The organism is Amycolatopsis sp. NPDC104775 (assembly GCF_055583325.1).
In genome coordinates this window covers 1-56,008 of the sequence record NZ_JBVJOE010000010.1, presented here as the reverse complement: position 1 = coordinate 56,008, position 56,008 = coordinate 1, and the positions used below count along the sequence as shown (strand labels likewise).

The following is a 56,008-nucleotide window of genomic DNA, read 5'->3' as shown; positions in this document are numbered from 1 at the left end:
GGAGCTGGCGCGGCTCGACGTGCCGGTGACCGTCGTGGACGCCGCTCCCGAACCGGGTGCCGGGTCCCGCGCGATTCTGTTGTGGCCGCCGGTGCTGGAGGTATTGACCGAACTCGGCGTCGCCAACCAGGCGCGCGAGCAGGGACTCGGCCCGGCGGCGTTGCACTATCACCTGCCGTCCGGGGTGGGCGCGCGCGTCGCGCTCGACGACGACAACCGGCCGCTCGTGCTTCCGCAGGAGAAAACGACCGCGTTGCTGGAAAAGGCCGTGCACGATTTCGGCGGCACCGTCGAGCGAGGCGTGCGCGTGACGAAAGTCGTGCCCGGTGCGGAATCGGTACTGGTCGCCGCCACCGCCGACGACGGCACCGCACGCGAATTCGAAGCCGACTGGGTCATCGGCGCCGACGGCCACCGCAGTGAAGTGCGCGCTCAGCTGGACATCGCCTTCGACGGCGAGCACATCCCGGTGTCGTTCCTGCTCGCCGAAGGCCGCCTCGAAGGCGGCATCCGCCGCGACGAGGTGCACTACTTCCTCAGCGACTCCGGCGTCCTGCTGCTGGCACCCCTGCCCGGTGGCGAGTTCCGGATCTCCGGTTCTCTCCCGCCCGGCGCGAAACCAGACGAAGAGCAGGTGCAACGCCTTCTGGATGAACGCGGCCCCGGCAGGCTGAAAGTCGTTTCGCTGCGCACCATCACGACTTTCTCCAGCGACGAACGCATCGCCGCCCAACTCCGCGCGGACCGCGTCTTCCTGGTCGGTGACGCCGCGCACGTGCACAGCCCCATCGGCGGCCAAGGCCTGAACCTCGGCATCCCCGACGGCCGCAACCTGGCGTGGAAACTGGCCGGCGTGCACCACGGCCGCCTCGCCCCGGCGATCCTCGACACCTACGACCCGGAACGCCGCGCCGCAATCCAGCAAACCCTCCGCGCCACCGGCATGATGGCGCGGCAATCGGTGGCCGGCCCCCTCGCTCGCAAGGTGCGCAACCTGACCTGGCGACTGGCGCAGTCGAGCGGGATGCTGGAGCGGAAGTTCGCCCCCGCACTGGCCGGCTGGCGTTCGGAATGCCCGGATCCCTTGCCCGGCAGCGGAAAACTCGCCGCCGCCCGCTCGTGGCCACGCCCCGGAACCCGCGACCCGCGCTGGCTGCCGAAACCCGACCGCGATCTGGCCGGGCAGTTCCAGCTCGTGACGTTCGGCCCGCCGCACAGCGAACTCGCCACCCGCGCGGCAGCCCTGGCGACGCGGATGCCGGGAACCGTCGCGCATTTCAGCCTGGGCGGTTCGCGGGAAGGGTTCGTGCTGCTGCGCCCGGACGCCTACATCGCCGCCGCTGGCCCGGCCGAACTGTTCCCCGAGGTGGTGCGGTTGGTGCGGGATTTGGCTTAGGTTCCGGCTGCGTGGTGGTTGCCCCGGAGGCTGAGGCTCGCTGCGGTGCGCATGAATGGCTTTCGGGGGTGGCGCGGTTGGTGCGGGATTTGGCTTAGATTTCGGTCGCGGGGTGCCGATCCCGGAGGTTGAGGCCTGCTGTGGTGCGCCTGAATGGCTTCCGGGGCGGCGCGGTTGGTACGGGACTTGGCGTAGGTTCCGGCCGCGTGGTGCCGACCCCGGAGGCTTAGGCCCGCTACGGTGCGACTGAATAGCGCAGCTGGTGCGGGACCTGGCTCAGGTTCCGGCTGCGGGGTGGTTGCCCCCAGAGGATTAGCCCGCCGCAGTGGGCCTAACTGGCTTCCGGGGCGCGGCAGGAGCGGGTGATGTGCCGGGCCTGGATGCTCGGCTGTGCTGGCTTCGCTCCGGCCGGATGGCGTTGCCGCGCCTGGACGCCTGAGCCTGCGCGCTTCGGCTTCGGAGGCGGCGCGGGTTCCGCGAGGCTGGCCGGAGTCGCGGCGGAAGGCCCCAATTCCGGAAACCCCCGCAGCCCCGCCCTACTTCCAGCTTGTCGGCGTCCGGGGCCGCGCTCCTCCCAGCGAACGCGGCACCCATCCCGGCTCTTCCCCAGAAACAGCCCTCGAGTGCCTAGCTCCGCACCAGCCGGGTAGCCGTGACCCCGTTCGGGAACGCCGTCCGTTCCGCCACCGTGAACACCGTCGGGTCGAAGCCGCCCTCCACCATCGGGATGCCCGCGCCCGCCACGACCGGGTAGCTCTTCAGCAGGATCTCGTCGATCTCCGGCAGCAGCGCACCGGCCAGTTTGCCGCCGCCGCACAGCCAGATGTCCTTTCCGGTTTCCTCCTTCTTCAAGTCTCTCACCAGGCCGATCGGGTCGCCGGGGACGACAGTCACCGCGGGGTCGAGGTCCGGTTTCAGGGTGCTCGACACGACGTACTGCCGCAGGTGCGCGTAAGGGCTGGGCACGGTCGGGTCGAGCTGGTGGGTCGCGCGGCCCATCAGGACGGTGTCGAACCGGCGGTTCGGAGAGTCCTCGACCCCGGCTCCCGCGCGGAAGGCGGTCGGGACGGTTTCCGGGTACAGCGTGGTCATGAACCCCATGTAGGCGGCGGCCTGCTGGGCGTCGCCCTGGGGGAAGAAGTCGAACTCGCCCGCGGGGCCGGCGATGCGGCCGTCGAGGGTGACCGCGATGTAGTACACGAGCTTTCGCATCTAGTAACTCCGTTTGTAGTACTATGGGTGAAGTGGTTTGAACCGTACAACTACAGCTGGAGTGGTGTCAAATGGTGCGCAGGAACGACCAGCGCAGGGCTGCGCTCGTCGACGCGGCGATCGAGGTCCTGGCCCGCGAGGGGGCGCGCGGGCTGACGTTCCGGGCGGTCGACGGAGAAGCGGGCGTGCCAGCGGGAACCGCGTCGAACTACTTCGCCAACCGGGACGAGTTGCTGACCCAGGCCGGCGCGCGGGTGTACGAGCGACTGCAGCCGGAGGACGATTCGGTCCCGCCCGCGCGCGAGGACCGGGAGTCCTACGCTCAGCTGATGCGCGAGCTGGTCAGCCGGGTCGCGGGGTTTCGCACCGGGTATCTCGCGTTGCTGGAGCTCCGGCTCGAGGCCACTCGACGACCGGAGTTGCGCAGGGTGCTGACGGAGCGGGTCCGGGCGGACGTCGAGGCGAATGTCGCGTACCACGAAGCGTCCGGGCTGCCCGGCGACGCCACCGCGGTCAAGCTGCTGATCCTCGCGCTGAACTGGCTGATCGTCGAACAGCTGACGCTGCCGGACGTTTTCTCCGAGGCGGAACGGGAAAAATTGATCACCGAAGCGGTCGAACGGATCGTCCTCCCCCGATAAGGACTACCTGGGGGAAGAGAACCGGTTCCAGCCCGCATATTTGCTTAGCCTAACCTTGCTTCCGCTGGTCGATGTGCGGTGCAATGAGGTATGGACCTGTTCTCGATCGGCGAGGTGTCGGCGCGCTTCGGGGTGCCGGTGTCAACGCTGCACTACTGGGAGAGCTGCGGCCTGATCGAGCCGCGGCGCCGCTCCGGCTGGCGGTTCTACGACCAGGACCAGCTTTACCGGATCGCGCTGATCCGCATCTGGCGGGAGACCGGCCAGTTGAGCCTCGACGACATCGCGGCGCTGCTCGGCGCGCGCGGCGAGTCCGGCGACTGGCGGAGCACGGTCACCGCCCGGATCGAGGCGATCCAGGAGCAGGTGACGCGGCTGCTCGACGCGCAGGCGTATCTGCAGCACCTCAGGACGTGTCACCACGACGGTCCCTTGGATGAGTGCCCGGCCTTCCGGGCCACGGTCGAATTGCCGGTCTCGAAGGCGGTCAAGTAGCTGTATTTCCCTGGTGGCACACGCTCTGAACTGGCAATACGCCACCTTAGGTGCCGAAGTGATGCCAAGTTGAGCCAGCGTGGCTTGCGGTGGTGCCATGCGTGTGCCATAGTGGTGCCATGGACTTGACCACGTACGTAAGCAACCTCGGGCGGGAATTCGCGACGCTGGCCGAGGCCGGCGGCGAAGAGGGACGCGCGCTGGTCGAGCGGCTCACCGGATCGCTCGAATCGGCGATCCGGATGACCCTCCTGGACACCCTGTCCGGCGCGGTCGACGAGATCACCCGGGATCTCGCGCCCGGCTCGGTCGAACTGCGCCTGCGCGGCCGCGACCCGAACTTCGTCGTGACCGCGCCGCCCGCCGAACCCGCCCCGCCCGCCGCGCCCGCGGCGGAACCGGCTCCGGAGGCCGAACCGCTGTTCTCCGAGGACGGGCCGTCCGCGCGGATCAACGTGCGGCTGCCCGAACAGCTCAAGGCCGCGGTCGAAGAGGCCGCCGCCAAGGAGGGCCGTTCGGTCAACGCCTGGCTCGTCCGGGCGGCCACCGCGGCGTTGCAGCAGCGGCCGGAGCGCGAACCGCGTGCCGAGCCGTCCGGCGGCACGTTTTCCCGGCAAAGCTTCACCGGCTGGGTCCGGTAGCTCCTTTCTTCGCTGATTCCTTCACCCGTCTCTGACCTGCGGAGACGGCACACCTATCCGAAACGTGGGGACAACCATGCCTAAATTCGACACTCCCGAGCCGATTTCCGTCACCCTCGACCTCGGGGTCGGCCAGGTCCGGTTCGCCGCGAGCGACCGCACCGACACGATCGTCGACGTCCGCCCGACCGACGACGCGGACTCGTCCGACGTGAAGGCCGCGCAGCAGGTCCGCGTCGACTACAGCAACGGCACGCTGCACATCACCGGCCCGAAGCTGCGGGCGTTCGACTTCTCCCGCAAGACCCGCTCGGTCGACGTGCTGGTCGAACTTCCCGCCGGTTCGCGGGTTTCCGCGGAGGTGCAGGCGGGCTCCTTCCAGGGCTCCGGGCAGCTCGGGCAGGCGCGGTTCAAGACCGCCGCCGGGAACATCAGCCTCGACCGCACCGGCCCGCTGCGCCTCGACACCTCGGTCGGCCACATCACGGTCGAGGAGGTCGCGGGCGACGCCGAGGTCACCACCTCGTCCGGGAAGGTCCAGCTCGGCCCGGTCGACGGCACGGTGACTGTCAAGAACTCCAATGGCGACACCACGATCGAGTCCGCTTCCGGCGACGTCCGGGTGCGTGCGGCCAACGGCGACATCACGGTCGAGCACGCCGGAGCCGGGGTCGACGCGAAGACGTCCAACGGCGCCATCCGGCTCGGCGAGGTCGTCCGCGGTTCGGTCCTGCTCGAAAGCGCGATCGGCGACCTGCGGATCGGCATCGCCGAGGGCACCGCGGCCTGGCTCGACGTGAAGACCAACTTCGGCCACGTGCGCAATCAGCTGGAGACCTCGGCGAGCCCGGGCGAGTCCAAGGAAACCGTCGAGGTTCGCGGGCACACCGCGTTCGGCGAAATCGTCATCCACCGCTCCTGACCATTACTGAGGGGAAACCTGTGTCCAGCAACCATTCCCGGCCGGCGATCGCCGCGACCGGACTGCGCAAATCCTTCGGCGACCACGTCGTGCTCGACGGCATCGACCTCACCGTCGCCCGCGGGACGGTCTTCTCGCTGCTCGGCGCGAACGGCGCGGGCAAGACCACCACGGTCAAGATTCTGTCCACTTTGCTCAATGCCGACGCGGGCGCGGCGCGGATCGCCGGATACGACCTCGCGTCGGAAGCGGACGGGGTGCGGGCCTCGATCGGCGTCACCGGGCAGTTCTCCGCGGTCGACAGCCTGTTGACCGGCGAGGAAAACCTGCTGCTGATGGCGGATCTGCACCACCTCGACCGGGCCGCCCGGCGGCACCGCACGGCGGAGCTGCTCGAGCAGTTCGACCTCGTCGAAGCGGCCAAGAAGCCGGTTTCCACCTACTCCGGCGGCATGCGGCGCCGCCTCGACCTGGCGTTGACGCTCGTCGGCGATCCGCGGGTGATCTTCCTCGACGAGCCGACCACCGGCCTCGACCCGCGCAGCCGCCGGGCGATGTGGGACATCGTGCGCAAGCTGGTGGCCGACGGGGTCACGATTTTCCTTACCACGCAATACCTCGAAGAAGCCGACGAACTGGCCGACCGGATCGCGGTGCTCAACCGCGGGCGGATCGTCGCCGAGGGCACCGCGGAAGAGCTGAAGCGCCAGATCCCCGGCGGACACGTCCAATTGCGCTTCGAGGAAGAGGCCGACCTCGGGAACGCGCAGCGTGCGCTGAGCGAGGCGACGCGGCAGAACGACGCGCTGGTGCTGCGCGTGCCCAGCGACGGAAGCCTGCAGTCGCTCAAATCGATGATCGACCGGCTCGACGCGTCGTCGGTGAAGGTCGGCGAACTGTCCGTGCACACCCCCGATCTCGACGACGTTTTCCTCGCCCTGACCGGCAACCCCACTGACGAAAAGGTGACTTCCCGATGACTGCTCCCGCTCTCGCCGGACCGGATCTGCGGTTCCACCCGGTGCGCGACTCGCTGACGATGTTGCGCCGCAACCTCAAACACATGCTCCGGTATCCGTCGATGACGATCATGCTGGTCGGAATGCCGGTCGTGTTCTTGCTGCTGTTCGTCTACGTCTTCGGCGGCACGCTCGGCGCCGGACTGGGCGGTGCCGGCGGCGGCAGAGCCGAGTACGCCAACTTCGTCGCGCCGACGATTCTGCTGATGACCATCACCGCCACCGTGCAGGGAACGGCGATTTCGGTGGCGATGGACCTGGCCGAAGGCGTTATCGCCCGGTTCCGGACCATGCACATCGCCCGGGTGTCGGTGCTGACCGGGCACGTGCTCGGCAGTGTGCTGCAAGCGTTGTTCGGGCTCGTGGTCGTCACCGGGGTCGCGCTGCTGGTCGGGTTCCGGCCCGCCGCCGGGGTCGGTTCGTGGTTCGCCGCGATCGGGTTCCTCGTGGTGGTGGCGCTCGCGCTGGTGTGGCTGTGCGTCGCGCTCGGACAGGTGAGCAAGAGCGTCGAAACGGCCAGCAACACGCCGATGCCGTTGCTGCTCCTGCCTTTCCTCGGCAGCGGGTTCGTGCCAGCCGACTCGATGCCGGGCGCGCTGCGGTGGTTCGCCGAGTACCAGCCGTTCACGCCGATCATCGAGACCCTGCGCGCGCTGCTGCTCGACAAGCCGCTCGGCAACCACCTGTGGTTCGCGCTCGGCTGGTGCGCCGTGCTGGGCATCGGCGGCTATCTCTGGTCCAAGAAGCTTTTCAATCGCGAATACGCACACTGAAAGGGGCACGGGGGATGACTGGCGAGGAGATCGTGCAAGGGGTTCCGATGGGGAGGGCGCCGGGGTGCCCGTTCGATCCGCCGCCGTCGCTGACCGCGGTGCGGGAACGGGCTCCGCTCACCCGGATGAAGTTCCCGGACGGGCACCTCGGCTGGCTGGCCACCGGGCACGCGGAGGTCCGGGCGATTCTGGGGGACCAGCGGTTCAGCAATCGGTACGAATTGTGGCACTACCCGTTTCCCGGGATGGAGCACTATCCGGAACTGCCGCCGGCTCCGGTGGGGGACATGACCGGGATCGACGCGCCGGAGCACACCCGGTTCCGGAAGCTGCTGACGGGAAAGTTCACCGTGCGGCGGATGCGGTTGCTCAGCGATCGGGTGGCTGAGGTCGCCGCGGAGTATCTGGACGCGATGGAGAAGGCCGGGCCCGGGGTGGATCTGGTCGAGGCTTACGCGCATCCGGTGCCCGCGGTGATGATTTGCGAATTGCTGGGGGTGCCTTATTCGGATCGGGCGGCTTTTCTGGGGGATGCGGCGGCGATCAGCGATGTCGATCTTTCCGAGGAAGAGCGGATGGCCGCGTACGCCGGGTTGCAGGAGTATGTGGCTTCACTGGTTCCGGAGAAGCGGGCTTCGCCTACGGATGATTTGTTCAGTGATTTGACCAGCAGTGATCTGACTGACGAGGAATTGGCTGGGCTGGGGACGTTCCTGCTGGCCGCTGGTCTGGATACGACGGCGAACATGCTGGCGTTGGGGACCTATGCGTTGCTGAGCAATTCTGAGCAGTGGGCGGTGGTCCGGGATGAGCCGGACGCTGCTGGCGGGGCGGTCGAGGAGCTGATGCGGTATTTGTCCATCGCGCATACCGGGGTGCGGGCTGCGCTGGAGGATGTCGAGGTCGGCGGGGAGGTGATCCGGGCGGGGGAGAGCGTGGTGCTGTCGGTGCAGGCGGCCAATCGGGATCCGCGGAAGTTCGAGCGGCCGGATGAGCTGGACGTGCGGCGGTCGGCGGTGGGGCATGTCGGGTTTGGGCATGGGATTCATCAGTGTCTGGGGCAGCAGCTGGCTCGGGTGGAGATGACTGTGGCGTTGCCCGCGCTGGCGCGGCGATTTCCTGGGCTGCGGGTGGCGGGGGAGGTTTCGTTGCGGCCTGAGGTGCAGAATATTTATGGGGTGCAGAAGTTTCCGGTCGCCTGGTGAGTTTTGGTTGAGTTTTTGGTGGCTGGGACTCCCTCGCTGTTGATTGTTTAACACTGGCTCGGCGCTATCAAGGGCGCCTTCGGCGTCGCTGCGCGATGGCCGCTGGCGCCGCCACCCTTGACAGCGCCGAGCCAGTGCTAACTGCGGCGGGGGCGAGGGGGACGGGGTGGGGTGGTCGTCTTGGTGGGGTGGGTTTGCTGGTGGCGGAAGAAAGTGGCTAGTGGGGAGTGGTGGGTGTGGTTGGCGCGGGTGTGGTGTGTGCGGGGGTTCGGGAGCTGGGGGTTCGGGGTGGGGCGGTGATAGTGCATTCGTCGTTGTCTGCGTTGGGGGAGGTGGCCGGTGGGGCGGATGCGGTGGTGCGGGGGTTGCTGAGGGCGGTGGGGGAGGACGGGACGGTGGTGGTGCCTGCGTTCACGCCGCAGGTGGCGGATCCGTATCCGGAGCAGGTGGGGGCGGGGGACGCGGTGGCGGATGAGGCACGGGCGGCGGTGCCGTTGTTCCATGAGGGGCTGGAGACGCCGATGGGGGCGATTCCCAACGCGGTGCTGGGGTGGGACGGGCGGTGCCGTAGCCGGCATCCTCAGGCGTCGGTCGCCGCGGTGGGGGCGCGGGCGGCGGAGGTGACTAGTCGGCAGCCGCTCGCGTATGCGGTGGGGGCGGGGTCGCCGTTCGAGTGGCTGTATCGGGAGCGGGCGCGGATCTTGTTGCTCGGGGTCGGGCACGACCGGAATTCGTTCTTGCACTACGCGGAATCCCTGGTGCCGCATCATCGGCGGAAGGTGCGGCGGTTTCCGTACCTGGTGGACGGAGAGCGGGTGTGGGTGCGGACCGACGACGTGGGGGACGACAACGGGCGGTTCTTTCCTCAGGTCGGGGCGGAATTCGAGGAGACGGGCGGCGTGCGGCGCGGGAAGATCGGAGCCGCGGACTGTCAAGTGATGGACTGTGTACCGTTCGTAGCGTTTGCTCGGCGGAGGTTGGCAGAGCTGCTGCGGTGAAGCTGGCACCTATACTCGGGCGTTGTGACTAAAGGGTTCTCGCAGGTGCCGGGGCGTTGCCAGGCGTTCCTGGACGAACGGCGGCCGCCGACGCCGTGTCTGGTCGTGGACCTTGACGTGGTGCGCGGGAACTGCGAGCGGCTCCAGGGGATGCTGCCGGAAGCGCGGATGTACTACGCGGTCAAGGCTAATCCGGCACCAGAAGTCGTGCGGGTTCTTCGGCGGGCCGGGGCGGGGTTCGACGTCGCGGGGCGCGAGGAGATCGAGTTGTGTCTCGCGCAAGGGGTGCGGCCTGAGTTGCTGTCCTATGGCAACACGGTGAAGAAAGCCCGCGACATCGAGTTCGCGCATCGCGTGGGGGTGCGGCGGTTTACCTTTGACAGTCCTGAGGATCTGGAAAATCTAGCCCAGTTCGCGCCAGGGGCGACTGTCTCGTGCCGGATTTTGGTGGAGAGTCCTGGGGCGCAGACGCCGTTCGGGCGGAAGTTCGGCTGCGACTCCGCGACGGCGATCGAGTTGCTGGTGCGGGCAGCGGCACTGGGGCTTGATCCGGAGGGGGTCGCGTTCCATGTGGGATCGCAGCATGTCGATCCGCGGGCCTGGGAGGTCGGGATCGCGGCTGCGGCTGAGGTGACTCGGGCGGTCGCGGAGCGCGGAGTTTCCTTGCGCGGGTTGAACATTGGCGGCGGATTTCCGGTGGGGTATCGGACTGAGGTGCCGCCGTGGGAGGAATACGCGGAGGTCGTTCGCGAGTCGTTGGCGCGGCATTTCCCGGTGGCACCTGAATTGTCGTTTGAGCCGGGGCGCGCGGTGGTGGCGTCGGCGGGCGTGATTCGCAGTGAGGTGGTGCTGGTGTCACGCAAGGCCGCGGCGGACGAGAAGCGTTGGGTGTATCTCGACATCGGACGGTACGGCGGGCTCGCCGAGACGGAGAACGAGGCCATCGCGTATCGGTTGGTTACACCGCACGACGGCGGTCCGGACGGGCCGGTCGTGGTCGCGGGGCCGACTTGTGACGGGGACGACGTGCTTTACCAGCGTACGCCGTATCGGCTGCCGTTGGCTTTGCGGGCTGGGGATTACGTCGACATTCCAGACGCGGGGGCGTATACGCAAAGCTATTCTTCGGTGTCGTTCAACGGGTTTCCGCCGTTGCGGGCTTATTTCCTCGGCGAGGAAACCGGTGGGGTGGGGGAGTTCGCGGGACGGCATGTGCTGGCTGAGTTTGCCGGAGTGCCTGCCGGGCTGCTCGACGATCCGGCGTTTCTGTGCGAGAGCTTGGAACGTGCGCTCGAGAAGGCTGGCGCGACGGTGTGCGAGGTGACGTACAAGCAGTTCGAGCCGCACGGGGTGACGGCGATGGCGTTGCTGTCGGAGTCGCATGCTTCGATCCACACGTATCCGGAGCGCGGGTCGGCGTTCGTGGATGTGTTCACGTGCGGGCGTAAAGCGGATCCGGAACTGGCGGTGCAGTTGTTGCGGGACTTGCTCGGCGCGAGCGTTTCGCGCGTCTCGACTATCCACAGAGGACAGGAAGACAAGTGAACATCGAGGAACCGGTCGGCGAGGGGCTGACACGCCGGTGGCATGTTTCGGACGTGCTCGTCGACACGCGGACTGCGTACCAGCATGTGGTCATCGGCAAGACGGCACAGGGGATTTCGCTGTTCTGCGACGACGAGCGGCAGAGTACTGAGTTCAGCCAGCTGGTGTATCACGAGGCGTTGCTGGTTCCGGCTTTGCTGCTGGCGTCCACTGTGGAGCGAGTGCTGGTGGTCGGGTCCAGTGAGGGCGTGGTCTGCCAGATCGCGGCTGAGGCCGGGGCTTCGGTCGATCACGTGGACATCGACGCGGAGGCGGTCCGGCTTTGCGCGGAGCATCTTCCATACGGGTACACGTCGGCGGAGCTGGCTTGGGCAGAGCGCGGCGAGGGGCCGGTCCGGGTGCGTTACGCCGACGGGTGGGAGTACGTCCACACCTGCACGGAGAAGTATGACGTGGTGCTCGTGGACCTGCCGGACGAGCAGGATGACACTGATGCTCAGCACAATCGGTTGTACGGCAAGGAATTCCTGGCGCAGTGCCGGTCGTTGCTGACGCCTGGCGGAGTGGTGGCGTATCAGGGCGGATGTCCGACGTTGTGGCGGAACTCGACGTTGGTGAAGTGCTGGCGGCGGTTCGAGGAAGTCTTCCCGACGCCGGTCTACTTCGGATCGCCCGAGCACGAGTGGGCGTTCTTCTTCGGCACAGACGTGGAAGCACCCTTGGAGACGATGGTAAAGCGGTTGGAGACGCTGCCGTATCGGCCGGTGTCGGTTGACGCGTTGACGTTGCGTGGGGCGACTGTTCCGCCGATCAGTCTTCGCCGGTGACCGGCGTGTGGACGTTCGCGCTGATCACTCCGGACGGCGTGGTCAGCGAAGCGAGCGTCGTCTGGTCGCGCAGCGGGCGAATCCGTCGATTCAGCGGCGGCTGACCCGGCCAGCGTCAAGCGTCAGTGGCCGGAAAACCATCCGGGCAGATCCAGTCGCGCGGAGTCCGGGGAAGCGACCTTGCGCAAGTCCTCCTCCAGCGCTCGAAGCCGCCCGGCGCCCAAAGTTTCGGACCACTCCGCGCGCAGCCGGTCGAAGATCCGCGCGGACTTGGCCAGGCAGTCCAGGCCTCGGTCAGTCAGGCGTACCAGCATCCGACGGCCGTCGTCCGGGTCGCGTTCCCGGTGGACGTACCCGAGCCGTTCCAGGGTGTCGATGGTCTTGCCCGCCGCCTGCTTGGTCACCCCGAGAGCGCGGCCCAGCTCCACGGCGGTCGTGCCGGACGGGCCGATCGCCTGGAAGACGAAACCGTGCATGGGCCGGACGTCGGGGTGACCTTGCTTCGCCAGCTCGGCATGCAGGTCGTCGATCAGGCTGCGGAAGCCGAACAGCAGGCGCAGCGGCAGCTCGTATCCGGGTGGATCGCTTGACATGGGTAGACAACCTCGTTGACTATATGGACAACCTAATTGTCTATATTAGCGGGGAGAGCGGCATGACAGTGATCCGGGACAACCGTCGGACCGAGACGCCCAACGCGGTGATGACGACGTTGGCATCGCCGACGCAGGGCGGCAGCCAGCAGGCGGTCTGGAGAGTGGAGATGACGCCCGGCGCGGTCGGGCCGGTGCACGCGTTCGACACCGAGCAGGTGTGGGCGATTCTCGACGGCGGGGTGGAGATCACCGTGGACGGCGTCGTCGAGGCTGCGGAGAAAGGGGAGACGGTGGTGCTGCCCGCGGACGCGGAGCGGCAGGTGCGGGCGGACGTGCGGCGCGGCATGGTGGCGCTCGTGTGCGCGCCGGGGAGTACGCGGGTGTATCGGACCGGAGTGGTGCCCGCTTGCGCGACCGAAGACGGAGACAAGATTCTTCCGGCCTGGGTAGCCTGAGCTGTGGCGGGCGTCACGGAATGTTCCGCGATCTTGAGCGCTACAACGGATATGTCTGCTCCCACCACGCCCGAAGAAGCCGCCCCGGTCGTCCCCGTTCTGGACGACTTCGATTTTCCGCTCGTCGACGGCGCCGCCTGCCGGATCGACGACCCGGATTGCGAAGCCTGCCAGTAACCCCGCACGCACGGAGGAATCCGTTGCGTGACCCGGGGGTAACGACCCGAGTGACCGGTCGGTGACGGCTTGGGAAACACGGTAACCGCCGGCCGGTCCGGCGGTTACCGTCATTCTCGTGCCGTTGACAGTGATCAAAGGTCAGTTCCGGGTCGTCGGGGCCTCCCCGGACGGGGATTCGGTCCGGTTCTATCCGGACCGGGCCGACGCCTTTTCCGCCGCCGGCCTGAAAGTGCGGACCAATTCCCGGGGCGGGGTGCAGTTGCGCCTCGACGGGATCGACGCGCTCGAGACGCACTACCGGCCGAGGGTCGCCGGGGCCGAGATGTGGTACCAGCCGAAAGAACTGGCTGACGCTGCCGGGGCGGAACTGTTGCGCTACCTCGGTTTCGCGAAGGTCGAGCGCGACGAAGGCGGTCGCGTTTCCGCCAGTACGCCGGGGGAGGCGAGCGGGCACATCCTGACCCGGTTCGCCGACAAGTACGGCCGCGCGGTCGCGTTCGCGTTTCCCGGGCAGCGCGCGGGGCGCTCCACGGACGGCGGAAGCGTGCACCTCGACCCGAAAACGCTGAAAGCGTCGGCGAATTTCCGGCTGCTCGAAACCGGGCTGGCGTATCCGACGTTCTACTCCAAGCTTTACCCGGATCTCCGGCAGGCGATGGCCGACGCGTCGGTCGCGGCGCGCACCGCGGGCAAGGGCGTGTGGGAACACGACGTGACCACCAGTGGGTTCCGGCTGACCAGCCGCACCCAATTGCGCGACAATGTGGTCCTTTTGCCAAAACTGTTCCGCCGTTTGGCGGATTATTTGAGCCTGGACGAAACTGACGGTGTCTCGCTCGCCAAGTTCGTGGACTACGTCGACACCCGGAACGACCGGCTTTTCACCATTCCCGACGGGCACGCGACAGAACTCAGCACGCTCCTGTCCGTCCGGCGGCAGACGATGAAGCTCACGACTCCGCCGGAGCAGATCGTGTTCCAAGAGGCTTGACCGGCTGCCGCAGGACGGTTTTGCGCTTCTCGGGCGCGGTGCGGCGCGGGTCGCTCAGGTAGACCTCGTGGTGGTCGCCGTTGAAGGTGAGGCCGTGCTCGGGCAGGTATTCCTCGTGGAGCCGGTGCAGCGTGGGCGTTTCGTCGTCGTACGAGCCGAGGTACAGGATTTGGACGCTCGTGCCTTCGGTCAGCGTGCGTAGCCGAACCCCGGCGAGCGCCGGGTTGTCCTTCTTCTTCGCGACGCTTTCGGCGGCTTCCCGCACCATCTCCTCGGTGATCCAGTCCGGCTGGCTGATCATCATCGTCCAGTCCCACTTTTCCTTCTCTCGGCTGAGGAACACCGCGGGGTCGTCCGCGCGCCACAGTCCTTCCAGCGGTCCGACGACGAAGTCTCGGCCGAGGTTTTTCTTGCTGGCGAACTTCACCGCGTAGGCGATTCCGTACAGCGCTTCGACGGCGTTGGTGTACTCCGGCGCGGTGTTCGGGTCTCCGTGGCCGTCGGCGGCGAGGTACTGGAGCGCGGGCACCTCAACGACGGTGAAGTCCTTGGCCGACGGCGAATACAGCGCGCGGTGGGCCTTCTTGATGTCGTACTTCTCCATCGTGGTCTCCTTGGTGAGGACGTTCTCGGTCCAGGCGAGGTCGGCTGCGAGCATCGCTTCGCTGTAGTCGAAGATCGCCGACGCGGCGTCCGGCAGCGGTTCTTGCCGGGCGCGGGTCGCCCGGACTTCGGCAAGTTGTTCGCGTACCGCGGTGACTCGTGCGGTCAATCCGGAACGAACCTCGGCGTCCGGCAGGCCTGGGCTGTTGGCCATGGCGATGAGGACGCGCGCGTGAACCGGGGTGAGGGCGGTGAGGGCTTCGCGGGTGGCTTCCGCGCACAGTTCGACGCCAGACGGGGTGGCCTGGAAGGTCGCGCGCGATTTCCCGGAGCGCGGAGCGCCGGTGGCTTCGATCAGGCCGCGCTTGGCCAGCTTGTCGAGGACGTAATAGATCGACGAGAAGCCAAGCGCGGTCCAGGCGCGGATCCCGCGTTCCTCGATCACTCGTTCCAGGTCGTAGCCGTGCCGGGGCTGCTCGACGAGCAGACCGAGGACAGTCAGTTCGGCGTCGGTGAGGGCGGGCACTCCGCTATTCTAGTACTAGAATAACTGTGCTTCCAAGACCGCGACCTCCGGAGCCGGGTCGAAGCCGTGTCCGGCCAGCCAATGGACCACCCGCAGGCTGCGCAGCGACCACCACGCGCGGAGTGCGTCGAGGTCGACGTCGCCTCCGTAACCGGCCACGACGTCGGCCAGGCGTTCCTGGTGGGCGAGCGTCAAGGCGGCGAGGTCGAACAGGGCGTCTCCTTGGGCGGCCTCGGACCAGTCGAGGACGCCGGTGACCTCGTCGCGCTCCACGAAGACGTGGGCGACCTGCAGATCTCCATGGGTGAACACCGGGGTCCACGGCCGGAGCGCCGCCTGGGCGATGCGGTGGTTGCGGGTGACCAGGTCGGCGGGGAGGATCTCGTTCGCGATCAGCTCCGCGCATTCGCGGTCGAGCTCCGCGGCGAGTTCGTCCGGGTGCCAGCCGGGCGCCCGCGGCAGCGGTGCGTCGTGCAGCTTCCGGGCGGCGGCACCGGCGGCGGCCCAGGCCGCGGGCGAGGCGGTCGACGGTCTGCCGGGGCGGCCGAGTTCGCGGCCAGGCAGGGCGGCGAGCGCGAGCACGGGCGGTTTGCGCCACCGGATCTCCGGCGTCGGGATCGGGGCCGCCGTCATCGCGGCGACCTCGGCGTCGATGCGCGCCTGATCTGTGTCGACCTTCAAGAACACATCGCCGACGCGCAGGGTCGCGCGTTCGCGGTGGGCGACGACGACTTCGACTTCCTCCATGATCCGCGATTATCACGAAGACGATCACGAATGGCACGGGATTTTCCGGCTTAACGGCGCAACCGCGGATCCTGCGACGGGTCCGCGTACATCGGCGGGCAGCCATGGAGGACGGCTTCGGGGCGAAGTTCGTAGTGCCACGGTTCGTTGCGGTAGATCTGGCAAAGTCCATACGCCGCACCGTGTTCCGTCAGCCAGGCCGTGGCTTCGGAAGGGCCGAGGTCGATCGCGTTCCCTTGGACGTGCGCGGATCGGTCGGCGGTGGCTACCCAGCGGGCGGCTTCCTGTTCCGAGCCGTACTTGGCGATCGCCTTGCGCCGAAGCTGATTCTGGTACGCCGGGGAGCGCCAGCCGCTGTTGACGCGAAACTCGATGCCGTCGTTCGCGGCATCCTTCGCCGCACGGCGCAGCGCATCCAGGAACGCCGGGTCGAGATTGGCCACGGCCGGAATCTCGGCGAACACTGTCGTGCCGCGCGGGACGATTCCGTCTGCCTCACTGAGCACGCCACGACGGCGAAGCACACGGCGGACGGTTCGGCGGAAAACAGCGAGCGCCGGGCGTCGTGCTGATTCGCTGCGGGTCATAGTGTTCAGCCAAGGCGAACCGGTGTTGCCAGCACGTACGCGGTTTCGGATATGCCAGCGATACGCGCCTGCTCGTAGCATCGAGGACATGCGTGTGCTGATCGTCGAGGACGAGCCCTACTTGGCCGAGGCCATCCGGGACGGGCTGCGCCTCGAAGCGATCGCGGCCGACCTCGCCGGCGACGGGGACACCGCGCTGGAAATGCTGAGCGTCAACGCGTACGACATGGCGGTGCTCGATCGCGACATTCCCGGACCCTCGGGTGACGAGATCGCGAAGCGCGTCGTCGCGTCCGGCAGCGGCATGCCGATCCTCATGCTCACCGCCGCCGACCGGCTGGACGACAAGGTCTCCGGCTTCGAACTCGGCGCCGACGACTACCTCACCAAACCGTTCGAACTGCGGGAACTCGTGCTGCGGCTGCGCGCGCTCGACCGCAGGCGCGCGCACAACCGGCCGCCGGTGCGGGAAATCGCCGGACTGCGGCTGGACCCGTTCCGCCGCGAGGTGTACCGGGACGGCCGGTACGTCGCGCTGACCCGAAAACAGTTCGCCGTCCTCGAAGTGCTCGTCGCGGCCGAGGGCGGAGTGGTCAGCGCCGAAGAACTCCTTGAGCGCGCCTGGGACGAGAACGCGGACCCGTTCACCAACGCCGTCCGCATCACCGTCTCGGCGCTGCGCAAACGGCTCGGCGAACCGTGGCTGGTCGCGACCGTTCCCGGCGTCGGCTACCGCATCGACGACGGATCGGACGGCGGATGATCCGCGAGCCCGGGATGAGCGTCCGGCTCAAACTGACCCTCAGCTACGCCGGATTCGTCATGCTGGCCGGAATGCTGCTGCTCGGCGTGGTGGCCGTGTTCCTGCTGGACTACCAGGACCGGGCGCTGGAGGTGATGCCGGTGGTGGTGGCCCCGTCCGGCCGCTACCTGATCAAGGACTTCGCGCCTTACGCGGCGATCGTGATGCTGCTCCTGCTGCTGTTCGGCCTGCTGGGCGGCTGGATCCTGGCCGGGCGCATGCTCGCCCCGCTGACCCGGATCACCGCCGCGACCCGGCAGGCCTCGACCGGCTCGCTGGCCCACCGGATCGAACTGGAAGGCCGCGACGACGAGTTCCGCGAACTCGCCGACAGCTTCGACGCCATGCTCGCGCGCCTCGACGCGCACGTCGCCGAACAGCGGAGATTCGCCGCCAACGCCTCCCACGAGCTGCGTACTCCGCTGGCGATCACGCAGAGCCTTCTCGAAGTCGCTCGCGACGACCCGGACCGGGATATCGGCGAACTGCACGAGCGCCTTCGAGTCGTGAACACGCGGGCGATCGAACTCACCGAGGCGTTGCTGCTGCTCAGCCGCGCGGATCAGCGGTCGTTCACCCGGGAACCCGTCGATCTGTCGCTGCTGGCGGAAGAAGCCGCCGAGACGCTTCTCCCTCTTGCCGAGAAACACGGCGTGACCATCGAGACCTCCGGCGACATCACTGCCGTGCGCGGGTCGCGGGCCCTTTTGCTGCAGCTGACGACGAATCTGCTGCACAACGCCATCGTCCACAACCTGCCGCAAGGCGGGACCGTGCGGCTGCGCACTACTGCCTCCGCGACGTCGAGCACGCTCGTGGTGGAGAACACCGGCGAGGAAGTCAGCCCGGAGCGGATCTGGACGTTCACCGAGCCGTTTCAGCGCGGCACCGAGCGGATCCGGCGGGACCACGCTGGGGTCGGGCTGGGCCTGGCGATCGTGAAAAGCATCGCGCAAGCGCATGACGGGACTCTTTCCCTGGCACCGGGCAGTGTTGGCGGGCTGCGGGTGTCGGTGCGGCTACCTGGCGGATCGATGGCGGTTGGCGATCGTCAGGACGTGTCGCGCTAGGACAGTGCTGGCGTCGGGAGCGCCGGAGGCACGGGCGGACATCGCCGCGATTCGCTCCGGGTCGGTGAGGATGGGCAGGAGGGCGGCTTCGATCCAGGCCGGGGAGAGGTCGGCGTCGTCGACCAGCAGCGCGCCACCGGCCGCGACGACCGGTCCAGCGTTCAGGCGTTGCTCGCCGCCGCGATCGGGCAGCGGGACGAACGCGGCGGGGAGTCCGACGGCGGCCAGTTCGGCGCAGGTCATCGCGCCCGAGCGGCAGATCACGAAGTCGGCCGCGGCGTAGGCGTAGTGCATTTCGTCGACAAACGGCAGGACGACATACGACGGGTCGCTCGCTTCGACGGTGTGCTGCGGGCCGGTGATGTGCAGGACTTGCACTGCGGCCGCCCGCAGTGCGTCAGCTGCGCCGGAGACGGCGGCGTTGATCGCTGTGGCGCCTTGCGAACCGCCGGTGACCAGCAGCACCGGGCCGTCCGAGCACAGGCCGAATCGGCGTCGGGCGGCTTCGCGGGTCGCGGCACGGTCCAGTCCGGTGATCGCCGGACGCAGCGGGATCCCGATCGCGGTGCCGTGTTTGAGCCGGACAGCGGGGGAAGCGGTGTACACGTGCGTCGTCATCCGCGCGGCCAGCCGGTTGGCGATTCCGGGCCGGACGTTCGCCTCGTGGACGACGATGGGCAGCCGTCGCTGGCGTGCGGCGAGGTAGGCCGGGGCGGCGACGTAACCGCCGAAGCCCACGACGACGTCTGCCCGGGTCTGGTCGAGGACGGTCCCGGCGGCGCGGACCGAAGCGCACAGTCGGGACGGCGTCCGCAGTAGTGCCCGGATTTCCTTGCGCGGCAACGGGACCGGCGGGATGAGTTTCAGCGGATAGCCGCGGGCCGGGATAAGTGTCGTGTCCAGACCGCGGACGGTGCCGAGCGCGGTGATCTCGGCGGAGGGGGCCAGTTTTCGCAGGGCGTCGGCGAAGTTCATCGCGGGTTCGATGTGCCCGGCCGAATGGCCTCCGGCGACCACCACGCGGGGTGCTCTGGGGTCCATCTAGGCGACGAGGAAATTGAAGTAGGTGTCCGGGTAGGGCTCGTCCTTCAGCGTGTAGTGCCACCATTCGGCTTCGTAGGCGGCGAAACCGCAGTCCTCCATGAGGGAACGGAGGTGTTGCCGGTTCGCCGTCTCGGCCGCGGTGATCCCCGGCGCTCCGTGGTGCGAGACGGCGTCCATCAGGTCGAATCCGCCGCCCATCGCGACGAGTTCGCCGGTGTCCAGGCGATACAAGGTCAGATCCACTGTGCTGCCTCGGGAGTGGCCGGATTTGATTGCCACATAGCCGTTTTCGAACATCTGCCAGCGGTTGAGGTTCGGGTAGTGCTGACGCTTTTTCCGTCCGTCCTCCGGTTGTTCCGCCCAGCGCAGGAAGCAGTCCACGGCTCGTTGCGGCCGGTAGCCGTCCCAGATGAGCAGGCCGAAGCCCAGGGTCGCGGCTTTGTCCTGCGCGCTTCGCAGTGCCGAGCACAGGGCGTGCGTGCCGACGATCCGGTTCGCGAGGTAGCCGTCGACCGGTTTGCCGGTGAAGTTGTCCCAGGTCGCGTACTTGGCGTCCCAGCGGATCCCGGGCGCGGCCTCGTCCAGGAAAGCGAAACCCTGCTTCATCGGGGCGCCTCGGCCAACGCGAGCGACACCATCCGGTCGAGCAGTTCGGCGAACGACAGCCCGGCCGCGGCCATCATCCGCGGGTACCGGCTGTAGGAGGTCAGGCCGGGGAAGGTGTTGACCTCGTTGAGCATCGCGGTGCCGTCTTCCAGCAGGAACAGGTCGACACGGGCCAGCCCCGAGCAGCCCAGCGCACGGTAGATGGTCCGCGCGGTGGCCTGGACCCGGGCGCGCGACTCCGCCGAGATGTCCGCGGGGACGAGGATGGTCGAGTTCTCCGAACCGGCTTCCGGATTGTCCTCCTGGTGGATCTTGAAGAACCCGTGCGACAGCCGGATCTGGTCCGGTTCGCCGACGAACAGCTCCGCGCCGTTGCCCAGTACCGCGCACCCCACTTCGCTGCCTTCGACCGCTTCCTCGATCAGCACCTTGGAGTCGAATCGCGCGGCCTCGGCGAGCGCGCCCGGCAGGTCTTCCTCGCGCGAGACCTTGGTGACGCCGAACGACGAACCGGACCGGGCCGGTTTCACGAAGACGGGGTAAGTGAACTTGCCCGCGTCGACGTCCTCGTCCACCGTGCCCGCCCAGAAGTTCGGCGTGGCGACGCCCGCGCTGTCGACGACCAGGTAGGCCAGGGATTTGTCCATGCACAGCGCCGAACTTTGCACGTCACAGCCCGCGTACGGGATTCCGGACAGCTCCAGGAGGCCCTGCATCGCGCCGTCCTCGCCGAGTTTGCCGTGCAGCACCGGCAGCACCACGTCCAGCCGGACCGGTTCGTATCCGCCTTGGTCCCCGACGAGCAGCCCGTGGACGCTTCGGTCCGGTGACAGCATCGCCGGGCGTCCGCTGTCCTCCCACGCTTCTCCCGGGCCGTCGCACAGCTTCCAGGACCCGTCCTGGGTGATCCCGATCCAGTACGGATCGTATTTTTCCGGGTCGAGATTCTTCGCGACCTCTCGCGCGGACTTGACCGAGACGGGATGTTCCTCGGAGATTCCGCCGAAGACGACGCCGACCTTGAGTTTAGCCATGGTTTGTCCAGCTTTCGAAATTCAGGCAGTTGAGAAGACTGTTTTCCACCGCGTCGCGCAGGGCGTGCTCGGTGTAGTACGCGGTGTGCGGGCTGATCAGGACGTTCGGGAGTTCTTGCAGCCGCGCCAGATGCGGGTTTTCGATCGATTTCTGGCGGCAGTCGGTGTAGAACACCCCTTCCTCTCCTTCGAGGACGTCCAGCGCCGCGCCGCCCAGCCGCCCGCTTTCCAGCGCGGCCAGGAGCGCGGCGGTGTCGATCAGCCCGCCGCGGCCGGTGTTGACGACGATCGCCCCGGGTTTCATCTGCGCGATCCGGCGGTGGTCCAGCAGATGCCGGGTTTCCGGGGTGAGCGGGGTGTGGAGGGTGACGATGTCGCTCTGCCGCAGCAAATCGTCGAGGGGAACGTAATCGGCCGAGGTGCGGGGACGGAGGTCGTAAGCCAGCTTCTGCCCGCCGAATCCCCATAGCCGGTCGATCACCGCCGCGCCGATCCGCCCGGTCCCGATGACGCCGATGGTGAGGTCGCGCAGTTCTCTTCCGGGCAGTTCGCTCAGCCGGTAATCGTGCGCATCCGTCCGGCGGACGAGGGATTTCGCGTGGCGGATCGCCATCAGCATCACCATGAGCGTGTAGTCGGCGACACTGTCCGGCGAATACGCGACATTTTCCACCGAGATGCCGATTTTTTCGGCGTAAGCGACGTCGAGATGATTGCAGCCGATACTGCGCGTGGAGAGATACTTGACGCCGATTTCGCTGAGCGCGTGCAAGGTCGCGTTGGTGATCCGGGTTTTGTGGCTGACGCTGACGCATCGGTTCCCGGCGGCGAGCGCGACGGTGGCTTCCGACAGCGCCGCCGAGGTGGCAGTCGGTGTCACCCCCAGCCGAGACACCGCCTCCCGGACCAAGGCGGCTTCGTCGGGCCCGCAGTCGTAGATCGTGATCCCGGCTGCCGGAGTCAGCGATCGGACACCGGCGCCCGCGGCGCGTGCCGGTTCGCGGTAGGTCATGCCCGCCAGTCAAAGCGGAGGGATGTTGCCAGCACGTATGCGGTTTCCGATACACGGACGATATCTCCGCCGCGGGGAAGAAGGAAAACCGCGCCCGCGACGGCGGTTCTTGGCGCGATTCCGCCGAATCGGAGAACTGAACCCCGGTTTTCGCAGTTCAGCGCCTCTTGTGCGGTCTTAGCCCGGAACGCGGGCGATACCGCGCGGCTCTTGTCCATCCACAATGCGCCGTGCGACCGTTGAATCGGCGGAGCGGAGGCTGGCCGGTGGCGGCTATGCCGGTTGTGGGGCGTTAAGGGCGGACGCGCAGGGGAGAGCGGCAAGTGACGGCGGTCGTGGCAGTGCATGTCCCACGCCGGGCGGTTCTGGACGTCGTATTCGTCCACGGGCTGGACGGCGATGCCCGTGCGTCGTGGCGCAGCGGCGGCGACGGAACGTTCTGGCCGAAGTGGCTGGCCGCCGATGTCGCCGACATCGCCGTCTGGTCCATCGGGTACGACGCCTGGTCGAGCGGATGGCGCGGCCAGTCCATGCCGGTGCCGGACCGGGCGGTCAATCTGATGGCGCAGCTGCAGAACGCCGGTCTCGGGGAGCGTCCGCTGTGCTTCGTCACGCACAGCATGGGCGGCCTGCTGGTGAAGGAGATCCTGCTGCACGCGGCCGAGAGCCGGACCGATTTCGCGCGCTTCGCCGAGGCAGCGAAGGGCGTCGTCTTCCTGGGCACGCCGCACACCGGTTCCGGGCTGGTGCGGGCGGTGGACGCGCTGGGCGTGCTGTACCGGGGCACGCCGGCGGTCGAGGACCTGCGCCGCAACAGCGCGTACCTGCGGCAGCTCAACGACCGTTACCGCGATTGGGCGGACGAGACCGGGATCGCCAACCTGGTGTTCTTCGAGACGCGTCTCACCCGCAGGGTCCGGGTGGTGGACGAGGCGTCGGCCAATCCGGGGCTGCCCAGGGTCCGCCCGATCCCGGTGGACGCGGACCACGTGGGCCTCTGCAAGCCGGAGGACCGCGGTGCGCTCGTCTACGGGCAGGTCAAGCGGTTCGTCCTCGGTCTGCTGCCTGGCTACGGGAGCAGCCAGTCCCGTCCGGCGGCGGTGCACCGGACGATTCTCGTCGCCGACGTCGAAGGGTTCAGCGTCCGGACGAACCACAACCAGCTTTCCGTTCGCGACGCGATGTACCAGACGCTGCGCCGGGCGTTCCGGAAAGCCGGCATTCCCTGGGAGGCGTGCTACCACGAGGATCGCGGCGACGGGGTGCTCGTGCTCGCCCCGCCGGAGGTGCCGAAAGCGGTTTTCGCCGAAGCGCTCCCCGGCGCGATCGTCGAGACGCTGGAGGCGCACAACCGGGTCGCCGACGCGGGAGAACAGCTCCGGTTGCGGCTCGCGATGCACGGCGGCGAGGTCCACTACGACCAGCACGGCGTGACGTCGAACGCGGTCGTCCTGGCTTTCCGGCTGGTCGATTCGGCCGCGTTGAAGTCGGCGCTGGCCGGGTCTTCGAGCGTGCTCGCGATGATGGCCTCGACGTGGTTCTTCGACGAGGTCGTGCGGCACAGCCAGGACAGCCGCGCGGACACCTGGCGGCCGTTTCCGGTGTCGCTGCGGGGAAGCGAGACGACCGGCTGGGCGAGCCTGCCCGGCGATCCCTGGCCCGCCGAACCCGTCGGCGAGACTCCGGACGTGCTCGATCCGCCCGCTGCCCAGCCGTACCCGCCGCCGCGGCCCGGCCAGCTGGCGAAACGGACGCTTCCCCGGGACGCTCCCGCGTTCACCGGCCGGGTCACGGAGCTGGAGAACGTGCTCAAGGAGATCACCGACACGGTCCACACCGGCCACATGGTCGCCATCCACGCGATCGACGGCATGGCCGGAGTCGGGAAAACCGCGCTCGCCGTGCACGCCGGGCACCTTCTCGCGGAACGCTTTCCAGACGGTCAGCTGTTCCTGCGCCTGCACGGGCACACCCCGGGCGAACGGCCGGTCGGACCGGCGGACGCGCTCGCGTCGCTGCTGACCATGATCGGGGTGACCGCGCGGCAGCTGCCGGCTGGTCTCGACGCCAGAGCGGCGCTGTGGCGCGACCGGCTGGCGGACCAGCGCGTGCTGCTGATCCTGGACGACGCGCTGAGCCACCAGCAGGTCGAACCGCTGCTGCCCGCGGCGGCCGGTTCGCTGGTGATCATCACCAGCCGCCGCCGGCTCACTGCCCTGGACGGCGCGGTTTCGGTGGCGCTGGACGTCCTGCCCGCCGAAGAGGCGTCCGCGTTGTTCGTGCGGCTGTCCGGAAGGACGATCCGGCCCGAAGAAGGCGAAGCGGTCGAGCGAGTGGTCCGTCTGTGCGGCTCGCTGCCGCTGGCCGTGACACTGCTGGCGGGACGGCTACGCAGTCGTCCACAATGGACTGTCACTGACCTGGCGAACGAACTGGATTCGACGCACGACCGGCTCGGCCGGCTGCGGGCCGAGGACATCGAGGTGGCCGCCGCCTTCGACTTGTCCTACCGCGAACTCGGCCCCGGCCAGCAGCGGTTCTTCCGCCGCATCGGCCTGCACCCCGGCCCGGAACTGGACGCGCACGCGACCGCGGCGATGGCGGATCTTCCGGTCGCCGAAGCCGGAGCGCATCTCGGCGCCCTCTACGACGACCACATGCTCGAAGAGCCCGCTTTCGACCGCTACCGGATGCACGACCTGATCCGCGAATACTCCCGGAACCTCAGCCACGCAGACGACCAGCAGGAGGCTGAGCGAGCGGTCGGCAGACTCCTCGACTACTACTGCGATACAGCCGCCGAAGCGGCCGCTCACATCGCCAAGGACGTCACCACCGACGGCCTCCGCGAAACCCGGCCGCCCCGACGACGGGCGGCACGCGACCCGCGGGTGGCGAGCAGCATCGAGGCCTGGCGGTGGATGCGCGTCGAGGCGGTCAATCTCCTTGCCTGCGCCGACCACGCGATCTGGCACGGCTGGCACCACCAGGTTGTCGACCTGTCGGCGTGCCTGGCCAAATTCCTCTACGTCGCCGGGCCGTGGGACCGGGCTTTGCGGCTGCATCAGTCCGCAGTGCGCGCAGCGGAGCACAACGGCGACGAGACGGCTCGGGCCCAGGCGTTGAACAACCTAGGGAGCGTGCAGCGGCGCATCGGCGACTACACGTCCGCCGCCACCTCGCATGCCGCCGCGCTGGAGAGCTACACCGCGCTGCGGGACGAAGCAGGTCAGGCCGCCGCGCTCGGTCAACTCGGCGCTGTGCGGCGCTGTCTCGACGACTATGCCGGTGCCGCCGAAGCCTTCCAACGCGCGCTGGCCATGGCGATGAAACTCGGCGATCGCAGCGGCGAAGCGCACGCACGCAACGAACTCGGCATCCTGTACCTGGTCAACGGCGATTACCGGGCCGCGGTCGGCTCGCACGAGCACGCACTGAGCATTTACGAGGAACTGGACGACCTTCTCGGACAGGCGGACGCCTGGAACGAACTGGGAGTCGCGCGTCGAGCGATCGGCGACTTCCCCGGCGCAGTCGACGCGAACACCCGCGCGGTCGGCGGCTTCCGCAGACTCGGCGACGGCTTCCACGAATCGTTCGCCCTGAACAGCCTCGGCGTGGCCCGGCGGATGAGCGGCGAGTACCGGAAAGCGGTCGACGCGCACAACGAGGCACTGACCGTCTCCCGGGCACTGCGCGACCGGCTGGGCGAAGGAACCGGACTCAACGAACTCGGTGCGGCGCTGCGTCTTCTCGGAGAACTCGAGTCCGCCGAGAAATGCCACCTCCAAGCCCTGGACATCTTCGCGGAACTGGGCAATCAGCTCGGCAAAGCGGAAACCTTGAACAACCTGGGCGCACTGCTGCTGGCGACCGGCCAGGTGGAGGAAGCGGGCGAACGATACCGGAGCGCGCTGCCGCTGGCCCGCGAGGTGAACAGCCCGCTGGAAGAGGCCCAGGCGTTGGCGGGGCTCGGGCGGTACGCGCTTTCGCGCGGCGATCAGGATTCCGCGCGAAAGCGTTTGCGTTCGGCGCTGGCGATCTTCGACCGGATCGGCTACTGGGAGGCGGATTCCGTGCGCGCTTATCTCCGCTCGACGGTGGATCGCCTCGACCTCAACCCGAGTTGAGAGATACCTCGGCCGACATGGTGGGATCTCTCGGTGGGCGAGTGGGAGCGCAAAAACGCGGCGCGTCGGGCGGAAGTCTTGGCGTTGCCGACCGTGTCCGCCTGGCATCACGCGCGAATCGAGCCTCCACAGCAGAGTGACGTGCGGATTTCGGCGTCGATCGGACCCTTCGGTGAGCTGATGGCGTTGTGGTCGGCCCCGGCGGACCAAGCAGCGAGATCCGCGGACGCGTGGGCCTTGCGTCCGACTGCGGTGCGGGTCACCGTGCAGGTCCCGGAGATGGCGGTGGTCGCACGGATTCCGGAGCTTCGGCTGACACATCCGGCGACGGCATCGCCCACGTGCAGACCACGCGGAGCGGCGAGACCTGGGTCGGCTACTTCGATGAAGGCGTCCTCTGCTTGTACGGCTGGGGCGAGGGCGACGGCGCGCCTCCTGTCGGCCGGGACTGGTCAGGTTCTCGGTTGACTTGACTGAGGAACGGCGTTATTCCGATTCCGTTCGGCCTGCTGCGCACTTAACGTCGATGGCGGCACCGCGTGGACGTGTTGCTACACCGATTGGCCCGTCCTCCGGATCGGCGACGGCGGCTACGAGGCAACCCGTGCCCTACTGGTCACCGGCGCTCTGGACAGCGATCAGTTCCAGATGACCGCCTGATCCTCCCTGACGGCCGAGAACTACCGCGACAGGCCCAGGTTTTCGGCAGAGGCGCGGACTTCCACCTCGTGACCGAATACGACTGGTTCCGCCTCAGCCTCGAAGACCTCCCCAGCTGATCACCCACCCGCAGCAAGATCCGCCGGGCCTTCCCACTGGGCAAGCCGATCGTAAAGCCTCGACAACCGAGCCTGGAAAGTCTGCAACGCCCACCCCAATTCCCAACCACCGTCCAGCGAAGTCGCGGTGTGCTGAGCGGCAAGCAGACACGCGTGCTCGGTATTGCACCAGGCCAGCGCAGCCAGCGCGTCAGGCAACGGATGGGGCAGAACGTCCGGTCCAGGCGGATCGAGCGGAACCGAATCCTGCCGAGGGTTCAGGAGCCGGTCGGCGGCGTGTGCGGTGTGCGTGTAGAAGCACAGGATCCGCCGCAGTGCCGCGTCGCGGGAGTCTTCGGTGAGGGTGTGCTGGGCGGTGTCGCTGGCGTAGAGACGGATCAGGTCATGCATCCGATACCGCCCCGGCACGTGCTGCTGGATCAGCGAAGCGAGCTCCAGTTCCCGCAACACCGTGCGCAGCTGGACAGTCGGAAGCGCCGCCAACGTTTCGGCGGCGGCGAGGCTGATATCCGGTCCGGGTGCGATGGCCAGCAAGCCGAACAGCCGCGTCGCCTGAGGGCTGAGCGCGCGGACCGACCAGGACAGCACCGCTCGCAGGTTCACCCGCAGGCCCCCGGCGTTCAAGCCGTCCAGGCGGGCGGAGGCGTCGCGGAGTTCCTCGGCCAGCACAGCCAGAGGGAAGCTCGGGTGGTGCTGGGCGCGCGCGGCCGCGATCCGCACCGCCAGCGGCAATCCCGCGCACATCGCGAGCAGGTCGGCGACCGTGTCCGGCTCGGCGGAGAGCCGGTCCGGGCCGAGGTGCCCGGCGAGCAGTTCCCTGGCGTCGGCCTCAGGCAGCACGTCCAGGTTCAGCAAGCGAACGCCGTGCAGCGCGGCGAGGCCGACCAGCTGGCGGCGGCTGGTGATCAGGACCGTGCAGGTCGCGGTGCCCGGCAGCAGCGGCGTGACCTGGTCGATGTCGCGGGCGTTGTCCAGCAGGAGCAACATCCGCTTCCCGGCGAGCAGGCTCCGGTACAGCCCGATCTGGGCTTCCAGGTCGACGGGGATCGGGGACGCGCCGAGAGCCTCCAGGAAACCGCGGAGCGCCTCGGCGGCGGACACGGGCTGGCCGGTGGGATCGAAACCGTGCAGGTCGACGTGCAGCTGCCCGTCCGGGAACCGGCCGAGCCGCTGGTGTGCCCAGTGCAGTGCCAGCCAGGTTTTGCCGATTCCGCCGGTGCCGCCGATCGCCGCCGTGCCCGCGAGGTCCAAGTGCCGGTCGAGCTGGGCGAGTTCGGCGCCGCGGCCGGTGAACAGCCGGGGCGGGCACGGCAGTTGCCGGGGGACGGGCGGCCGGGTCGGCGGTTCCGGCGCGGGTGCGGCCAGCGCGGGGTCGGCGGCGAGGATTTGCTCGTGCAGCCGGCGCAGCGGACGGCCGGGGTCGGTGCCGAGTTCGTCGGCCAGAACCCGTTGCAGGCGATGGTAATGCTGCAACGCCTCGGCTTGGCGACGGCTTCGGTAGAGGGCGACCAGGTATTGCCCGGCGAGACGTTCGTCGAACGGATGGCTCGCGGTGTCGGCCGCCAGTTCGGCGAGGAGTTCGGCGTGTTTGCCTTGCCGCAGGCGGATGTCGGTCAGGTCGAGGCGGGCGGTTCGCTGGCGTGCGGTGAGCGCGGCACGCAGCGCGCATAGCCACGGGATGTCGGCCGCGGCGGCGAGATCGGAGAAAGGCTTTCCCTGCCACAAAGCCAACGCCTGTTCCAGTGCGGACGCGGCACGGACGTCCTGGTGCCGCATGGAGCTGGCTTGGGTCAGCAGAGCGTGGAAACGATGCAGATCGATCGCGTCCGGTTCGACGGAAAGCCGGTAACCGCAGCCGTTCCGCGTGAGCTCGACCTCCGGAATCGGAGCGAGAACCTTGCGCAGCAATGGAATGTTGTGCTGAACCGCCCGGCGCGGCTGCCGGGGGAGCGCGCCGTCGGGCCAGACGCGGTCGATGAGTTCGTCCATCGCGACCGTCTGGTTGGCCTCGATCAGCAGCACCGCCGCCATGCAGCGCAGCTGCGGATGGCCGAGTTCGATCGCGCGGCCCTCGACCGTCACGCCGACGGGGCCGAGCAGCCGGAACCGTACCGTCATCGTAATCACCCGTGAGCCGGTCGCCGGACCAAGACATGGTGTGTCTAGCGGCCTTCGCTCAGGCCGGGCAACGGTCACGGCGAATGTGCGGCATTACGGCCGAGCGATTTCGGCCAAGCGGACCGGAACTGCTCCGGGGGCGGCCCGCCGGATGGCCGCCCCCGGACGATTCGCGGGTTAACTCAAGGCTTCCCAGTTAATGGTGCGCACGGGGACACCCGGACAGGAAAGAACGAAACGGTAAGTAGTTCCCGCGACCATGACCGGGCCGTTGATCCGGGCATTGTTCGAGCAGATGAGGAAAACCCGCATCACGCCGACGTGGACCGCGCAGCTGACGGCGACGTCGTGGAACGGGATCCGGGAGAAATAGCTGCAGTTGAACACCGGCGGCGTGGTGTCCGGCGAGGCCGCCGTGGCCGCTGAGCTGAGGGTTCCGGTCCGCGTGCCCTCGGCTGGGGCCGCGGTGGCGACGCTCGCACCCGCGAAAAAGGCGGCGATCGTCAAGGCGATGGCGATGAACGGCTTGGCCGCTCTTCGGGAAAGTGAATCCGGTCCAGTGAATTGAAGCATGACGAATATTCCTTCGCGCCCGGGCCGCACCTCGGATGGTGCGCCTCGCGAACCATGCTGCCCGGTCGCGGCGTCGCGGATGCGGCATCGATGCGTCATCGCGGAAATCGCGAGGAATCTTTGCCCGCTGAAGTTATTGCTGGCGTTTCCCGTTCTGATGGTTGAGCGCGTAGCGGACCGCGTCGGCACGCGAGTGGAAACCGGCCTTGGCGAAAAGGTTGTTGATGTGGGTTTTCACCGTGGCCTCGCTGATGACCAGTTTCGCCGCGATTTCCGGATTGCGCAGGCCGTCGCCGATCAGGCCGAGGATTTCCCGTTCGCGCGCGGTCAGCGCGAGATCCGGTTCCGCGGGCGGGGCCGGTTTGGCGGCCAGCGAGAGCAAGCGCCGCTGCACCTCGGGCGAGAGCACGGTCTGGCCCTGCGCCGCGGTGCGCACGGCGTGCAGGATCGTGGTGCGGTCGGCCTCTTTGGTCAGGTAGCCGCTCGCACCCGCCTGCAGCGCGGCGAGGATCGATTCGTCGTCGTCGAACGTGGTGAGCACGAGAACCGTGGTGTCCGGCTGGGTTTCGCGGATGCGCCCGGTCGCGGCGACCCCGTCCAGCACCGGCATGTTGAGGTCCATGAGCACGACGTCCGGGCTGTGCTGCCGCACCGCCTCGACGGCTTCGGCTCCGTTGGTCGCGGTCGCGACGACGTCGACGTCCTGGGCGAGGTCGAGCATGACCGCGAGCGCTTCGCGGACAGTCGCCTGGTCGTCGACGACAACGAGGCTGATCGGACGGTCGGTCATCGGGGCAGCTCCAGTTCCACGGTCCAGCCGCCGTCGGCCGGGCCTGCTCGCAGGGTGCCGCCGAGCAGGGCGGCTCGTTCGCGCATGCCGACGAGCCCGACCCCGGAGCCGCCGGCCAGTTCGGCGCGGAGGGGTTCGGTCGCGGGCCCGTTGTGCACGGTCAGCGTGACACGATCGGCGGTGAAGGCCAGCCGGAGGGCGCGGGTCGCGCCCGGCGCGTACTTGGCCGCGTTCGTCATCGCCTCCTGCGCCGCCCGGACCATGGTGTGCGTGGTCTCCGGGCCGACCGTCCCGGCCTCGCCTTCGACCGAGAACTCCGCCGAGGCCTGCTCGGCGAGCTGGCACAACGTCTCAGACAGCGGCAAGGTGTCCTCGCGCAGCGCGTGCACCGCCCGGCGGGTCTCGCTGATCGAGTCGACAGCGATGGCGCGTGCTTTGCGCACCGCGGCGGCTGCTTCGTCGTCGCGGCCGCTGTCGCGCAAGGCGTCGGCCATGTCCAGTTGCAGTGCGATCCCCGAGAGTGAATGACCGAGTACGTCGTGAATCTCGCGCGCGATCCGTCCTCGTTCGACGAGCGCGGCCTCGCGGGCCTCGGACTCACGGGCGCGCTGGGCCGCTTCGGCGGCGAGGTGCGCGTTGCGGATGGAGTCGAGCCGGTCGCGGTGCGAGATGCCGAGAGCGACCGGCAGGGGCACCGTCAGCGTCAGCCACACCGGCCACTGCACGAGGTCCGGCGACAGCTGGCTGACCACCCAGGTCGCCCCGGCCGCGATGACGGCCCCGGCTCCCGCGATGGTCACCGCGGCCCGGCGGGACGCGAGCTTGATCCCGGACGCGGACGCGGCGACGAACGGGAACATCGGCGCGAACGTCGAGTGCGCCAGCGGCATGAGCACCGCGCCGAACGTCATGTAAGCGGCCATCACGGCGATTTGCCATTTTCCGCCCAGTCGCGACCAGGGCAGCAGCGAGACGAGCGCGACGATCGAGGTGAGAATGAACAACGGCAAGGCCAATGGCCGGTACGCGATTTGCGCGTCCGGCCACTGAACCGCGGTGCAGGCGATCGAGGTGAGGACGAGGGCGGGCTGGATCAGCTCGTCCCGGTACTGCCCGAGAAGGGCGGGGGCCCGCTCCAGGGTCCTCATCGGATCAGGTTCCTCCTCGTCGGCCCGGCGTCGTGCGAGGACTGAGTGTTCCACTCGGCCGGACGGCTGCTGAGATTGCGCTGGAGGTTGTCCAGCAGCGGCGAGCTCTGCGCGGGCGCGCCGTCCTTGCCCTGGGCCCACATGACCTGGTGCCCGGCGCGCAGCGCGCGGTAAAGCACGACCAGTCCTTCGGCGAGGATGCCGACGCCGAGGGTGAACAGCAGGCTGTTGCCGACCCCGCCCGCGTCCCGCGGGTCGAACGCTTCGAGCGCGAGGTTCACGCCGACCTTGACCACGATGTTCGCCACCCACAGCCCGACGGTCACCCCGGTGTAGCGGACGAAGGCGACGCCGTCGCGCCGGGAAATCCGCACCGTCGCTCCGCGCAGGATGCCGAGGACGACGCTGATCGCCGCGGTCCCGGCGAGGAAAACCAGCGAGGCCGGGGTTTTCACCTCGCCCGACAGCGTGCTGAGGCCGACGACGGACAGCACCGCGGGCAGGATGAGCATCTGCTTGGCCTGCGCGGGTTCGCCGATCATCCGCCGCACCATCAGGTAGCCGACCGCCGCCACGATCAGGACGATCTCCACGGGTCCGCTCATGGGTTGTTCCTGCCTTTCGAAGTCGTTCCGATGCCGAGAAAACTACGGCGGAACGGCGGCGAAGTCGTGCGGTGCGAGGGGTATCCGCGGGTGGAGAAATCCCTCCACCCGGGCCTGGTTTTCTCCACCCGGGATACCTCCGGAGACGCAAGACCTCAGCGGGCGGCGGCCGTAGCGTTTCTCCGCGAATCCCATGAGCCAAGCCACAATCGGGGAGTACGGCATGTCTATCTTCGCCCGCAGGATGATCACCACGATGTTCCTGGACGTCGGCCTGCCCGTCGTCGCCTACTACACGGCCAACCTGCTCGGCGCGAGCGCCTACGTGTCGCTTCTGGTGGGCACGGGCGTCGCGGGACTGCGGACGGCCTGGATCGCGATCGCGCAGCGGCGGCTCGATTTGTTCTCGTCGTTTCTCATGCTGCTTTTCGGCCTAGGGCTCGGGCTGAGCTTCCTCACCGGGGACCCCCGCCTGCTGCTGGCGAAGGAATCGGTCACCACCTTCTGCGCTGGCGTGGCTTTGGTCGGCAGCTGCGTGCTCAACCGGCCTCTGTCGTACTACGCGGCACGACGCTTCGCGCAGTCGGCGGGCGGCGACCACCTGCGTGAATTCGAGGCCAGTGCGAACGACGCCACGCTGCGCCGGCGCTGGTACCAGATCTCGCTGGTGTGGGGCATCGGCTTGATCGCTGACTCGGTGCTTCGCATCGTGGGCGTCTACACGCTGCCGTTCGACACGGCGGCTGCCTGGTCGCAGGCGTTGATGGTCGTCGCGTTCGCCGGGCTCATCGGGTGGACGCTGCTGACGAGGAAGCGGGGCGAACAGCCGGCTCAGGCCCGCCGGTCGTAGTTGCGCATCGCCGCCGCGACGTCGTCCAGGAAGGACAGGACGACCGGGACGTGCTCCGGTTCGAGCCGGTCGGTGATGGCTTCGATCTCGGCGAGCAGCGGTTCCAGTGCGGTTCGGACGTCCGCGCGGGCGTGCTCGGTGGCCTCCAGGTGGAGGCGCCGCCGGTCGGCCGGATCGGCGTGGCGGGACAGGTGCCCCGCGGCGGCGAGCCGGTCGACCAGCACCGTCGCGGACGCCGAGGTGATGCCGAGCCGGGAGCCCAGCTCACCCGGACCGATCGGCTCGGAGCTGGAGACCACGTGGTCGAGGGCCTGCACGTCGGTCACCCGCAGCGAAAGTTTGCGCGCCAGTGCGGCCTGCATGCCCCGGCCCGCTTGCAGCAGCCGCCGCACCGCCAGGGAGAGGTCCCGCGCCGCTTGCTTGTCCGCCACGCCCGCATAGTAGCTAGAACTTCTAGCGACGAGGTACAGTATCGGGCATGGCTAGAAAATCTAGCGAATTAGTGCGGGTCAACGCCGAGATGGTGCGCAAGCTGCTCGACACCGAACCGGGGCCACTGGCCGAGGGCGGCTACGGGCTGCGCGTACTCGAAACGACCGGACGCCGCAGCGGCCAAACCCGGCAAACGCCGCTCGGCGTTCTCCTGCTGCGCGGCGACCGCTACCTGGTGTCGCCGGACGCCACCCGTGACTGGGTGCACAACCTCCGCGCGAACCCGGCCTGTCGCGTCCGCGCAGGCGAGGCCAACGAACGCGTCCACGCGGTCGCTGTGGACGGCACCGAGGCCGTTCCGGTGATCTCGGCTTACCTGGCCGCAGTGCAAACTCCGTGGGCACTAGCCGCTTTCCCGGTCAGCCCCGACGCGTCGGAGGCCGAGATCGCCGACCACGTGGACGCGCTCGCGGTGTTCCGTCTCGTGCCGGGAACGGACTCGGCATGAAGCCACCCGTGGTCATCGTCGGCGGCGGACCCGGCGGAATGGTGCTCGCCTACCTGCTCGGCCGAGCCGGAATCCCGGTCACGCTGCTGGAATCGCACCAGGACTTCGACCGCGACTTCCGCGGCGATTCCCTGCACCCCTACACCCTCGAACTGCTCGACACCCTCGGCCTGGCCGAGCGCCTGCTCACCCTGCCGCACCACAAAGCCCGCTTCTTCCGCTTCCACACTCCCGCCGGGTCAATCACCACCGCGGACTACGGCAAGCTCGCCTCGCCGCACAACTACGTCGCCTTGATGCCACAAGCGCACTTCCTCGATTTCCTCGCCACCGAAACCGCCGCCCTGCCCAGCGCGAGCGTCCGGACCGGAGCGAAGGTCGTGGACCTGAACCGCGACAGCGACGGCCGGGTCAACGGAGTCCGCTACCGCGACGAAGCCGGAACCCACGACCTGCCCGCCGCGCTGGTAGTCGGCGCGGACGGCCGGTTCTCCCGGATCCGCCGCCTGGCAGACGCTCCCGCGAGATCTCTCGGAGCCACCACCGACCTGCTGTGGTTCCGCCTGCCGCACCGTCCCGACGACCCGCCGGACGCCGACGTCGACCTCTTCTTCGGACGGCACCACTACGTCGGCCTGCTCGCCGGAACCAACGGCTGGCAGGTCGGGTACAGCCTGCCCAAGGGCGGCTACGCCGAGGCTCGCGAGCGCGGCGTCGGTCCAATCCGGACCTTCCTCGCCGACCACGTGCCGTGGCTGGCCGATCGCGCCGACCTGCTGACCGATTTCGGCCAGACGACCCTGCTGTCGGTCGACATCTCCCGGGTGGAGCGCTGGTGGCGGCCGGGCCTGCTGCTCATCGGCGACGCCGCGCACGTCATCTCGCCAGTCGGCGGCAACGGAATCCTCATGGCAGTCCAGGACGCCGTCGCCGCGGCCAATCACCTCGTGCGGGACTTGTCCGACAGCGCTCTCGCACGGATCCAAGCCGACCGCGAACCCGCGATCCAGCAGGTTCAAGCACAGCAAGTCCGGCTCGAACAACGCGCCGCCCGCGCCCGGGAGCGCGGCCGTCCCGCCGCTCCGCCGTATCGGCTCCTGCGCTTGCTCACCGGCATTCCCGGCGCCCGCGCCCGCGCCGCCCGCGCCAACGCCTACGGACCTACCCCGCCGCGGTTGAACTCGGCGGTGCTGGGCTCCTGAGGCGGGAAGAGGCGAGGCAGGAAGGCAATCATCAAGGCAGACCAAGTCACGTGCGTCAGCACCGGTGCCTGCACGCCGCCGCCCCAACGACGTTGCAGCGTGAACAGCGTCCCCATGACCGCGGACGCCAGCACCAAGGCCGGATTTCGCGTAGCCGTCGTCGACAGCACGTAGCGCACGGTCGAACCTCCCGCGCCGAACGCGTCGTAAAGCGCACCGCGGAAGAAAACCTCTTCAGCCGCACCCGTAACGAGCGCTGTCGTCACCACAGTCGGCGTCGAACCATGGTGGGCATGGCCGAGCACCCCCGTGATCGCGCGACGCAGCAACGGAATGCGGCGAGCAACCAGCGCGCAGCCGTAAAACACCCCGAACGCGCCCGCGCCGACCAACACCGGCTGCACGACGTCCGGACGCCCCCGAGGCGCCGACCCAGCCACTCGCGCTCCAGCGAACCAGGTCGCCGCGACCGACGCAGTCAGCACATGAAACCGCCGCGACCCCGGCTTGCTGGCCAGCGACGCGCCCAGCAGCCCCGACCCCGCCGCGGTCACCGTCGTCAGGAACGCCTTCACCTGGCCTGCCGCCGTTTCGCTCGTTCCCCCAGCGCCTGCAGCACAGCGTCGTCGTACCCCATCGGCTCGAATTCGACAATCCGGCGAATCGCGTCGTCGCGGACGACCACCTCGTTGCCCATCGAGTCGATCAACGCGCGTCCGGTCGTGGCGTCGATGTCGGTCACCAGCGAAAGCCAGTAAGACGACAGCCGAGGCGTGAGCATCGGAACCGGCACGATCACCAGCAGCCTGCCCTCGATCTCCGCCACACGCTGCAGCATGTCCCGGTAGGTCAGCACTTCCGGGCCGCCGATGTCGAACGTCCGGCCCTCGGTCTCCGGATGCTCCAGCACAGCGACGAGGTAACGGACGACGTCCGCCAGCGCGATCGGCTGAGTGCGCGTACCGACCCAGCGCGGGGTGATCATCGCGGGCAGATGCTCGACGAGCTGGCGAGTCAGCTCCCACGACGTGCCGCCGTGCCCGATGACAATCCCCGCCCGCAGCACGGTTACCGGAACGCCCGTCTCCGCCAGCAGCCGTTCGACCTCCCGCCTGCTGGCCAGATGCTCCGACAACGAGTCAGCGTCGTCCCCGAGCCCGCCGAGGTAGACGATCCGGCGCACCCCCGCCTCCGCCGCAGCACGAGCGAACGCGCGGGCCGCGTTGGCATCGCGCCGCTTGAAGTCGGCGCTATCCAAAGAATGCACGAGGTAGTAGGCAGCCTCGACGTTCTTGAACGCCTCCCGCAACGACCGAAAGTCAGCGACATCACCGCGAACCGGCTCCCCAGCCCCGCGGTAATCGTCAGGCTGCCGAGTCATGGCGAGCACCTCGTGCCCAGCCTCTTCCAGCGCCGGGCACAACCGGCTGCCGACGAACCCAGAAGCTCCGGCGACCAGTACGCGCATGATTGCGACCGTAGCCGGGGACGCGGCGATCCGCAGAATCTCCGCACCAGCCAGGTGAATCTCACTTCGCCCGCTGACGGCTCTCGATGAGCTTATGCATCAAATGCGCGAGCACCCTGTCCAGCTGGCGACCGAGTCGCGGGTCGAGTTCGCTGTCGACCGCCGCCGCCAGCGAAGCAGCCTCGCCAAGCACGGATTTCCCTTCCGCGGTGACGGAGAGAATGTGCCTGCGCCGATTCTCCGGATCACGCTGCCGATCAAGGAGACCGCCCTGCTCCAGGTGATCCGCCATCCGGACGACGAGACTCGGACTCACCCGCATGAGCCTCGCGATGTCGTCCTGAGTCCGGGCAAGCCCCTGCTCAACCATGGCGAGCATCCCGAGATGCTTCGGCGTCAGCCCGGCTGCCCGGAAGTGCTCAGCGAAATCGTTGGCCAGGTCGGTGCCGAGCACCATGAGCTTGAAAGCCGAGGACTCGTGCAACGGGCGGCCGCTCTCGGAATTCACTTCTTGACTGTACTATCCGTCAACAGTTCAATAGATGAACAGTTGACGGATGGAGGTGCGATGATCGCCTTGTCAGCGGCGAACGCCGTGGTCGCGATCGCGAGTGTCGCCTTCGCCGTGGTGGCGGCCGTACGACCAGCCGCGTTGAGCCGCAGCGAGACGCCGACGAACGGCGAAAAGTTCTACGCGACGATGTACGCCGTCAGAGCGCTACCACTCGGCGGTGCGGCCGCGGTCGTGCCGTTCGTCTGGCCTGGACCAGCCTGCGCGCTGCTCCTGATCGCGGCTGCAGTCGCGCAGGTGGCCGACCTCGTCATCGGCGTGTTCCGCCGGGAACGAGGCATGATCGCAGGCAGCTCCGTCGTGGCCGCAGTTCACATGGCGACTGCCATCGCGCTGTGGTGAAGCTGCCTTGCACTCCGCGGGGTTGACTTCGCGCGCCCCTCCAACCCCGGTCGCCAGGCTGCTCCGGCTCGCCGTGCCCGACGTCCGCCCCAACTAGCTTCCCGACGCACTCGATCGCACCGGTCCCCAGTCGGATCCACGGGTTGTCCGAGCCTTGCCGATCGCGCAACTCCGAGCCCGAGATGCCGTTCGGCAAGCTCGACGGGTGCGCCCGCCCGGCTGTGCCGTACGCGGGACCACTCCCGCTCGCAGGGAAACCCACGATCCTTCAAATCAGTGCGATCATCGTCGGGACCACCCCCGCTGGGGCGTCGCCCGGTGCCTCCTGGACGACGGCACCATCGCCGCACCCGACCGCGGCACCGGTCTGCTGGATCCTGCTCTACGGCCAGACCCCGGCCCCGAGCACCAGCCCCACCGTCGACCACATCACTCGCGCACACGGCAATGTCCGCCCATGACTCGGCCGACAACCGCTCATCCGGCCCAGCCCCGTTTCCGATCTCATGCTCGCTCTGGTCGAAACCCGCCGCACTCACACTTCGTCGGCCGTACCGACGACCACCGCCGCCAGCCTCGCGAAACGCCTCACCGAGCAGGGCGTCCTTCGAACCGCTTCGAACCGCCCAACGACCGGCCCGGCCATCTCGCCGATGATGAGATGCACAGTCCCAGACACTCATTGCCACACCGATAACCCCGGTGAACGGGAAATCAGCAGGGAGGCGGGGTGGGCGCGGAAGGGCAGTCCGCCGGGATCGGTCTCTCAGGAGCTCGTTGCTGCCTGGCTCCAATCAAGCTCGCGGACTGCGGCGTGGTCAATCGGCTCCGATACCGTCGAGGTGCGCCCACGGCGCTCAATCGAGGGACCCGAGGAACAGTTCCTGGTTAATCGTCGTAGCAGCAACGAAGCCCATGGCCGCGGCCGAGACGACGAAAGTCATCCCGGAAGGGCTCGACTCCCGGCGAGCCAAGTCGCCCACCGCATAGATACCCGGCACGCTGGTCCGTCCGGCGTCGTCCACGCGAACACTGTCGTCGTCCAACATGACGCATCCCAACTGCTCAGGTAACGCGCTCGCCTGGCGCGTCGTGGCGTGCAGGAACACGCCCGCACACCGCAACGGAAGCCCCTCCTGGAAGACCACCTGCTCCACGCCGCCGTCACACCCCTCCAGCCGGCAGACCCTTTCCGTCCGCACTGACACGCCGCGCGCACGGAGTACGTCCTCGTCGCCAATGTCAGAAATTCCGTTGGTGCACAGGGTGATTTCGGTGCTCCACTGCGTCAGCTGCGCGGCGAACAGCGCGTCAGCACCGCCGCCGGTGGCCAGAACCGCCAACGGCTGATCCCGCATCTCCCAGGCATGGCAGTACGGACACCCCATAACGCCCCGGCCCCATCGCTCGGCAACACCCGGAATGTCCGGCAGGTCCTCCTTCACGCCGGTTGCCAGCACGACCCGGCGAGCACCCACAGTTCGGCCGTCGTCGAACTCGACCGAAAACTGGTCTTGCCGACCGCCGACTTCCCGAACCTGCCCACTGCACACTTCGACGTCGGAGTATTCCGCCAATTGCTTCATGCCGACCAACCGAACCGCATCCGGGGCCATTCCCTCAGCAGCGAGCATGCCGTGCACGCCGACGGCCGAAGAGTTGCGACCCGCGCCGCCGTCGACCAGCAACGCCCGGCGTCGAGACCGCCCCAGTACCGTCGCAGTGCTCAACCCGCCCGGCCCGGCTCCAATGACCACTACGTCGTACTGAGCTCCCGTCATGTAGCTCGCCTTTCTCAGTTGTGTACTGCCTGAAAGCGGGGGAATGACCGAAGTCCACGTGAACGCGCTTCCCACCCCGCTCGCTGACGTCGGCGCGCTGTCTGACCGGCTGCCAAAGCTTGCCGCCCCGCCGCGGCGGCGGTTGGCGGCCGACTACCCGGTTCACGCGGGTCCAACCACGACTCGACGTTGTTCTGGAAAACGACGTAGGCCAGCGCGCCACCCGAAACGTCAGCCTTCGTGTTATGCAATGTGAACCGTTGCGCAAGCCAAGCACTGCGCCCATGCCGCCATGTCGAAGTCGCAACCTGGGATCTTCCGCAGCCGTCGGCCCTTATCGTGCCGCCTTCGCGCAGTACTCGCGTCCGCTCGCTCCGCGGCCCGATGAGACGGTGCAGTTCCTCGGCGGAGGCACCGTGTTTGCCACTGGTGACCTGCAATCGACGCACATAGTCTTGGCACCGTCGTAGCGAGGTGGCCAAGCGCACCGCGACTTCGCACGCTGTGGCATGGGAAGGACTGCGTCCACGCGCCTGTCGCCGCAGTGCGTTCCGCCCATGCGAGTTCGGCGACGACAACACGCCAGCAAGACGCAGACGGGCGGGCACTGGCGCAACTGACATCGACGCCAGGATCCCTGTCGATCCCGGCCGGTTGCTCCGGGAACGACACCCGGAGCGAGAAGCCTCGGCCCAAGGCGGAATCCCGCCCTGACGGTGCCCGCCCATCACCACCTTCGGACGGTTCCTGTCTGCAGACCCCGTCGAAGGCGGCAACGCCAACGACTACATCTGCCCTGGCCGGGAGTTCGTACGATCTGATTGACCGGCTTCGGTTGGCGCATGCAGTGGCTCTGACTCGTATTCTCGCGGGTGGAGGCTGTCACAACGCTGGAACCGCGCGGAAAAGGTGCTCACTGCGATTCCGCGCGAGCTGCAGGTCCAGCGCGTGACAGCGATGACATCGTGTCGGGGGCCAACGCCGATGGTCAGTTGCGTGTGCCACCGCGACCGCGGCGCGTCGGGACAGACGCGGGAGTCTTTCCTAGCGGACCGCACCGCTCGTGCGAGCAGGACAACAGTGCCGGGTCTCGTTGCCGAACGCGGGATCGGGCTTTGAAAATCCAATGAGGGTCTCGGCCGCTGCGGCCGACGCCGTGCAAACCACTGTCGACGCCTACGACGACGTGGGCCGGTCACTGACCACGAAGCTCGAGAACAGCGCGCTCGCCGCCACGACTTACGACAATGCGGGCGAGCCGTCGGGGAAGGTGACCTACGCCAACAGTGCCGCCTTGACCGCCATCAGCAAGGACGCCTCGGGCCGCCCGACGTCGCTGGGCTGAAAGATCAGCGACAACAAGACGGTCGTTTCGCAGGTCAGCAGGACCCGATCATCAGCTTGTCGTGCAGAAAGACCGTCACAGCAATCACTCGATCGGTGAAACGCTCTGGAGCAGAACCTGCGCCCGGTCCGAAATGAGGTCAGGGACTGCTCCAGCGTTGCTCCCGCTACTGAACGATAGCTGGAGTCCGGCGCTGCGAAACTCAAGGTTTGGCGGCACAAAAAACCGCCCTGCTGGATCATGAGACCCAACAGGGCGGCTTTCGTCGCGGTGGAGCTAAGGGGACTCGAACCCCTGACCCCCTCACTGCCAGTGAGGTGCGCTACCAGCTGCGCCATAGCCCCGAAGCGGAGGTGAACTCCGCGTCTCGTATGGACATACAGTACACCCCGCCTTGAGCGGCTTCGGCGGGGGGTCGGTTATGTGCCGCGGTCCTGTTCGGAAGCCGCGTCAAGCTGGCCAACCCGGTATCGCATCCATTCGCTCCGGGTGTGTTTGTGCAGGTCGCCTGCCCTTCCTGACTTTTCTTCGGGTTTGCGTTGAGTGTCAGTGTGTCCGCGGTTACATTCCTCGACAGTCGCGACGTCGAGCCGCCTCTGCCCCGCCAGCGGGCCCCCTCGCGGCTGAGGTCGCCCTGATGGTCCCGTCCCGGCAAGGAGGTGGCTAATGAGCACCGGATCACGGAGAGTGGCTGATGCGGCTCTGATGCCGTCGACCTGGGCCGGTCGCTTCCCTGGGCTGCCCCTCGTCTCTCATCGTGAAACGGACACCGAAGCGCGGCCCGGCCATGTCACCACGGTGGCTGCCCAGCGACTCGCTACTCCGCTGCTCGCCAGCACCGCCTCCTTGGCCCGCTTGTACACCCGTACCAGAACAAACGCGCACGATCGGCACCTTCACCTCACCCACGAAGGCGATGCAGAGACGACCACCCACCTCGCCAGCGTTCTCTCGGCAAAGGACAAGAACGCCTCGGAAACCCACGTTGCCGCGGTCCCGCCGCGACTGCCGTCCATCGAGCCTGACCCGCAATGGCCTGCGCATCCGGTCCCGGCGGGTGTCGATCTTGACTCTGGCCAAGACCGCAGTCCATGCCCGGCCGGGCTAGCTGCTGGTCGCACGACGTCGCAACCGCACGGCCATCAGGCTGCCTCCATCCAGTCGTTCACACTGACCTCTGTGGGTGGCACTACTTCTCCGCCGCCGGGACAAGTGGACCTGGGGCCGAACGTCGTCGTTTTCGATCCGTCGATGCCGAGCGCGAGCATCCAGCACAAGCTGGACGCGATCTTCGCGGAACAGGAGAAGAACCAGTTCGGCAGTCAGCGCTACGCAGTCCTGTTTAAGCCGGGCACGTACTCCAACGACGTGAACGTCGGCTTCTATACCCAAATCCTCGGCCTGGGCAGCACACCCGACGCCGTGACGATCAACGGCGCGGTGCACGTAGAGGCAGACTGGTTTCCCCCGAACAACGCGACCCAGAACTTCTGGCGCGGCGCGGAAAACCTGTCAGTGAACCCCGTCGGGGGCGCGGATCAATGGGCGGTTTCGCAGGCGAGCCCCTACCGGCGCATGCACGTCCGCGGCGACCTCCGACTCGACCACGGCGGCGGCTGGTCGAGCGGGGGCTGGATCTCGGATACGAAGATCGACGGCCAAGTCCTTTCCGGGTCGCAGCAACAATGGATCTCGCGCGATTCGCACTTCGGCAGCTGGACCGGGTCCACTTGGAACATGGTGTTCGTCGGAGTGGACGGCGCACCCGCCGGCACCTTCCCAGACCCGCCGTACACGACGATCGACCAGACCCCGGTCGTCCGCGAGAAGCCGTGCCTCCAGGTCGACGAGCGTGGGCACTACCGGGTGTTCGTGCCCGCGCTGCGATCCAACACCTCCGGGGTCACCTGGGAGCACGACAGCGCGCCAGGGGCTTCGCTGCCGATCGACCAGTTCTTCGTCGCGAAGCCCGGCGCTACCGCGGCCGAGATGAACGCAGCACTGGCGGCGGGTAAAAACCTGCTGATCACCCCAGGCGTCTACCACCTCGATCAACCGCTCCGCGTCACCCACTCGGACACCGTGGTCCTCGGTCTTGGCATCGCGACCCTGGTACCAGACGGCGGGATCACCGCGATCGATGTTGACGACGTGGACGGGGTGAAGATCGCCGGCCTTCTGATCGACGCCGGGACGACCTCGTCGGCCACGCTCATGCGGATCGGCGATCCCGAAGCGAACGCTGACCATTCGGCGAACCCGACGTCTCTGCACGATGTCTTCTTCCGCGTCGGCGGTGCCGCCGCGGGCAAAGCGCGCACGAGCCTCGTCGTCAACAGCAACGACGTGATCGGCGACCACCTGTGGCTCTGGCGAGCCGACCACGGGCCCGACGACAGCCACGTCGGCTGGGGTTCCAACACCGCCGACACCGGCCTGGTGGTGAACGGCGACGATGTGACGGTCTACGGATTGTTCGTCGAGCACTTCCAGAAGACCCAGGTGACCTGGAACGGAAACCGCGGGCGTACCTACTTCTTCCAGAACGAGATGCCCTATGACGTCCCCGACCAGGCAGCCTGGATGAATGGCGAGAGCGCGGGCTATGCCGCCTACCAGGTCGCCCCGGACGTGACGAGCCACGAAGCCTGGGGCTTGGGCAGCTACTGCTTCTTCAACATCAACCCGTCGGTGACCTGTTCGCACGCCTTCGCCGCCCCAGCCGCGCGGGACGTACGGCTGCGGAACATGGTGACGGTTTCGCTCAACCACCAGGGAACGATCACTCACGTGGTCAACGACGTCGGCGCAACCACCCCAGAGGACACGAAACCGGTGAACTTGGTGCGCTATCCGTAGCCACCACCTGAACAACCGGTGCCCGCCGCGGTGGCGGCCGCGGCGGGCACCGGTCCCTCGTTCTGTTGCTTGCCACGACAGCCGGCGGGACACCGTAGGCTGTGCCGTGTGAGCCAGCCGATCCTGATGACCGTCGACGACGACCCCGCCGTTTCGCGGTCGGTGGCGCGCGACCTGCGTCGCCGCTACGGCAAGGACTATCGCGTCATCCGTGCCGATTCGGGGGCCGACGCCCTCGACGCGCTTCGCGAGATCAAGCTGCGCGGCGACGCCGTCGCGGCCATCCTCGCCGACTACCGCATGCCGCACATGGACGGCATCGTCTTCCTGGAGAAGGCGATGGACCTCTTCCCCAACGCCCGGCGCGCGCTGCTGACGGCTTACGCCGACACCGACGCCGCGATCCAGGCGATCAACGTGGTCGACGTCGACCACTACCTGCTCAAGCCATGGGACCCGCCCGAGGAGAAGCTGTACCCGGTCATCGACTCTCTCGTCGAGACCTGGCTCGCGGTCGGCGACCGTCCGGTGGAAGAGACGAAGCTGATCGGGCACCGGTACTCGGCACCGTCGTTCCGGATGCGCGACTTCCTCGCCCGCAACGCCGTCCCGTACCGCTGGTACTCGGTCGACGACGAAGAGGCGGGCCGCATCCTTCAAGCCGCTGGCGCGTGCGAGACCGACATCCCGGTCGTCGTGACGCCGGACGGCACGGTGCTGAAACAGCCAACGGGAAGCGAGATCGCCGACGCGGTGGGCCTTTCCACACAGCCCGCGCAGGACTTTTACGACCTGGTGGTGATCGGCGGCGGTCCGGCCGGTCTCGGTGCCGCGGTGTACGGCGCTTCCGAGGGGCTTCGGACCGTCCTGGTCGAGCGCAAGGCCACCGGCGGCCAAGCCGGAACCAGCTCGCGGATCGAGAACTACCTGGGCTTCCCGGACGGAGTGTCCGGCGCACAGCTCACGGATCGAGCCCGCCGCCAGGCGCAGAAGTTTGGCGCCGAAGTGCTCACGGCTCGCGATGTCGTGGGCCTGGAAGCGCGCGGGTCGAGCCGCGTCGTGACCTTCGGCGACGGATCCGAGATCGCCGCGCACTCCGTGATCCTTTCGAGCGGCGTCAATTACCGAGCGCTGGAAGCTGAAGGAATCGAGCAGCTGACCGGCCGCGGCGTCTACTACGGCTCCGCCGCGACGGAAGCGCCGGAGTGCTCGAACGACCACGTGTACATCGTCGGCGGCGCGAACTCCGCGGGACAGGCGGCGGTCTTCTTCTCCAAGCACGCCACCGACGTGACGCTGCTGGTGCGCGGCGCGTCGCTGGAGTCGTCCATGTCGCACTACCTCATCGAGCAGATCGCTGCCATCGAGAACGTCCACGTCCGCACGCACACCACGGTGGTCAAAGCGCATGGGGACGATCACCTCGAGTCCATCACGGTCTGCAAAGACGGCGTGACCGAGAAACTGGACACGGAACACCTCTTCATCTTCATCGGAGCCGCTCCGCGCACGGAGTGGCTGGGGAAGGGCGTCCTCCGGGACGCCCACGGATTCGTCCGGACCGGCCCAGACCTCGTCGAAGACGGACGCAGGCCGCCGGGATGGCCGCTGGATCGCGATCCGCATTACCTGGAGTCGTCGATTCCCGGCGTGTTCGTGGCCGGAGACGTGCGCTCGCAGTCGGTGAAACGCGTGGCGTCCGCCGTCGGCGAGGGCGCCATGGCCGTGACCCTGGTCCACCGTTACTTGGAGGAACAGTGACTCAGCCCGCCTTGCCGCGCGAGGAACTGCGCAGCCTGTTTCTGTTCGAGCATCTCTCTGACGCGCAGCTCGATTGGATCGAGCAGAACGCGGTACGCGAGGAGTTCAAGGCCGACTCCGTTGTGATCCGCGAAGGCGACCCGGCGACCTGCTTCTACGTCCTGCTCAACGGCGCGCTGCGGATGACCCGTGTGGTGGCCGGTGCCGAGGTCGAGATGAAGCGATCCGACCAGCGTGGTTCCTATTGCGGCGCAACGCAATTCCTGGCTTACCAGGACAGCGAAGCCACCTACGGCGCGACGATCTACGCGGTCAGCGACCTGACTTTTCTCACGCTTCCCGCGGCGGAGTTCGCCGTCGAATTCCGGCAGTGGTTCCCGATGGCGGCGCACCTGCTGGAGGGGATGTACCTCGGCTGGCGCAACACCGACGCACTGGTGTCGTCGCGGCGCCGGCTCGTCGCTCTCGGCGAGCTGTCCGCTGGGCTTATGCACGAACTCAACAACCCGGCCGCGGCCGCGGTACGGGCGACTGCCGCGCTGCGCGAGCGAGTCGCCGGCATGCGGCACAAGCTGGCGATCCTGGCGAAGAAGGACATCGATCCGGACCTGCTTGAGCTGCTCCTCGACGTCCAGGAACGGTTGGTGAAACAGGTCGGCGACGCGCCCAAGCTCTCCGCGATGCAGCAGGCCGATCGCGAGGACGAGATCGGCGATTGGTTCGACGACCACGGCATCGACCAGGGCTGGGACCTCGCCAGCATCTTCGTCGCGGCTGGGCTCACCCCGAAAAACCTCGACCACGTTCTCGAGTCGGTGGGCGAAGGGCTGCTCGACGGTGCGATCCGCTGGCTCGCGTACGCACTCGAAACCGAGATGCTGATGGGCGAGATCGAAGACTCGACCAGCCGGGTTTCCACGCTCGTGGGCGCGGCTAAACAGTACTCGCAAATGGATCGCGCGCCGCACCAGTTCATCGACGTCCATGAAGGACTCGACTCCACGCTGGTGATGATGTCGGGCAAGCTCGGCGAGGGAATCCGCGTGGTCAAGGAATACGACTGCTCGATCGACCGGGTCCCTGCCTACGCCGCCGAACTGAACCAGGTGTGGACCAACATCATCGACAACGCGGTCGGCGCCATGGGCGGCGAGGGAACGCTGACCCTGCGCACGTGGCAGGTCGGCAAGCAGGTGCGCGTTGAGATCGGCGACACCGGTCCGGGGATCCCGGAGGAGGTGCGCCAGCGCATCTTCGAGCCGTTCTTCACCACCAAGGGCGTCGGTGAGGGCACCGGGCTCGGCCTGGACATCTCGTGGCGGATCGTCGTGGAACGACACTCGGGCGACATCAAGGTGACTTCGGAACCGGGTGACACCCGTTTCGAGGTCTGCCTTCCGGTGGAGGAACAAGCGTCGCTCTGAATGCGCACTTGGCCGCGGCGAACCGGCACGTGGCCCGGATCTTCGGGTTCTTCGGAGTAGCTCTGCGGCGGCGGTCATCAGTGGTATCCCCTCGGAGCGAATTGGCGGCTCGATTCCGAGGTTAGCCCACCGCGCCGACAGGATTTCGGGGCGTTTTCGAGTTTCCCTTGTGCGCCAACGGTTTTCGATCTATGCCCGATCGGGTGATGATTGGGAACAGATGTTCGAGCACTCTGGATCACGGCAGCGTCGCGTCCATTGCTCGGGCCCAGAGGGGGCCCGGTGGGCGCCGCCGCCGGTTCAGGGGAGGGACCGTGATCCGAATCCGGGAAGTGTCAGTGTCATTGCCGCTGTCGTCAGCCAGGTCAGCATGTCCGGCAACGGAATCCGGGCGAGCCGTCCAGGCCATTCGTCGGCTGCGATCGTCAGCGCGAGCTCGTCTTCGTCCGGCCGGATTCCGGTCAGGCGCAAGCCTTTCGGCAGCTCCGGGAGAGGAAGCACGATCGGCCGGATCCGCTTCGGCGGACGCCTTGTCCACCGCCCGAGATGGAGCGCGGTCGGGGTCAGCACTATTGCTTCGTCTTCGATGTCTGCGACGAGAGTCAAGTGCCCCCAGTGCGGACGCTTCCGCCAGCGCACCCGAAAGCCTTCCGCATGCGGCGTCGCGATCAGATCCGGACGTGCCGCGGCAACCCGTTCTCGCACCACGGTTCCGCTCATTTCTATCTCAAGTTCGACAGATCCGGGAATCACCGCTGGCGAAGGCAATCCTCGAAGCCGTACGTCCTTGGCGAGCACGGTTACGCGCCGCAGCGGAATGCGGTCGACGCCTGGTTGCGCAGGCGACTCGACAACTGTCCGAGTTGCCGGGTCGGCTTCGCGACCGGTGGTCGAGCGTCCGGAATCGCGTCGAGAAGTCGATGGTTCAGCTTCGTACTGTCCCGCGTTTGCTGCGTCAGGTCCCGAGCTGGGGTTCCGCGCTCCAGCACCTGATTCGTCTTCCACGATTCGGCGATTACGTTGCGCCTGAACAAAATCCGACGATGCCGTGTTCTCTCGTGGACCGGACAGGCGTGCGTCAGTTCGGTCGTCGGCGGACTGTGCGATGCGACCAGGCGCAAGGCCAGCCACGTCCGGCGAGCCGTCCGTCGTGCTCGTTTGGCCGACGTGAGGCCGAGTGCCCTTCGTCGCCGGCATGTCGACCGCGTCCGCGTTGGTCGGGTCCTTCGTTCCGCCACGCGCGTTCGGCGCTGCTGCGGCCGCTCCATTTCGAGACGAGCCGGCAGAGCCGGCAAGGCTGCCAGCGCCGCGCTGAACGGGGCCCGCCGGGCTGTTCGGAACGGGCCAGTCGACATCTTCCGCGACAAGTCGGACGTCTCCCACCCGGCCGGTGGCCAGCCGAAGCGAGTCCGCCGGGTAATCGAGTTCGGTGAGAGTCAGGCCGACTTCGTGGCCTTGCACCGTCGTCTTGAGGCGGCGGCCCACCAGTTGCTCGGTGACAGTTCGAGCGAGCGCGGCCGGGGTCGCGGGCACTGCGGGCAGCAGTGCCCGGCCCGCGGCGGCGAGGCCCGACAGTTCGGGCCAGGGCACCCAGGTATCGAACCATCGGCCTTCGCTCATCCGGTCATCGTATGGCGGTCCCGAGCTGACCGCTGCCCGCTGTGGCATGGGCCGCGTAACGGAGAGGAAGAGGACGACCACGCAAGTCGCCTGACTAACGGGCGTCACAGCGGATGCTGCAGCCCCGATGATTCTGGCCGCCACCAGCCAGAATCCCGTGCCGACGAGACGCTTGACGTCATGGCCGCACCCCATCGGCCGCGCAGCGAACTAGGCTTGGCGAATGTCTGAACAAGACCAGGAGCCCTCTGGGATCGAGACAGTCGAGGACCGCGTCTACCGGCGAGAAGACTGGTATGCGGAAGAGTTCACAGCACGTCGATTCGTGCGCTGTGAGTTCCATCAGGTCGATCTCACCGAGGCGGTCACGCGCGGTGTCGCCTTCCTGGACTGTGTGTTCGGAAACGTCCAGTTCAACGCTTCCCGGCACACCGACTCGGCGTTCACCGGATGCGTGTTCAAAGGATGCAACCTGTTCGATGCCGAGTTCACCGGATGCAAGCTGGTCGGCAGCCGATTCCAGGACTGCGACCTGCGGCCGTTGCGGGTGACCGGCGGAGACTGGTCTTTCGTCGGCTTGAACGGCACCGACCTGCGTGGAGTCACGTTCCAGGGCGTCCGGATGCGAGAAGCCGACCTCGCCAAGGCGAAGTGTTCCGGAGCAGTGTTCACCGACGTGGATCTGTCCGGGTCGGAGCTGCAGGACATCGACCTCACCCGCGCTGAGCTGCGGGGAAGCGATCTGTCCTCGCTGGACCTGACTCGCGCGTCGCTGACCGGCGCGATCGTGTCCCCGGAACAGGCGGCGGTGCTCGTCACGTCGCTCGGGTTGCAGGTGCGCGGGTAGTCTCGCTTTCTGAGGGACTGGCTGTCGGGTACGTCCGGAGGGAGCGCGATGGGAGTCGTCACACCAGGCTTCACCGGACGCGCCCGCGGTTCCAACCCACGGCTGCCGCCAGGGCAGTACCTCGCCGAAGACTTCCCCGTTCTCTCGGCCGGGCCAACTCCCCGGGTGAGCACCGAGCGGTGGGAGTTCGCGGTGGTGACCGAGAGCGGCGAACGTCGCTCCTGGTCGTGGCCGGAGCTGATGGCGCTGCCGAGCGAAAAGATCACTGTCGACATCCATTGCGTCACTCAATGGTCCAAATTGGACACTCATTGGCGGGGCGTGTCAGTGGACACGCTCGTCGGTGATCTCGATACGGCCGCTGATTACGTCATGGCGCACTCCTACGGCGGCTACACCACTAATCTTCCGCTCGCGGACCTCCTCAGTGGACAAGCCTGGATCGCCTACGAGTACGGCGGCAAGCCGCTCTCCCCGGAACACGGCGGCCCCGCTCGGCTGCTGGTGCCGCACCTTTACTTCTGGAAGTCCGCGAAGTGGGTCCGAGAACTGCGACTCGCCACGAAGGACGATCCGGGCTTCTGGGAAGCGGCTGGCTACCACGATTACGGAGATCCATGGCGGGAACAGCGGTATCAGGGCGACTAGCGTGGCGTGTCGCCCGGCTTGCCGAAATTAGGCAGGAGACACCGACCGCGCGCACCCTCGTCTTCGACATCCCAGGGTGGCCAGGCCATCTCGCGGGACAGCATGTGGACGTTCGCCTCACCGCAGCCGATGGCTACACGGCGCAACGCAGCTACTCCCTCGCTGCGCCGGCGAACGGAGACCGGATCGAGCTGACTGTCCAACGGGTAGCCGACGGCGAAGTGTCCGAACACCTCACCGGCCCTTACGCCATCGGTGACCCTGTCGAAATCCGCGGCCCGATCGGCGGCTGGTTCGTGTGGCGTCCCACCGATTCGGCTCCGGTGCTGCTTGTCGCTGGCGGTGCAGGCATCGTCCCGCTGATGGCGATGATCCGGGCTCGATGCGAAGCTGGCAGCAAGGCGCTGTTCCGGCTGGTCTATTCGCTGCGTACCCCAGCGGAGCTTTACTACGCCGAGGAACTGCGTCAGCCATACCCAGGCTTGGACGTCACTTACGTCTACACGCGGGAACTCCCGGAAGGGCAATCCGGCATTCCGCGGCGCATCGACGTCGCCACATTGAACACCGCCGCGTGGCCGGCCGACTTCGGTGCCACCACATACATCTGCGGGCCGACCGGGTTCGTGGAAACCGCCGCGGACATCATGCTCGCGCTAGGACACTCGCCGCACTCGATCCGGACCGAGCGTTTTGGCCCCAGCCGGGACTGAGGCCGTCCAAAGGTCAGTGCACGGTCGGTTTGGCGAGTAGCTCGCGCAGGGTCGCGAGCAGTTCGCGACGGTCTGCGGCACCGAGTTTGCCGCGGATGCGGGCCATGTGGTGTTCGACAGTCTTGCCGGAGATGAAAAGTTTGCTGCCAGCTTGTTTGTAAGTCAGGCCGTCGACCACTAGCCGGGCGACCTCCAGTTCGCGTTCGCTCAGTGCGCTCAAACCGGTCGCCGCGCCTGGTGTCGGGGTGGCGGACTCGAGACGTCCCGTCGTGCCTTGGAACTGCCGAGCTGCTTCGAGGAGTTGGACCATCGCCTTGCGGTCTGAGGTGCGAATCGCGGCTTGGCCCGCCAGTCGAGCAGCGTCCCAGCACAAGTCCAGCTCGTGAAGTTCTGCGGCAGCTGCGGAGATTTCGCCTGGGTCGAACGTGCCGCTGAGCACTTCAAACCAACATCCAGCGGCACGGGCGAGTGCAGCTGGATAGCGGCCGCAGTCTGCGAAGCGGTTCAGCGCTGCCAGTTGCTGTTCTGCGGTAGCGCGATCTTCCGTGGTAATCGCGGCGTGGAGTTCATGCCAGCATAGCGAGACCGTCCACAAAGGAGGGTTGCCGAGACGGTCGAGCATGGCGTGAGCGCGTTCTAGCCGGCGGGACAGCTTGGCGTGCGCACCGGTACGGGCGGCTGCGATTGCCAGCTCGCCCAACGGCAACAGCGTGAACAAGTCCACTTGCTGACGCATGGACGCCTGGTACGCCCGCTCCCACGACTGTTGCAGCCCGACCAGATCGCTTGCCCGCCGGGCGAGGCCGAGTTCTAGCGTCGCGAAGAACAATTCGTCGCGGGCTTCGAGCTTGGTGCTGGCGACGGCGTCGCGATGCTCAGTCGCGGCGGCGAGATGGCCGCCGGTCATCGCGACCCAGCCGAGCAGAAGTCGGTGCCGGGTGGCAAGGAGGTCGCCGCCGACGCTGCTGGCTAATGCTCGCTCCAGTACTGATTCTGCGAGCGCCAGCTCACCTGCGTGCAGACCCGCGAGTGCGGCGAGCGCCGCCGGGCTGTCCGGAAGTGGTGCGCCGCCGACCGCCGGTTCGAGCATTGCTGCGGCGCCTACGAGGGTCGGCAACGCTTCCGTCCCGCACCCGTGCACCGATTCCACGATCCCACTCGCTGTTCGCGCTGCGGCACCGGTGAACAACGTCGGCGCGGCTCCCGGCATCGGGACAGTGGCGACAGATTGGCCGTCGGTGGTCTGGCCAGTTCCGACGAGGGCGATCGTGGCGAACGCGTCCACCGCGCCAGGGCCTACCCAGCGATAGCTTTCGCCATTGGGCTGCGATGGCGTCGCGAATGACGGACTGCCGTTGGATACGTATGCGGTCGGTGGCGCGGAGGCGTCATCGATGGCGATCCCGGCAGCGTTCGCGTGGCGGGGTAGTGCGGAAGGTTGGGAGGCGGTGGGGTCGGCTGGCGTGGGGTGGTCTGAGTGGCTCGTTGCTGCGGAAGTGCGGCTCTCGTTGCCAGCTTGAGCGGAGTTATGGCCACCGGCGTTGGATCCCGGAGTGGCTGTGTGTTGGCGAGACCAGCTGTCCGTAGCTGCGGCCCAGCGGTACAGCTCGGCGGTGCGAGCCAATTCACCGCGGTGAGCCAGGACTGTCGCGGCGATCTCGGCACCGGCGGCTCGTGCTTCAGGGTCTTCGCCGGACAGCATGCCGTCGCCTAGGCGGAGGGCGGTGTCCAAATCCCCGGACAGTGCGGCGGCGCGGGCCCAACCCGCCGTGGTCGCGGCGTCGCGGGCACCGGCTTCGGCCGCGGCTTCGAAGAGGCGTGCGGCGTGCTTTGGGTCGGTGGGAAGTGCTTCGTTCGCGGCGGTTGCGAATGCGGTTGCCGCGGAGGCACCGGAGCTGCCGGCATCGAGCAGAGACGTCGCGAGGTCCAGTACCGGCAGGCCGCGGGTCAGCTGTGCTTCCACGAGTTGTTGCAGCACCGCAAGGCGACGGGCCGTTGGTCCGTAAGCCCGCACTGCTTCGGCGGCGGCAGGCAGGAGAACGTCCTCGGCGTCGAGGAGGCCGGTGGCGCGAGCACCGTCGACGACTTCAGGCAGTTCGTCTGGAGTGCGCTCCAACAAGGAGCACAGCAGGTCGAGGTTGCGAGCAGCACCGGCCTCGGCGGCGATGAGGTAGCGGAGAACGTCGTCGTCGAGTGCGGCCAGCTCAGCGCGGAAGTCGGCGAGACGGGCGGTTACGACACGTTCTACGAGGCGGGGGACACCGCCAGTGCTGGCGTGCAGCACGGCGGCGTCCGTGGCGCGGCCGGTGAGTTGTTTCGCGAGCTTGCCGACTTCGTCGACGGTCAGCGGCGGCAGCAGCAGCGTTTCGCCGAGGGTCCGCAAGGCTTGCGCGCGCGGGTTCGGGCGATGGGCCACCACGAGCGGTCCCTCTTTGGCGGACGCGAGCATGGTGAGCCGGGTCAGGTCTTCGTCATCGAGTTGGTCCGCGTCGTCGATGACGGTTGCCTCGACACCCGCTTCGCGGTAGCTGCGGTCGAGGGCGCCCAGCAAAGCAGTCTTGCCGTAACCGCCTGGTGCGACGACCACGAGCCGGACGGGGGCCGTGGGGGTGTCGGCGAGTTCTTCAAGGAGGCGGCGGGCTGCGGGGTGGACGGCGTCGTTGCCGGTTTTCGCCAGCAGTGCGTTCAACAGTGACCTTCACCGGAGGGAGCCGTGGCTGGGTGGGCGCACGAGCTCAGGACAGGGGGACGGGGAGAGACGGGTTCCTTGCCAGCGGTCGCTTCGTGTGAAGTGAGGACCGCGATCAGGACCGAGGAACTGATCGCCAGCACTGCGGCCGCGGCGGCGAGGGGTCGCCATCGACGCAACAGTTTGGCAGCGCCCTCGGGCTCCGGCAGCGTGAATGGAGTGATTTCCACCGGCGGCCGCTCGGGTCTTTCCGGGAGTTCGGGTTCGCGGTCGACCCGCGGCAGCAACGTGGTTTCGGGAGCGGGGGCTTCCCTTCGCGCGAGAGGCCTCGTCCGCTGGCTGGCCAGGATCCCCGCCCCGATGGCTGCTGTATCCGCGGGTTGAGGGCCGGTGAAAAACGGGCAGGGCAAGCGTCCGGGGAGACTGCCCTGTCCGGGTTCGCCGCAGAACACGACGCCGGCCAGGGATTCGGGGGCGACCTGGGCCGCCTGCGCGAGGCCGAAAGCGGTCTTGACCGCAGAAGCCGGCGCGATGCCTTCAGTGCTGGTGCGGGCGATCCAGCCGCTGGCTCCCGAGGCTGTCGCCAAAGTAACGGTGACGCCGTCTGGGCCGAACTCGCACACTGCGGCCGTCCGGTCGCCCGCACCGGGCTCCGGAAGGTGGGCATAGAGGGCGGCGACCGCGCTGGGAACGAGAGTGACCGCGGTGAAGCCGGACTCTGCCAGCGACTGGCGCAGGAGTTCGCGTCGGTAACCGCCCCAGTCACCGGGGTGGGTGACGACGAGCTGGCGCGGCGGTTCGCCGGTCTGGCTGGCCGCGGCGTCGGCGACGCCTTCGATGAATACTGTGGTCAGGGATTCCGGCGTGAATGGTTCGCTGCCAATGAATACCGGCACGTCGTCGCCGATGCGGCGGTGGAAACCGGTGATCAGCCGGGACGGCACCGCAGCGCCGGCTTGGGCCGCCGCGTCGCCGGTGAGCAGGTAACCCTCGTCGTCGAGAAAGAGTGCGGTCGCGGTCGCTGGCGACGTCTCGCCCAGCCACAACGGCTCGGGATCGTCCCACCGGTCACCTTGCCCGCGACGGAGCGCGGCGTGGGTCCGGGCAGCGCCGAGGTCGATGCCGAGCACGTAGGGCACCGCCGCTTCCTCCCTTCGTCGCAGTCAGGGTTCGGCCAAGGGGCGTAACTCACTGAACGGATACGCATCCTCACCCGTTCGGGTCAGACGGGCAAGAGTGGGGTGGGATTTAACCCAACCGGGTTCCGCGTGTCCGATCCCCTAACTCCCTAACGATCTCATATCGACCCCCTAACGGCTGAGCGAGGCGCGACTGGGTGTAAACCCCGATGTGAGCGGGGGTGCCCCGTCCCTACGTTGGGCGCCACGCCCGGCCGGGGAGGGCCGGGCATTCCCCGTAATCACGACAAGTGGAGATCCCCCCATGGACTCGGTGCAGACTCTGCACGACTTCACACTCAGCTTGCTGCAAGACCCGTCCGCGCTCGCCGCTTTCGGCCAGGACCCGCAGGCCGCGCTGGCCGCTGCCGGGCTGGGCGACATCAGCGCCGCCGACGTGAACGAGGTCGCGCCGCTGGTGCTCGACTACGTCCCGGTGGACCACCTGGCCTCGCTCGGCCACCTGCCCCAGGCGGGCGACCTGACCACTGCGCTCGGCGACGGCCCGCAGGGCGCGATCGAGCAGCTGCAGGCACTCACCGCTTCGCTCGGTGTCCCGGCTGGCGGCGCGGCGGCGCCCGCGGGCACGCCTGAGCTGCCGGGCCTCGGCGAGTTGCCGTCGGTGCCGGGCTTGGGTGAACTGCCTGGTCTTGGCGAGCTGCCGGGCGCGGGTGCTCTGCCGGCCGTCGGTGACCTGCCCGTCGTCAGCGATGTGGCTGGTGCTTCGGCGCTTCCCGCTGCTGGCGAGCTGCCGGGTCTCGGCGAACTGCCGTCCGTGCCGGGCGTGGGCGATCTGCCCGGCCTTGGCGAGCTGCCGGGTGCCGGTGCCCTTCCGGGCGTCGGTGACCTGCCTGGTGTCGGCGACGTCGCCAGCGCGCTTCCGGCCGTTCCGGCGCTGCCGACGGCTGGCGAGCTGCCGTCGGTTCCGGCTGTCCCGGCCGTTCCGGGGCTGCCTTCGGTGCCGGGTCTCGGCGATGTGCAGAACGCTGCCGCGTCCGTCACCGCGCTTGTGCAGAACCCGACCAGTGCACTCGCCCTGGGCAACGACCTGGCCAGCGGCCTGGACTCCAGCGCCGTCGCGCAGGCGAGCGGGCAGGCGGCCGCCGCGGCTGACGGTGCCGTCTCGCAGGTGCAGCACGTCGGCGGCGAGCTCGCGGCGGCTTCGCCGGTCAACGTCGGCGACCTGCCGGCCGCGAGCTCCGCGGCACCGGTCGCCGCTCACGCGACCGAGGCTGGCGGCGGGATCGCCGGGCACGTCAGCGACGCTGTCGGGACCGTGACCCAGAACGTGGGCAGCCTGAGCAACACGCTCAGCGCCGACGGGCTGAACCACGCGGTGAACGGCGTGACCCAGCAGGCGCACTCGCTCATCTCGCACGGCGAGGCCGAGCGTTCCGACGCCGCGACCGAGGCGCACACCGGGACCGACGCTGGCGTCGGCATGGTGCACGACACCGTCTCGACGGTTTCCGACCTCGGGCACCAGGGCCTCGGCCTTGACCTGCACGCCGGTGCGGAGACCTCGCACGGCGGCGGTGAGCTGCACATTTCCCTCTGAGGCAGTGCAATTTGGGAGTGGGGGGGGGGGGTGGGGGGGGGGGGGGGGGGGAAAAAAGGGGGGGGGGGGGGCCCCATACCGAGGGGAACAAGGGTCTCCAGAGGGGTCGCAGGTCTTGCGCGGAGTTTTCAAGAGACCCCAA

Annotated in this window: 51 protein-coding genes, 1 tRNA gene and 1 pseudogene (1 of these 53 cut by a window edge); 30 read left to right on the top strand and 23 right to left on the bottom strand. The window is 68.0% G+C overall.

Annotated elements, in window-relative coordinates:
• Positions 1-1,396, top strand: the 3' portion of a protein-coding gene (locus ACZ63D_RS34610; RefSeq protein ID WP_465358537.1) for an FAD-dependent oxidoreductase. It extends 62 nt beyond the left edge of the window; the window shows 1,396 of its 1,458 coding nt (coding positions 63-1,458); its start codon lies beyond the left edge, outside the window; its stop codon occupies positions 1,394-1,396.
• Between the two features lie 627 nt (positions 1,397-2,023).
• On the opposite strand, the gene ACZ63D_RS34605 is transcribed toward ACZ63D_RS34610, so the two are convergent.
• The gene (locus ACZ63D_RS34605) at positions 2,024-2,608 is read right to left on the bottom strand and encodes a dihydrofolate reductase family protein (protein WP_465358536.1); all 585 of its coding nucleotides are present in this window, start codon (positions 2,606-2,608) and stop codon (positions 2,024-2,026) included.
• Positions 2,609-2,679: 71 nt separating this feature from the next.
• On the opposite strand from ACZ63D_RS34605, the gene ACZ63D_RS34600 reads away from it, so the two are divergent.
• From ACZ63D_RS34600 to ACZ63D_RS34550, 11 genes and pseudogenes are all read left to right on the top strand, one after another.
• Positions 2,680-3,249 (top strand): TetR/AcrR family transcriptional regulator, encoded by a 570-nt coding sequence (locus ACZ63D_RS34600; RefSeq protein ID WP_465358535.1) that lies wholly within the window; start codon positions 2,680-2,682, stop codon positions 3,247-3,249.
• 90 nt (positions 3,250-3,339) lie between these two features.
• On the top strand, positions 3,340-3,744 hold the full coding sequence (locus ACZ63D_RS34595; protein WP_465358534.1) for a MerR family transcriptional regulator: 405 nt from the start codon (positions 3,340-3,342) through the stop codon (positions 3,742-3,744).
• 119 nt (positions 3,745-3,863) lie between these two features.
• Positions 3,864-4,385: a YlcI/YnfO family protein gene (locus ACZ63D_RS34590; protein ID WP_465358533.1), complete on the top strand. Its 522-nt coding sequence runs from the start codon at positions 3,864-3,866 to the stop codon at positions 4,383-4,385.
• 76 nt (positions 4,386-4,461) lie between these two features.
• Positions 4,462-5,307 (top strand): DUF4097 family beta strand repeat-containing protein, encoded by an 846-nt coding sequence (locus ACZ63D_RS34585; protein ID WP_465358532.1) that lies wholly within the window; start codon positions 4,462-4,464, stop codon positions 5,305-5,307.
• A 20-nt stretch (positions 5,308-5,327) separates the two neighbouring features.
• Entirely contained in the window at positions 5,328-6,287 is a 960-nt protein-coding gene (locus ACZ63D_RS34580) for an ATP-binding cassette domain-containing protein (protein ID WP_465358531.1), read from the top strand.
• The gene (locus tag ACZ63D_RS34575) at positions 6,284-7,099 is read left to right on the top strand and encodes an ABC transporter permease (RefSeq protein WP_465358530.1); all 816 of its coding nucleotides are present in this window, start codon (positions 6,284-6,286) and stop codon (positions 7,097-7,099) included. Before ACZ63D_RS34580 ends, ACZ63D_RS34575 begins: the two co-directional genes overlap by 4 nt.
• A gap of 14 nt (positions 7,100-7,113) precedes the next feature.
• Entirely contained in the window at positions 7,114-8,304 is a 1,191-nt protein-coding gene (locus ACZ63D_RS34570) for a cytochrome P450 (protein WP_465358529.1), read from the top strand.
• Between the two features lie 227 nt (positions 8,305-8,531).
• On the top strand, positions 8,532-9,302 hold the full coding sequence (locus ACZ63D_RS34565) for an AAC(3) family N-acetyltransferase (protein WP_465358528.1): 771 nt from the start codon (positions 8,532-8,534) through the stop codon (positions 9,300-9,302).
• Between the two features lie 24 nt (positions 9,303-9,326).
• Positions 9,327-10,394: pseudogene (locus ACZ63D_RS34560) on the top strand (type III PLP-dependent enzyme); the annotation flags it as partial.
• Between the two features lie 60 nt (positions 10,395-10,454).
• Entirely contained in the window at positions 10,455-10,847 is a 393-nt protein-coding gene (gene speD / locus ACZ63D_RS34555) for an adenosylmethionine decarboxylase (RefSeq protein WP_465358759.1), read from the top strand.
• Complete coding sequence (locus ACZ63D_RS34550; protein WP_465358527.1) at positions 10,844-11,674, top strand: spermidine synthase; 831 nt, start codon at positions 10,844-10,846, stop codon at positions 11,672-11,674. The genes speD and ACZ63D_RS34550 overlap by 4 nt, the downstream gene beginning before the upstream one ends.
• Positions 11,675-11,796: 122 nt before the next feature.
• Here ACZ63D_RS34550 and ACZ63D_RS34545 read toward each other — a convergent pair whose 3' ends face one another.
• The gene (locus ACZ63D_RS34545; protein ID WP_465358526.1) at positions 11,797-12,267 is read right to left on the bottom strand and encodes a MarR family winged helix-turn-helix transcriptional regulator; all 471 of its coding nucleotides are present in this window, start codon (positions 12,265-12,267) and stop codon (positions 11,797-11,799) included.
• Between the two features lie 62 nt (positions 12,268-12,329).
• Between ACZ63D_RS34545 and ACZ63D_RS34540 the strand changes: the two genes are divergently transcribed.
• The 3 genes from ACZ63D_RS34540 (at position 12,330) to ACZ63D_RS34530 (ending at position 13,896) form a co-directional block, all read left to right on the top strand.
• The gene (locus ACZ63D_RS34540) at positions 12,330-12,725 is read left to right on the top strand and encodes a cupin domain-containing protein (protein WP_465358525.1); all 396 of its coding nucleotides are present in this window, start codon (positions 12,330-12,332) and stop codon (positions 12,723-12,725) included.
• Positions 12,726-12,776: 51 nt separating this feature from the next.
• Positions 12,777-12,902, top strand: a complete 126-nt coding sequence (locus ACZ63D_RS34535) for a hypothetical protein (protein WP_465358524.1) — start codon at positions 12,777-12,779, stop codon at positions 12,900-12,902.
• A gap of 118 nt (positions 12,903-13,020) precedes the next feature.
• The gene (locus tag ACZ63D_RS34530; RefSeq protein WP_465358523.1) at positions 13,021-13,896 is read left to right on the top strand and encodes a nuclease; all 876 of its coding nucleotides are present in this window, start codon (positions 13,021-13,023) and stop codon (positions 13,894-13,896) included.
• Here ACZ63D_RS34530 and ACZ63D_RS34525 read toward each other — a convergent pair.
• The 3 genes from ACZ63D_RS34525 to ACZ63D_RS34515 are packed head-to-tail and all read right to left on the bottom strand — an operon-like array spanning position 13,856 to position 16,278.
• On the bottom strand, positions 13,856-15,025 hold the full coding sequence (locus ACZ63D_RS34525; RefSeq protein WP_465358522.1) for a GyrI-like domain-containing protein: 1,170 nt from the start codon (positions 15,023-15,025) through the stop codon (positions 13,856-13,858). The genes ACZ63D_RS34530 and ACZ63D_RS34525 overlap by 41 nt on opposite strands.
• 15 nt (positions 15,026-15,040) lie before the next feature.
• A complete protein-coding gene (locus tag ACZ63D_RS34520; RefSeq protein ID WP_465358521.1) occupies positions 15,041-15,772 on the bottom strand; it encodes a phosphotransferase family protein in 732 nt (243 codons plus the stop codon).
• 50 nt (positions 15,773-15,822) lie between these two features.
• Positions 15,823-16,278: a M15 family metallopeptidase gene (locus ACZ63D_RS34515; protein ID WP_465358520.1), complete on the bottom strand. Its 456-nt coding sequence runs from the start codon at positions 16,276-16,278 to the stop codon at positions 15,823-15,825.
• 169 nt (positions 16,279-16,447) lie between these two features.
• Here ACZ63D_RS34515 and ACZ63D_RS34510 point away from each other — a divergent pair, with 169 nt between their 5' ends.
• Entirely contained in the window at positions 16,448-17,122 is a 675-nt protein-coding gene (locus tag ACZ63D_RS34510) for a response regulator transcription factor (RefSeq protein WP_465358519.1), read from the top strand.
• The gene (locus ACZ63D_RS34505) at positions 17,119-18,231 is read left to right on the top strand and encodes a sensor histidine kinase (protein ID WP_465358518.1); all 1,113 of its coding nucleotides are present in this window, start codon (positions 17,119-17,121) and stop codon (positions 18,229-18,231) included. The genes ACZ63D_RS34510 and ACZ63D_RS34505 overlap by 4 nt, the downstream gene beginning before the upstream one ends.
• Here the strand turns inward: ACZ63D_RS34505 and ACZ63D_RS34500 are convergent.
• From ACZ63D_RS34500 to ACZ63D_RS34485, 4 genes are read right to left on the bottom strand one after another with little or no spacing between them, the layout of a single operon-like run.
• Positions 18,181-19,272 (bottom strand): UDP-N-acetylglucosamine--N-acetylmuramyl-(pentapeptide) pyrophosphoryl-undecaprenol N-acetylglucosamine transferase, encoded by a 1,092-nt coding sequence (locus ACZ63D_RS34500; RefSeq protein WP_465358517.1) that lies wholly within the window; start codon positions 19,270-19,272, stop codon positions 18,181-18,183. The genes ACZ63D_RS34505 and ACZ63D_RS34500 overlap by 51 nt on opposite strands.
• Complete coding sequence (gene vanX, locus ACZ63D_RS34495; protein WP_465358516.1) at positions 19,273-19,881, bottom strand: D-Ala-D-Ala dipeptidase VanX; 609 nt, start codon at positions 19,879-19,881, stop codon at positions 19,273-19,275.
• A complete protein-coding gene (gene vanA, locus ACZ63D_RS34490) occupies positions 19,878-20,915 on the bottom strand; it encodes a D-alanine--(R)-lactate ligase (RefSeq protein WP_465358515.1) in 1,038 nt (345 codons plus the stop codon). The genes vanX and vanA overlap by 4 nt, the downstream gene beginning before the upstream one ends.
• The gene (locus tag ACZ63D_RS34485) at positions 20,908-21,927 is read right to left on the bottom strand and encodes a D-isomer specific 2-hydroxyacid dehydrogenase family protein (protein ID WP_465358514.1); all 1,020 of its coding nucleotides are present in this window, start codon (positions 21,925-21,927) and stop codon (positions 20,908-20,910) included. Before ACZ63D_RS34485 ends, vanA begins: the two co-directional genes overlap by 8 nt.
• Positions 21,928-22,250: 323 nt before the next feature.
• Between ACZ63D_RS34485 and ACZ63D_RS34480 the strand changes: the two genes are divergently transcribed.
• The gene (locus tag ACZ63D_RS34480; protein ID WP_465358513.1) at positions 22,251-26,057 is read left to right on the top strand and encodes a tetratricopeptide repeat protein; all 3,807 of its coding nucleotides are present in this window, start codon (positions 22,251-22,253) and stop codon (positions 26,055-26,057) included.
• Positions 26,058-26,836: 779 nt separating this feature from the next.
• On the opposite strand, the gene ACZ63D_RS34475 is transcribed toward ACZ63D_RS34480, so the two are convergent.
• The 5 genes from ACZ63D_RS34475 to ACZ63D_RS34455 form a co-directional block, all read right to left on the bottom strand.
• A complete protein-coding gene (locus ACZ63D_RS34475) occupies positions 26,837-28,954 on the bottom strand; it encodes an AfsR/SARP family transcriptional regulator (RefSeq protein WP_465358512.1) in 2,118 nt (705 codons plus the stop codon).
• Positions 28,955-29,131: 177 nt separating this feature from the next.
• Entirely contained in the window at positions 29,132-29,527 is a 396-nt protein-coding gene (locus ACZ63D_RS34470; protein WP_465358511.1) for a hypothetical protein, read from the bottom strand.
• Positions 29,528-29,660: 133 nt separating this feature from the next.
• Positions 29,661-30,317, bottom strand: a complete 657-nt coding sequence (locus tag ACZ63D_RS34465) for a response regulator (protein ID WP_465358510.1) — start codon at positions 30,315-30,317, stop codon at positions 29,661-29,663.
• Positions 30,314-31,465 (bottom strand): sensor histidine kinase, encoded by a 1,152-nt coding sequence (locus ACZ63D_RS34460; protein ID WP_465358509.1) that lies wholly within the window; start codon positions 31,463-31,465, stop codon positions 30,314-30,316. The genes ACZ63D_RS34465 and ACZ63D_RS34460 overlap by 4 nt, the downstream gene beginning before the upstream one ends.
• Complete coding sequence (locus ACZ63D_RS34455) at positions 31,462-32,070, bottom strand: DUF1453 domain-containing protein (RefSeq protein WP_465358508.1); 609 nt, start codon at positions 32,068-32,070, stop codon at positions 31,462-31,464. Before ACZ63D_RS34455 ends, ACZ63D_RS34460 begins: the two co-directional genes overlap by 4 nt.
• Before the next feature lie 223 nt (positions 32,071-32,293).
• Here ACZ63D_RS34455 and ACZ63D_RS34450 point away from each other — a divergent pair, with 223 nt between their 5' ends.
• Complete coding sequence (locus ACZ63D_RS34450) at positions 32,294-32,920, top strand: VC0807 family protein (protein WP_465358507.1); 627 nt, start codon at positions 32,294-32,296, stop codon at positions 32,918-32,920.
• Here ACZ63D_RS34450 and ACZ63D_RS34445 read toward each other — a convergent pair.
• Positions 32,902-33,351 carry a MarR family winged helix-turn-helix transcriptional regulator gene (locus ACZ63D_RS34445; protein WP_465358506.1) on the bottom strand — a complete coding sequence of 150 codons (450 nt, stop codon included), beginning with the start codon at positions 33,349-33,351 and terminating at the stop codon, positions 32,902-32,904. The two genes, ACZ63D_RS34450 and ACZ63D_RS34445, sit on opposite strands and share 19 nt — an antisense overlap.
• A 47-nt stretch (positions 33,352-33,398) precedes the next feature.
• On the opposite strand from ACZ63D_RS34445, the gene ACZ63D_RS34440 reads away from it, so the two are divergent.
• Both ACZ63D_RS34440 and ACZ63D_RS34435 read left to right on the top strand, forming a co-directional pair.
• Positions 33,399-33,860 (top strand): nitroreductase family deazaflavin-dependent oxidoreductase, encoded by a 462-nt coding sequence (locus ACZ63D_RS34440; protein ID WP_465358505.1) that lies wholly within the window; start codon positions 33,399-33,401, stop codon positions 33,858-33,860.
• Entirely contained in the window at positions 33,857-35,062 is a 1,206-nt protein-coding gene (locus ACZ63D_RS34435; protein WP_465358504.1) for an FAD-dependent oxidoreductase, read from the top strand. Before ACZ63D_RS34440 ends, ACZ63D_RS34435 begins: the two co-directional genes overlap by 4 nt.
• Here ACZ63D_RS34435 and ACZ63D_RS34430 read toward each other — a convergent pair.
• The 3 genes from ACZ63D_RS34430 to ACZ63D_RS34420 form a co-directional block, all read right to left on the bottom strand.
• Positions 35,014-35,637 (bottom strand): lysostaphin resistance A-like protein, encoded by a 624-nt coding sequence (locus ACZ63D_RS34430; protein WP_465358503.1) that lies wholly within the window; start codon positions 35,635-35,637, stop codon positions 35,014-35,016. The two genes, ACZ63D_RS34435 and ACZ63D_RS34430, sit on opposite strands and share 49 nt — an antisense overlap.
• On the bottom strand, positions 35,634-36,530 hold the full coding sequence (locus ACZ63D_RS34425; protein ID WP_465358502.1) for an NAD(P)H-binding protein: 897 nt from the start codon (positions 36,528-36,530) through the stop codon (positions 35,634-35,636). The genes ACZ63D_RS34430 and ACZ63D_RS34425 overlap by 4 nt, the downstream gene beginning before the upstream one ends.
• Positions 36,531-36,591: 61 nt before the next feature.
• Positions 36,592-37,038: a MarR family winged helix-turn-helix transcriptional regulator gene (locus ACZ63D_RS34420; RefSeq protein ID WP_465358501.1), complete on the bottom strand. Its 447-nt coding sequence runs from the start codon at positions 37,036-37,038 to the stop codon at positions 36,592-36,594.
• A 60-nt stretch (positions 37,039-37,098) separates the two neighbouring features.
• On the opposite strand from ACZ63D_RS34420, the gene ACZ63D_RS34415 reads away from it, so the two are divergent.
• Positions 37,099-37,443: a hypothetical protein gene (locus ACZ63D_RS34415; protein WP_465358500.1), complete on the top strand. Its 345-nt coding sequence runs from the start codon at positions 37,099-37,101 to the stop codon at positions 37,441-37,443.
• Between the two features lie 857 nt (positions 37,444-38,300).
• Here ACZ63D_RS34415 and ACZ63D_RS34410 read toward each other — a convergent pair.
• Entirely contained in the window at positions 38,301-39,224 is a 924-nt protein-coding gene (locus ACZ63D_RS34410) for an NAD(P)/FAD-dependent oxidoreductase (RefSeq protein WP_465358499.1), read from the bottom strand.
• Positions 39,225-40,350: 1,126 nt separating this feature from the next.
• Between ACZ63D_RS34410 and ACZ63D_RS34405 the strand changes: the two genes are divergently transcribed.
• Complete coding sequence (locus ACZ63D_RS34405; RefSeq protein ID WP_465358498.1) at positions 40,351-40,569, top strand: hypothetical protein; 219 nt, start codon at positions 40,351-40,353, stop codon at positions 40,567-40,569.
• Between the two features lie 271 nt (positions 40,570-40,840).
• On the opposite strand, the gene ACZ63D_RS34400 is transcribed toward ACZ63D_RS34405, so the two are convergent.
• Positions 40,841-40,913, bottom strand: a tRNA-Ala gene (locus ACZ63D_RS34400).
• A 907-nt stretch (positions 40,914-41,820) separates the two neighbouring features.
• On the opposite strand from ACZ63D_RS34400, the gene ACZ63D_RS34395 reads away from it, so the two are divergent.
• The 3 genes from ACZ63D_RS34395 to ACZ63D_RS34385 all read left to right on the top strand — a co-directional run bounded on the left by ACZ63D_RS34395 (position 41,821) and on the right by ACZ63D_RS34385 (position 46,613).
• Positions 41,821-43,428: a coagulation factor 5/8 type domain-containing protein gene (locus ACZ63D_RS34395; RefSeq protein WP_465358758.1), complete on the top strand. Its 1,608-nt coding sequence runs from the start codon at positions 41,821-41,823 to the stop codon at positions 43,426-43,428.
• A gap of 108 nt (positions 43,429-43,536) precedes the next feature.
• Positions 43,537-45,189 carry an NAD(P)/FAD-dependent oxidoreductase gene (locus ACZ63D_RS34390; protein ID WP_465358497.1) on the top strand — a complete coding sequence of 551 codons (1,653 nt, stop codon included), beginning with the start codon at positions 43,537-43,539 and terminating at the stop codon, positions 45,187-45,189.
• Entirely contained in the window at positions 45,186-46,613 is a 1,428-nt protein-coding gene (locus tag ACZ63D_RS34385; protein WP_465358496.1) for an ATP-binding protein, read from the top strand. The genes ACZ63D_RS34390 and ACZ63D_RS34385 overlap by 4 nt, the downstream gene beginning before the upstream one ends.
• A gap of 300 nt (positions 46,614-46,913) precedes the next feature.
• On the opposite strand, the gene ACZ63D_RS34380 is transcribed toward ACZ63D_RS34385, so the two are convergent.
• Positions 46,914-48,233 carry a hypothetical protein gene (locus ACZ63D_RS34380; RefSeq protein ID WP_465358495.1) on the bottom strand — a complete coding sequence of 440 codons (1,320 nt, stop codon included), beginning with the start codon at positions 48,231-48,233 and terminating at the stop codon, positions 46,914-46,916.
• A 223-nt stretch (positions 48,234-48,456) separates the two neighbouring features.
• On the opposite strand from ACZ63D_RS34380, the gene ACZ63D_RS34375 reads away from it, so the two are divergent.
• The 3 genes from ACZ63D_RS34375 to ACZ63D_RS34365 are packed head-to-tail and all read left to right on the top strand — an operon-like array spanning position 48,457 to position 50,441.
• Complete coding sequence (locus ACZ63D_RS34375; RefSeq protein WP_465358494.1) at positions 48,457-49,080, top strand: pentapeptide repeat-containing protein; 624 nt, start codon at positions 48,457-48,459, stop codon at positions 49,078-49,080.
• Between the two features lie 48 nt (positions 49,081-49,128).
• The gene (locus tag ACZ63D_RS34370) at positions 49,129-49,728 is read left to right on the top strand and encodes a sulfite oxidase-like oxidoreductase (protein WP_465358493.1); all 600 of its coding nucleotides are present in this window, start codon (positions 49,129-49,131) and stop codon (positions 49,726-49,728) included.
• Positions 49,698-50,441 (top strand): ferredoxin reductase, encoded by a 744-nt coding sequence (locus tag ACZ63D_RS34365; protein ID WP_465358492.1) that lies wholly within the window; start codon positions 49,698-49,700, stop codon positions 50,439-50,441. The genes ACZ63D_RS34370 and ACZ63D_RS34365 overlap by 31 nt, the downstream gene beginning before the upstream one ends.
• 13 nt (positions 50,442-50,454) lie before the next feature.
• On the opposite strand, the gene ACZ63D_RS34360 is transcribed toward ACZ63D_RS34365, so the two are convergent.
• The gene (locus tag ACZ63D_RS34360) at positions 50,455-53,130 is read right to left on the bottom strand and encodes a helix-turn-helix transcriptional regulator (RefSeq protein WP_465358491.1); all 2,676 of its coding nucleotides are present in this window, start codon (positions 53,128-53,130) and stop codon (positions 50,455-50,457) included.
• Positions 53,127-54,269 carry an Hsp70 family protein gene (locus tag ACZ63D_RS34355; protein ID WP_465358490.1) on the bottom strand — a complete coding sequence of 381 codons (1,143 nt, stop codon included), beginning with the start codon at positions 54,267-54,269 and terminating at the stop codon, positions 53,127-53,129. The genes ACZ63D_RS34360 and ACZ63D_RS34355 overlap by 4 nt, the downstream gene beginning before the upstream one ends.
• 304 nt (positions 54,270-54,573) lie before the next feature.
• Between ACZ63D_RS34355 and ACZ63D_RS34350 the strand changes: the two genes are divergently transcribed.
• Positions 54,574-55,866, top strand: a complete 1,293-nt coding sequence (locus tag ACZ63D_RS34350; protein WP_465358489.1) for an IniB N-terminal domain-containing protein — start codon at positions 54,574-54,576, stop codon at positions 55,864-55,866.
• The last annotated feature ends 142 nt before the right edge of the window (positions 55,867-56,008 follow it).

Excerpts from the sequence above, each read along its gene's own strand:
- ACZ63D_RS34605 (WP_465358536.1), bottom strand. The coding sequence starts at position 2,608 with ATGCGAAAGCTCGTGTACTACATCGCGGTCACCCTCGACGGCCGCATC.
- ACZ63D_RS34510 (WP_465358519.1), top strand. The coding sequence starts at position 16,448 with ATGCGTGTGCTGATCGTCGAGGACGAGCCCTACTTGGCCGAGGCCATC.
- ACZ63D_RS34475 (WP_465358512.1), bottom strand. The coding sequence starts at position 28,954 with ATGACGGTACGGTTCCGGCTGCTCGGCCCCGTCGGCGTGACGGTCGAG.
- ACZ63D_RS34440 (WP_465358505.1), top strand. The coding sequence starts at position 33,399 with ATGGCTAGAAAATCTAGCGAATTAGTGCGGGTCAACGCCGAGATGGTG.
- ACZ63D_RS34535 (WP_465358524.1), top strand. The coding sequence starts at position 12,777 with ATGTCTGCTCCCACCACGCCCGAAGAAGCCGCCCCGGTCGTCCCCGTT.
- ACZ63D_RS34485 (WP_465358514.1), bottom strand. The coding sequence starts at position 21,927 with ATGACCTACCGCGAACCGGCACGCGCCGCGGGCGCCGGTGTCCGATCG.
- ACZ63D_RS34450 (WP_465358507.1), top strand. The coding sequence starts at position 32,294 with ATGTCTATCTTCGCCCGCAGGATGATCACCACGATGTTCCTGGACGTC.
- ACZ63D_RS34470 (WP_465358511.1), bottom strand. The coding sequence starts at position 29,527 with ATGCTTCAATTCACTGGACCGGATTCACTTTCCCGAAGAGCGGCCAAG.
- vanX (WP_465358516.1), bottom strand. The coding sequence starts at position 19,881 with ATGAAGCAGGGTTTCGCTTTCCTGGACGAGGCCGCGCCCGGGATCCGC.
- ACZ63D_RS34460 (WP_465358509.1), bottom strand. The coding sequence starts at position 31,465 with ATGAGGACCCTGGAGCGGGCCCCCGCCCTTCTCGGGCAGTACCGGGAC.
- ACZ63D_RS34435 (WP_465358504.1), top strand. The coding sequence starts at position 33,857 with ATGAAGCCACCCGTGGTCATCGTCGGCGGCGGACCCGGCGGAATGGTG.
- ACZ63D_RS34540 (WP_465358525.1), top strand. The coding sequence starts at position 12,330 with ATGACAGTGATCCGGGACAACCGTCGGACCGAGACGCCCAACGCGGTG.
- ACZ63D_RS34500 (WP_465358517.1), bottom strand. The coding sequence starts at position 19,272 with ATGGACCCCAGAGCACCCCGCGTGGTGGTCGCCGGAGGCCATTCGGCC.
- ACZ63D_RS34370 (WP_465358493.1), top strand. The coding sequence starts at position 49,129 with ATGGGAGTCGTCACACCAGGCTTCACCGGACGCGCCCGCGGTTCCAAC.
- vanA (WP_465358515.1), bottom strand. The coding sequence starts at position 20,915 with ATGGCTAAACTCAAGGTCGGCGTCGTCTTCGGCGGAATCTCCGAGGAA.
- ACZ63D_RS34595 (WP_465358534.1), top strand. The coding sequence starts at position 3,340 with ATGGACCTGTTCTCGATCGGCGAGGTGTCGGCGCGCTTCGGGGTGCCG.
- ACZ63D_RS34465 (WP_465358510.1), bottom strand. The coding sequence starts at position 30,317 with ATGACCGACCGTCCGATCAGCCTCGTTGTCGTCGACGACCAGGCGACT.
- ACZ63D_RS34585 (WP_465358532.1), top strand. The coding sequence starts at position 4,462 with ATGCCTAAATTCGACACTCCCGAGCCGATTTCCGTCACCCTCGACCTC.
- ACZ63D_RS34425 (WP_465358502.1), bottom strand. The coding sequence starts at position 36,530 with ATGCGCGTACTGGTCGCCGGAGCTTCTGGGTTCGTCGGCAGCCGGTTG.
- ACZ63D_RS34455 (WP_465358508.1), bottom strand. The coding sequence starts at position 32,070 with ATGAGCGGACCCGTGGAGATCGTCCTGATCGTGGCGGCGGTCGGCTAC.
- ACZ63D_RS34350 (WP_465358489.1), top strand. The coding sequence starts at position 54,574 with ATGGACTCGGTGCAGACTCTGCACGACTTCACACTCAGCTTGCTGCAA.
- ACZ63D_RS34375 (WP_465358494.1), top strand. The coding sequence starts at position 48,457 with ATGTCTGAACAAGACCAGGAGCCCTCTGGGATCGAGACAGTCGAGGAC.
- ACZ63D_RS34575 (WP_465358530.1), top strand. The coding sequence starts at position 6,284 with ATGACTGCTCCCGCTCTCGCCGGACCGGATCTGCGGTTCCACCCGGTG.
- ACZ63D_RS34415 (WP_465358500.1), top strand. The coding sequence starts at position 37,099 with ATGATCGCCTTGTCAGCGGCGAACGCCGTGGTCGCGATCGCGAGTGTC.
- ACZ63D_RS34365 (WP_465358492.1), top strand. The coding sequence starts at position 49,698 with ATGGCGGGAACAGCGGTATCAGGGCGACTAGCGTGGCGTGTCGCCCGG.
- ACZ63D_RS34410 (WP_465358499.1), bottom strand. The coding sequence starts at position 39,224 with ATGACGGGAGCTCAGTACGACGTAGTGGTCATTGGAGCCGGGCCGGGC.
- ACZ63D_RS34405 (WP_465358498.1), top strand. The coding sequence starts at position 40,351 with ATGAGGGTCTCGGCCGCTGCGGCCGACGCCGTGCAAACCACTGTCGAC.
- ACZ63D_RS34520 (WP_465358521.1), bottom strand. The coding sequence starts at position 15,772 with ATGGAGGAAGTCGAAGTCGTCGTCGCCCACCGCGAACGCGCGACCCTG.
- ACZ63D_RS34590 (WP_465358533.1), top strand. The coding sequence starts at position 3,864 with ATGGACTTGACCACGTACGTAAGCAACCTCGGGCGGGAATTCGCGACG.
- ACZ63D_RS34395 (WP_465358758.1), top strand. The coding sequence starts at position 41,821 with ATGCCGAGCGCGAGCATCCAGCACAAGCTGGACGCGATCTTCGCGGAA.
- ACZ63D_RS34570 (WP_465358529.1), top strand. The coding sequence starts at position 7,114 with ATGACTGGCGAGGAGATCGTGCAAGGGGTTCCGATGGGGAGGGCGCCG.
- ACZ63D_RS34505 (WP_465358518.1), top strand. The coding sequence starts at position 17,119 with ATGATCCGCGAGCCCGGGATGAGCGTCCGGCTCAAACTGACCCTCAGC.
- ACZ63D_RS34600 (WP_465358535.1), top strand. The coding sequence starts at position 2,680 with ATGGTGCGCAGGAACGACCAGCGCAGGGCTGCGCTCGTCGACGCGGCG.
- ACZ63D_RS34380 (WP_465358495.1), bottom strand. The coding sequence starts at position 48,233 with ATGAGCGAAGGCCGATGGTTCGATACCTGGGTGCCCTGGCCCGAACTG.
- ACZ63D_RS34545 (WP_465358526.1), bottom strand. The coding sequence starts at position 12,267 with ATGTCAAGCGATCCACCCGGATACGAGCTGCCGCTGCGCCTGCTGTTC.